Origin of the sequence: Streptomyces sp. NBC_01237 (assembly GCF_035917275.1) — a bacterium.
Taxonomy (GTDB): Bacteria; Actinomycetota; Actinomycetes; order Streptomycetales; family Streptomycetaceae; genus Streptomyces.
In genome coordinates this window covers 3,845,388-3,903,058 of record NZ_CP108508.1, presented here as the reverse complement: position 1 = coordinate 3,903,058, position 57,671 = coordinate 3,845,388, and the positions used below count along the sequence as shown (strand labels likewise).

49 protein-coding genes and 3 rRNA genes (2 of these 52 cut by a window edge) are annotated in these 57,671 nt (G+C 69.5%); 35 read left to right on the top strand and 17 right to left on the bottom strand.

Annotated elements, in window-relative coordinates; translation table 11 throughout:
• The 6 genes from OG251_RS17260 to OG251_RS17235 form a co-directional block, all read left to right on the top strand.
• On the top strand, positions 1–605 hold the 3' portion of the coding sequence (locus tag OG251_RS17260) for a type III pantothenate kinase (protein WP_073719613.1). 193 nt of this gene lie to the left of the window's left edge; 605 of the gene's 798 nt are visible here — the last part of the coding sequence; its start codon lies off the left edge, out of view; it ends in the stop codon at positions 603–605.
• A 216-nt stretch (positions 606–821) separates the two neighbouring features.
• Positions 822–1,403, top strand: coding sequence for a hypothetical protein (locus OG251_RS17255; protein WP_326681296.1), 582 nt, complete (start codon positions 822–824; stop codon positions 1,401–1,403).
• A gap of 107 nt (positions 1,404–1,510) precedes the next feature.
• Positions 1,511–1,690 (top strand): hypothetical protein, encoded by a 180-nt coding sequence (locus OG251_RS17250; protein ID WP_326678026.1) that lies wholly within the window; start codon positions 1,511–1,513, stop codon positions 1,688–1,690.
• Between the two features lie 145 nt (positions 1,691–1,835).
• Positions 1,836–2,291 (top strand): BlaI/MecI/CopY family transcriptional regulator, encoded by a 456-nt coding sequence (locus OG251_RS17245; RefSeq protein ID WP_326678025.1) that lies wholly within the window; start codon positions 1,836–1,838, stop codon positions 2,289–2,291.
• A 9-nt stretch (positions 2,292–2,300) separates the two neighbouring features.
• Positions 2,301–2,906 carry an amino-acid N-acetyltransferase gene (locus OG251_RS17240; RefSeq protein WP_326678024.1) on the top strand — a complete coding sequence of 202 codons (606 nt, stop codon included), beginning with the start codon at positions 2,301–2,303 and terminating at the stop codon, positions 2,904–2,906.
• Positions 2,907–3,050: 144 nt separating this feature from the next.
• Positions 3,051–3,386: a histone-like nucleoid-structuring protein Lsr2 gene (locus tag OG251_RS17235; protein ID WP_073719617.1), complete on the top strand. Its 336-nt coding sequence runs from the start codon at positions 3,051–3,053 to the stop codon at positions 3,384–3,386.
• Here the strand turns inward: OG251_RS17235 and OG251_RS17230 are convergent.
• Entirely contained in the window at positions 3,365–4,084 is a 720-nt protein-coding gene (locus OG251_RS17230; RefSeq protein ID WP_326678023.1) for an SCO3374 family protein, read from the bottom strand. The two genes, OG251_RS17235 and OG251_RS17230, sit on opposite strands and share 22 nt — an antisense overlap.
• Positions 4,085–4,534: 450 nt before the next feature.
• Between OG251_RS17230 and OG251_RS17225 the strand changes: the two genes are divergently transcribed.
• Complete coding sequence (locus OG251_RS17225) at positions 4,535–7,063, top strand: ATP-dependent Clp protease ATP-binding subunit (protein ID WP_326678022.1); 2,529 nt, start codon at positions 4,535–4,537, stop codon at positions 7,061–7,063.
• Between the two features lie 89 nt (positions 7,064–7,152).
• Here OG251_RS17225 and OG251_RS17220 read toward each other — a convergent pair whose 3' ends face one another.
• On the bottom strand, positions 7,153–10,392 hold the full coding sequence (locus OG251_RS17220; protein ID WP_442818423.1) for an NACHT domain-containing protein: 3,240 nt from the start codon (positions 10,390–10,392) through the stop codon (positions 7,153–7,155).
• Between the two features lie 5 nt (positions 10,393–10,397).
• On the bottom strand, positions 10,398–10,754 hold the full coding sequence (locus OG251_RS17215; protein WP_326678020.1) for a trypco2 family protein: 357 nt from the start codon (positions 10,752–10,754) through the stop codon (positions 10,398–10,400).
• 456 nt (positions 10,755–11,210) lie between these two features.
• Here OG251_RS17215 and OG251_RS17210 point away from each other — a divergent pair, with 456 nt between their 5' ends.
• Positions 11,211–11,966 carry a M23 family metallopeptidase gene (locus tag OG251_RS17210; RefSeq protein WP_326678019.1) on the top strand — a complete coding sequence of 252 codons (756 nt, stop codon included), beginning with the start codon at positions 11,211–11,213 and terminating at the stop codon, positions 11,964–11,966.
• Between the two features lie 125 nt (positions 11,967–12,091).
• On the opposite strand, the gene OG251_RS17205 is transcribed toward OG251_RS17210, so the two are convergent.
• On the bottom strand, positions 12,092–12,691 hold the full coding sequence (locus OG251_RS17205) for a TetR/AcrR family transcriptional regulator (RefSeq protein WP_326681295.1): 600 nt from the start codon (positions 12,689–12,691) through the stop codon (positions 12,092–12,094).
• A 126-nt stretch (positions 12,692–12,817) separates the two neighbouring features.
• On the opposite strand from OG251_RS17205, the gene OG251_RS17200 reads away from it, so the two are divergent.
• On the top strand, positions 12,818–14,479 hold the full coding sequence (locus OG251_RS17200; RefSeq protein WP_326678018.1) for an MDR family MFS transporter: 1,662 nt from the start codon (positions 12,818–12,820) through the stop codon (positions 14,477–14,479).
• Positions 14,480–14,611: 132 nt separating this feature from the next.
• On the opposite strand, the gene cseC is transcribed toward OG251_RS17200, so the two are convergent.
• The 5 genes from cseC to OG251_RS17175 all read right to left on the bottom strand — a co-directional run bounded on the left by cseC (position 14,612) and on the right by OG251_RS17175 (position 19,267).
• The gene (gene cseC, locus OG251_RS17195; protein ID WP_326678017.1) at positions 14,612–15,949 is read right to left on the bottom strand and encodes a two-component system sensor histidine kinase CseC; all 1,338 of its coding nucleotides are present in this window, start codon (positions 15,947–15,949) and stop codon (positions 14,612–14,614) included.
• Complete coding sequence (gene cseB, locus OG251_RS17190; RefSeq protein WP_073719623.1) at positions 15,946–16,659, bottom strand: two-component system response regulator CseB; 714 nt, start codon at positions 16,657–16,659, stop codon at positions 15,946–15,948. The genes cseC and cseB overlap by 4 nt, the downstream gene beginning before the upstream one ends.
• Before the next feature lie 102 nt (positions 16,660–16,761).
• Entirely contained in the window at positions 16,762–17,508 is a 747-nt protein-coding gene (locus OG251_RS17185; RefSeq protein ID WP_326678016.1) for a hypothetical protein, read from the bottom strand.
• Positions 17,496–18,143 carry a SigE family RNA polymerase sigma factor gene (locus OG251_RS17180; RefSeq protein ID WP_326678015.1) on the bottom strand — a complete coding sequence of 216 codons (648 nt, stop codon included), beginning with the start codon at positions 18,141–18,143 and terminating at the stop codon, positions 17,496–17,498. The genes OG251_RS17185 and OG251_RS17180 overlap by 13 nt, the downstream gene beginning before the upstream one ends.
• A gap of 221 nt (positions 18,144–18,364) precedes the next feature.
• Entirely contained in the window at positions 18,365–19,267 is a 903-nt protein-coding gene (locus OG251_RS17175; protein WP_073719626.1) for an A/G-specific adenine glycosylase, read from the bottom strand.
• Positions 19,268–19,496: 229 nt separating this feature from the next.
• Between OG251_RS17175 and OG251_RS17170 the strand changes: the two genes are divergently transcribed.
• The gene (locus OG251_RS17170) at positions 19,497–20,297 is read left to right on the top strand and encodes a hypothetical protein (RefSeq protein ID WP_326681294.1); all 801 of its coding nucleotides are present in this window, start codon (positions 19,497–19,499) and stop codon (positions 20,295–20,297) included.
• Between the two features lie 335 nt (positions 20,298–20,632).
• On the opposite strand, the gene disA is transcribed toward OG251_RS17170, so the two are convergent.
• The gene (gene disA / locus OG251_RS17165) at positions 20,633–21,757 is read right to left on the bottom strand and encodes a DNA integrity scanning diadenylate cyclase DisA (protein ID WP_326678014.1); all 1,125 of its coding nucleotides are present in this window, start codon (positions 21,755–21,757) and stop codon (positions 20,633–20,635) included.
• An 80-nt stretch (positions 21,758–21,837) separates the two neighbouring features.
• Positions 21,838–23,250: a DNA repair protein RadA gene (radA, locus tag OG251_RS17160; RefSeq protein WP_326678013.1), complete on the bottom strand. Its 1,413-nt coding sequence runs from the start codon at positions 23,248–23,250 to the stop codon at positions 21,838–21,840.
• Between the two features lie 171 nt (positions 23,251–23,421).
• Here radA and OG251_RS17155 point away from each other — a divergent pair, with 171 nt between their 5' ends.
• Positions 23,422–25,284 (top strand): BACON domain-containing protein, encoded by a 1,863-nt coding sequence (locus OG251_RS17155; protein WP_326678012.1) that lies wholly within the window; start codon positions 23,422–23,424, stop codon positions 25,282–25,284.
• Positions 25,285–25,346: 62 nt separating this feature from the next.
• Here OG251_RS17155 and OG251_RS17150 read toward each other — a convergent pair whose 3' ends face one another.
• A complete protein-coding gene (locus OG251_RS17150) occupies positions 25,347–26,201 on the bottom strand; it encodes a hypothetical protein (RefSeq protein ID WP_326678011.1) in 855 nt (284 codons plus the stop codon).
• Between the two features lie 51 nt (positions 26,202–26,252).
• Between OG251_RS17150 and OG251_RS17145 the strand changes: the two genes are divergently transcribed.
• From OG251_RS17145 to ilvD, 4 genes are all read left to right on the top strand, one after another.
• On the top strand, positions 26,253–27,200 hold the full coding sequence (locus OG251_RS17145; protein WP_326678010.1) for a Ppx/GppA phosphatase family protein: 948 nt from the start codon (positions 26,253–26,255) through the stop codon (positions 27,198–27,200).
• Positions 27,201–27,335: 135 nt separating this feature from the next.
• Positions 27,336–28,169: a sugar phosphate isomerase/epimerase family protein gene (locus OG251_RS17140; protein ID WP_326678009.1), complete on the top strand. Its 834-nt coding sequence runs from the start codon at positions 27,336–27,338 to the stop codon at positions 28,167–28,169.
• A 67-nt stretch (positions 28,170–28,236) separates the two neighbouring features.
• Positions 28,237–28,857, top strand: coding sequence for a TetR/AcrR family transcriptional regulator (locus tag OG251_RS17135; RefSeq protein ID WP_326678008.1), 621 nt, complete (start codon positions 28,237–28,239; stop codon positions 28,855–28,857).
• 183 nt (positions 28,858–29,040) lie between these two features.
• On the top strand, positions 29,041–30,891 hold the full coding sequence (gene ilvD, locus OG251_RS17130; protein ID WP_326678007.1) for a dihydroxy-acid dehydratase: 1,851 nt from the start codon (positions 29,041–29,043) through the stop codon (positions 30,889–30,891).
• 203 nt (positions 30,892–31,094) lie between these two features.
• Here ilvD and OG251_RS17125 read toward each other — a convergent pair whose 3' ends face one another.
• On the bottom strand, positions 31,095–33,236 hold the full coding sequence (locus OG251_RS17125; RefSeq protein ID WP_326681293.1) for a serine/threonine-protein kinase: 2,142 nt from the start codon (positions 33,234–33,236) through the stop codon (positions 31,095–31,097).
• Positions 33,237–33,360: 124 nt separating this feature from the next.
• On the opposite strand from OG251_RS17125, the gene OG251_RS17120 reads away from it, so the two are divergent.
• The 3 genes from OG251_RS17120 (at position 33,361) to proC (ending at position 35,199) form a co-directional block, all read left to right on the top strand.
• A complete protein-coding gene (locus OG251_RS17120) occupies positions 33,361–33,705 on the top strand; it encodes an SH3 domain-containing protein (protein ID WP_326678006.1) in 345 nt (114 codons plus the stop codon).
• Between the two features lie 63 nt (positions 33,706–33,768).
• Positions 33,769–34,326, top strand: coding sequence for a hypothetical protein (locus tag OG251_RS17115; RefSeq protein WP_326678005.1), 558 nt, complete (start codon positions 33,769–33,771; stop codon positions 34,324–34,326).
• A 63-nt stretch (positions 34,327–34,389) separates the two neighbouring features.
• On the top strand, positions 34,390–35,199 hold the full coding sequence (gene proC, locus OG251_RS17110) for a pyrroline-5-carboxylate reductase (RefSeq protein WP_326678004.1): 810 nt from the start codon (positions 34,390–34,392) through the stop codon (positions 35,197–35,199).
• Positions 35,200–35,202: 3 nt separating this feature from the next.
• Here proC and OG251_RS17105 read toward each other — a convergent pair whose 3' ends face one another.
• Positions 35,203–35,790: a cysteine hydrolase family protein gene (locus OG251_RS17105; RefSeq protein ID WP_326678003.1), complete on the bottom strand. Its 588-nt coding sequence runs from the start codon at positions 35,788–35,790 to the stop codon at positions 35,203–35,205.
• Positions 35,791–35,863: 73 nt separating this feature from the next.
• Here OG251_RS17105 and OG251_RS17100 point away from each other — a divergent pair, with 73 nt between their 5' ends.
• From OG251_RS17100 to OG251_RS17045, 12 genes are all read left to right on the top strand, one after another.
• A complete protein-coding gene (locus OG251_RS17100; protein ID WP_326678002.1) occupies positions 35,864–36,853 on the top strand; it encodes a GlxA family transcriptional regulator in 990 nt (329 codons plus the stop codon).
• 643 nt (positions 36,854–37,496) lie between these two features.
• Positions 37,497–39,022 (top strand): 16S ribosomal RNA (locus tag OG251_RS17095).
• 305 nt (positions 39,023–39,327) lie between these two features.
• Positions 39,328–42,453: ribosomal RNA gene (locus OG251_RS17090) — 23S ribosomal RNA — on the top strand.
• A gap of 79 nt (positions 42,454–42,532) precedes the next feature.
• Positions 42,533–42,649, top strand: a 5S ribosomal RNA gene (gene rrf, locus OG251_RS17085).
• Together the 16S, 23S and 5S rRNA genes form the textbook arrangement of a ribosomal RNA operon.
• A gap of 71 nt (positions 42,650–42,720) precedes the next feature.
• Entirely contained in the window at positions 42,721–43,365 is a 645-nt protein-coding gene (locus tag OG251_RS17080; protein ID WP_073725520.1) for an HAD family hydrolase, read from the top strand.
• A 41-nt stretch (positions 43,366–43,406) separates the two neighbouring features.
• Complete coding sequence (locus OG251_RS17075) at positions 43,407–44,612, top strand: MFS transporter (protein WP_326678001.1); 1,206 nt, start codon at positions 43,407–43,409, stop codon at positions 44,610–44,612.
• Positions 44,581–45,753, top strand: coding sequence for an acetoin utilization protein AcuC (locus tag OG251_RS17070; RefSeq protein ID WP_326677999.1), 1,173 nt, complete (start codon positions 44,581–44,583; stop codon positions 45,751–45,753). Before OG251_RS17075 ends, OG251_RS17070 begins: the two co-directional genes overlap by 32 nt.
• 140 nt (positions 45,754–45,893) lie before the next feature.
• Positions 45,894–46,709 (top strand): phosphatase, encoded by an 816-nt coding sequence (locus tag OG251_RS17065; RefSeq protein ID WP_326677998.1) that lies wholly within the window; start codon positions 45,894–45,896, stop codon positions 46,707–46,709.
• A gap of 128 nt (positions 46,710–46,837) precedes the next feature.
• Complete coding sequence (locus OG251_RS17060; protein WP_014046653.1) at positions 46,838–47,050, top strand: helix-turn-helix domain-containing protein; 213 nt, start codon at positions 46,838–46,840, stop codon at positions 47,048–47,050.
• Positions 47,051–47,160: 110 nt separating this feature from the next.
• Positions 47,161–47,259: a 30S ribosomal protein bS22 gene (locus tag OG251_RS17055; protein WP_003948845.1), complete on the top strand. Its 99-nt coding sequence runs from the start codon at positions 47,161–47,163 to the stop codon at positions 47,257–47,259.
• Positions 47,260–47,451: 192 nt separating this feature from the next.
• Positions 47,452–48,573: an NAD-dependent epimerase/dehydratase family protein gene (locus OG251_RS17050; protein ID WP_326677997.1), complete on the top strand. Its 1,122-nt coding sequence runs from the start codon at positions 47,452–47,454 to the stop codon at positions 48,571–48,573.
• 15 nt (positions 48,574–48,588) lie between these two features.
• A complete protein-coding gene (locus OG251_RS17045; RefSeq protein WP_326677996.1) occupies positions 48,589–49,647 on the top strand; it encodes a lysophospholipid acyltransferase family protein in 1,059 nt (352 codons plus the stop codon).
• A 121-nt stretch (positions 49,648–49,768) separates the two neighbouring features.
• Here the strand turns inward: OG251_RS17045 and OG251_RS17040 are convergent, their stop codons facing one another.
• The 3 genes from OG251_RS17040 to OG251_RS17030 all read right to left on the bottom strand — a co-directional run bounded on the left by OG251_RS17040 (position 49,769) and on the right by OG251_RS17030 (position 53,330).
• A complete protein-coding gene (locus OG251_RS17040) occupies positions 49,769–50,962 on the bottom strand; it encodes a DUF5667 domain-containing protein (protein ID WP_326677995.1) in 1,194 nt (397 codons plus the stop codon).
• A gap of 230 nt (positions 50,963–51,192) precedes the next feature.
• Positions 51,193–51,969 (bottom strand): ECF subfamily RNA polymerase sigma factor, BldN family, encoded by a 777-nt coding sequence (locus tag OG251_RS17035; RefSeq protein ID WP_073725534.1) that lies wholly within the window; start codon positions 51,967–51,969, stop codon positions 51,193–51,195.
• A gap of 392 nt (positions 51,970–52,361) precedes the next feature.
• Positions 52,362–53,330 (bottom strand): HAD family hydrolase, encoded by a 969-nt coding sequence (locus tag OG251_RS17030; RefSeq protein ID WP_326677994.1) that lies wholly within the window; start codon positions 53,328–53,330, stop codon positions 52,362–52,364.
• 180 nt (positions 53,331–53,510) lie between these two features.
• Here OG251_RS17030 and OG251_RS17025 point away from each other — a divergent pair, with 180 nt between their 5' ends.
• The 5 genes from OG251_RS17025 to OG251_RS17005 all read left to right on the top strand — a co-directional run.
• Entirely contained in the window at positions 53,511–53,786 is a 276-nt protein-coding gene (locus OG251_RS17025) for a glutaredoxin family protein (RefSeq protein ID WP_326677993.1), read from the top strand.
• Positions 53,787–54,058: 272 nt separating this feature from the next.
• Positions 54,059–54,829 carry a redox-sensing transcriptional repressor Rex gene (locus tag OG251_RS17020; protein WP_326677992.1) on the top strand — a complete coding sequence of 257 codons (771 nt, stop codon included), beginning with the start codon at positions 54,059–54,061 and terminating at the stop codon, positions 54,827–54,829.
• Positions 54,826–56,319 (top strand): glutamyl-tRNA reductase, encoded by a 1,494-nt coding sequence (locus OG251_RS17015; RefSeq protein WP_326677991.1) that lies wholly within the window; start codon positions 54,826–54,828, stop codon positions 56,317–56,319. The genes OG251_RS17020 and OG251_RS17015 overlap by 4 nt, the downstream gene beginning before the upstream one ends.
• Positions 56,316–57,302 carry a hydroxymethylbilane synthase gene (gene hemC, locus OG251_RS17010; RefSeq protein WP_326677990.1) on the top strand — a complete coding sequence of 329 codons (987 nt, stop codon included), beginning with the start codon at positions 56,316–56,318 and terminating at the stop codon, positions 57,300–57,302. The genes OG251_RS17015 and hemC overlap by 4 nt, the downstream gene beginning before the upstream one ends.
• Positions 57,299–57,671, top strand: the start of a protein-coding gene (locus OG251_RS17005) for a bifunctional uroporphyrinogen-III C-methyltransferase/uroporphyrinogen-III synthase (RefSeq protein WP_326677989.1). Its footprint extends 1,298 nt past the window's final position; only the first 373 of its 1,671 coding nucleotides appear in the window; the start codon lies at positions 57,299–57,301; its stop codon lies beyond the right edge, outside the window. Before hemC ends, OG251_RS17005 begins: the two co-directional genes overlap by 4 nt.

Here is a 57,671-nt window from a genome sequence, read left to right as displayed (position 1 = left end):
CGATCTGCGCCACCGTCCCGGCGGTGCTGCACGAGCTGCGGGAGGTGACCCGCCGCTACTACGGCGACGTCCCCGCGGTGCTCGTGGAGCCCGGCATCAAGACCGGGGTGCCGATCCTGGTGGACAACCCGAAGGAGGTCGGCGCGGACCGCATCATCAACTCGGTCGCCGCCGTCGATCTCTACGGCGGTCCGGCGATCGTGGTCGACTTCGGCACGGCCACCACGTTCGACGCGGTGTCCGCCCGCGGTGAGTACGTGGGCGGAGTCATCGCCCCCGGTATCGAGATCTCGGTCGAGGCACTCGGGGTGAAGGGCGCCCAGCTCCGCAAGATCGAGCTGGCCAAGCCGCGCAGTGTGATCGGAAAGAACACCGTCGAGGCCATGCAGTCCGGCATCGTGTTCGGCTTCGCGGGCCAGGTCGACGGCGTCGTGGCGCGGATGAAGAAGGAGCTGGCGGGCGACCCCGAGGACGTCACGGTCATCGCGACCGGTGGCCTTGCTCCGATGGTGTTGGGGGAGTCCTCCGTCATCGACGAGCACGAGCCGTGGCTGACGCTCATCGGGCTGCGTCTCGTGTACGAGCGCAACGTCGCACGCATGTAGGCACTGCCGGGACGGACGGCCGGCGGGGCGCCGGACGCGGGCGGCTCACCTGCGACAACGCCCGCCGACGGCGTACCGCCGCCCACCGCGGAACCGTCGGCCGAGCCCCGGTGAAGTCCCGGCGGGCGCCGCGCCGCCATCGGCCAGTTAAACGGATTTTGTCCATTTAGCACGTATTGTCGCGTCATGCCCACGCCCTACGGATCACGAGGCGGCATGGCGTTCGGTGCGGACGAGCTGCGGGTGCTCCGACGTGCCCTCGCCATCGCCCTCCACCCGACGCCCCTGCCCGACGAGGATGTCCAGGACTGCCTGCGGCTCGCGGGTGCCGTGGACGAGGCGGTCAGCGAGGCGGGGAGACTGCGCGCGTTCCTCCTCGCCGATCTCGCCCGCTACCGCGAAGCTCTCCCCGGCTCCGTCACCGGCTATCTGGAGCTCCTCCAGGACGCCGTGGCCGCCGGTTACGACCCCCGTCCGGACGATCTGGCCGCCCTGCGGGCCCTGCGCGGCAGGCCGGTCGCGGCAGCGCTCCTGGAACGCTGCCAGGTACTCGCGGAACGGTCCGTACGGGCCCGGCTCGCCGGCCGCTCCGTCGCGGTGACGGCCCCGGCGCCCCGAGGCCGGCTGCTCGCCCTGCCCGGCGGCCGCGCCGCGGAGCGGGAACCCGAGCGCCCCAAGGCCCCGGCCGCGCCAGGCCGTCCGCAGACCCCCGGGGAGCGGCCGATGCCCAAGCCCTCCGAGGTGTTCCCGCCCCGCCGCCGGCCCGTGCCGCCGCCCGGCGAGCGCGCGGCGGGCTGAGGCCCGTCCCCGCGATCGCCGATCCCGGGAACTTCCCCGGCAGGACGCGGCGTCCTCCTCGGGAGGGCGCCGCGTCCCGCTGATCGGGGCTCGCTACTCTGGACGGCATGGACTACGTATCCGCGCTCGTGCCCCCCGTGGTGATGGCCGTCTTCTTCATCGCCCTGATCGTGGTGATCGTCAAGAGTCAGGGCGGTCCTAACAAGACCAAGGAAGACGCCGCCGTGGACGCGACGCTCGCCCGCGTGGAGTCGGCGAAGCAGACCGCTCGTCCGGAGAGTGTCTGACCGCTGGGCAGCGGCCCCGCGCACCCGTCCGGCGGGCGCGCGGCGCACCCCGTGCACCGTCAAGGGCGTACGGCTCATGGGAGCCGTACGCCCTTTCGCTGTGTAATACCAGCTCATTCAAGACATCTGGCACTAAGGTGACGCTGTGCCTCGCCAATTGGGAGAGCTGGAAGACGCCGTGATGACTCGCGTCTGGCAATGGAACCGTCCGGTCACTGTGCGGGAAGTCCTTGAGGACCTCCAGCAGGAACGGTCCATCGCCTACACGACTGTCATGACGGTAATGGACAATCTCCATCAGAAGGGCTGGGTACGCCGGGAAGTCGATGGCCGGGCATATCGATATACGGCCGTCTCCACCAGGGCCGCGTACTCGGCCGCACTCATGAACGAAGCGTGGTCCCGCAGTGACAACCCGGCGGCCGCTCTGGTCGCGTTCTTCGGCATGATGTCCGCGGAGCAGCGCGAAGCCCTCCAGGACGCGGTCCGCATGGTTTCCCCGGGTCTCACCGACCCGCCACCCACAAGCCCCTCCGGCGACGCGTCGCCCGGTACCGACGTGCCTGTGGCCGATGACGCGGCGCCGGAGAGCGGGCGATAGCGTCGGGGCATGTCCTCAGAGCTGCCGCATACCGAAGAGCCACCGGATACCGAAGAGCTGTCGCATACCGGGCCGCATACCGATTTTGATACCGACCCGTCGGTAAAAAGGCCCGCGATCACCGTCCGGCGTGCCAGGACGAGCGATGTGGCGTCGGTCCGCCGACTCCTCGACGGGTACGTGACCGAAGGGATCCTGCTCGACAAAGCGACGGTCACGCTTTACGAGGACATCCAGGAGTTCTGGGTCGCGGAACGCGACGAGGACGCGCGGGTCATCGGCTGCGGCGCACTCCATGTGATGTGGGAAGACCTCGCTGAAGTGCGCACCCTTGCCGTCGATCACAGCATCAGAGGTGGCGGAGTAGGTCATCACGTACTGGACAAGCTCTTGCAGACCGCACGCTGGCTCGGTGTACGGCGGGTTTTCTGTCTCACCTTCGAAGTCGACTTCTTCGCGAAGCACGGCTTCGTCGAGATCGGAGAGACACCGGTCGACACAGATGTCTACAGTGAGCTGCTGCGTTCCTATGACGAAGGTGTCGCGGAGTTCCTCGGTCTCGAACGAGTGAAGCCGAACACCTTGGGCAACAGCCGGATGCTTCTGCACCTGTGATCGACAGAAGATGCCGGAACCCTATGTCCGAATCGCGCATGTTTCCCGCGTTCTTGAGCTCCTGAACCTCTCCCGGGGGTTTGTGTTTTCCGGGGAAAAGCGGTTTCCTTTCCGCGTACTCCATTTTCGATGAAAGGAAATCCGGTGGCACAGAAGGTTCAGGTCCTTCTTGTCGATGACCTCGACGGTGTCGAGGCGGACGAGACCGTGACGTTCGCACTTGATGGCAAGACGTACGAGATCGACCTCACCACGTCGAACGCGGACAAGCTCCGTGGTCTTCTTGAGCCGTACACCAAGGGTGGCCGTCGTACCGGTGGCCGTGCCGCTACCGGCCGTGGCAAGGGCCGCGCCGTTGCCGGTGGTAACAAGGACACCGCCGAGATCCGTAAGTGGGCGCGCGAGAACGGCCACAATGTGAATGACCGCGGCCGCGTTCCCGCCGAGATCCGTGAGGCTTACGAGAAGGCCAACGGCTGAGCTGCCGACCCATCGGTCAGCAGCCCCATCCGGGCGCGCGACAGCCGGACCCGGTGGCATTCCGTCGCCACCGCGTCCACCAGCCGTACGAGATCGGGGGCACCCCCACCGCTGCTCCCGAAGCCCGCGAGAGCCGGAAGTGTCGGCTCCACCTCGTGCCCCGGTGCGGGGGGCCGCAGCCAGAACGCGGCCCCCGGTGAGCTTTCCGGCGCTCCGGCCGGTGCCGGGGCCGTGATGCGGCCACCGGTGCCGAGAACGGTCAGATCGAGGGCGACGCCGCCCCACTCCAGCCAGTCGAGCAGTCCCGGCAGTTCATCGGCGCTTCCCGCGGCCACCAGCAGCCTCATCCGCGCTCCGGCCAGTGCCACCGGGCCGGTGCGTACGGCACGCCGCAGGACCGCGAGGCCGGCGTCGGCGGGCAGCTCCAGCACATCGAAGCGCAGCCCGGTGAGCAGCCGTACGGGAGCCCTTCCCGCGGTGACCCAGCCGAGTTCGCGCTCGTACCACCGCGCCAGGGCGTCAGCGGCACCGTCGGCGATACCGGTGGCATCACTGACACCAGCGGTACCGGTGGCACCAGCAGCAACGGTGGCTTCGGCGGCACCAACGGCACCGGAGGCAACAGCACCACCACCGGCATCCCCGGTGTGTGCGCGGGCTTCCGGGGACGAGCGGGGCGGCGGGACGGTGAAAGCCATGTCCGATGAACAGCCGAACCACCCCTGGGGTTACGCAGGGTTCCCGGCCGATCGCACTGGGTGCCCGTCCTGGGGGCGTGCGGGGGCATTCAGGAGCGCGGGGATGTTCGCCCGTAGCGGAGGGAACCGGGGCGCGCCGCATGGACTGTCAGTGATTGCGGGTAAGACTTTCCTAGTGGGAAGGGGCGACACGCAGGCCGAGGCGTCTCACGTTCGCCATCGGCGTACTGGCGAAAGGGGTATCTGCCTGGCCTGCGGGAACATCGTCTCGCACCATCGGGTTGGAGCAGTTGTCAGCTGTTCGGCAGTAAGTTTCCCCGCCGGTGCGGGGGTGATCCGGACGGATGTCGGCAGTTGGAATGAGCTGTCCCGTCCTGCGGGACTAGCATGCGGAAGGACTGGGAGGGGACCGACCCCTCACTGACCGACCGCTCTGAGGAGCGATTAACGATGTTCGAGAGGTTCACCGACCGCGCGCGGCGGGTTGTCGTCCTGGCTCAGGAAGAAGCCCGGATGCTCAACCACAACTACATCGGCACCGAGCACATTCTCCTGGGCCTTATCCACGAGGGTGAGGGTGTCGCCGCTAAGGCCCTGGAGAGCCTCGGGATTTCGCTCGAGGCGGTCCGCCAGCAGGTGGAGGAGATCATCGGTCAGGGGCAGCAGGCCCCGTCCGGCCACATCCCCTTCACTCCCCGTGCCAAGAAGGTCCTGGAGCTCTCGCTCCGCGAGGCCCTTCAGCTGGGTCACAACTACATCGGCACCGAGCACATCCTGCTCGGCCTGATCCGCGAGGGCGAGGGCGTCGCCGCCCAGGTCCTCGTGAAGCTGGGCGCCGACCTGAACCGGGTCCGGCAGCAGGTCATCCAGCTGCTTTCCGGGTACTCGGGCGGCAAGGAGGCGGCCACCGCAGGCGGCCCCGCGGAGGGCACGCCCTCCACCTCCCTGGTGCTCGACCAGTTCGGCCGGAATCTCACCCAGGCCGCTCGTGAATCCAAGCTCGACCCGGTCATCGGGCGCGAGAAGGAGATCGAGCGGGTCATGCAGGTGCTGTCCCGCCGTACCAAGAACAACCCGGTCCTCATCGGCGAGCCCGGCGTCGGCAAGACGGCGGTCGTCGAGGGCCTGGCGCAGGCCATCGTCAAGGGCGAGGTGCCCGAGACCCTCAAGGACAAGCACCTCTACACCCTGGACCTCGGTGCCCTGGTCGCGGGCTCCCGCTACCGCGGTGACTTCGAGGAGCGCCTGAAGAAGGTCCTCAAGGAGATCCGCACCCGCGGCGACATCATCCTGTTCATCGACGAGCTCCACACCCTCGTGGGTGCGGGCGCCGCCGAGGGCGCGATCGACGCGGCGAGCATCCTCAAGCCCATGCTGGCGCGAGGCGAGCTCCAGACCATCGGCGCCACCACGCTCGACGAGTACCGCAAGCACCTGGAGAAGGACGCCGCTCTTGAGCGCCGCTTCCAGCCCATCCAGGTCGCGGAGCCGTCGCTGCCGCACACCATCGAGATCCTCAAGGGTCTGCGCGACCGTTACGAGGCCCATCACCGGGTCTCCATCACGGACGAGGCGCTGGTGCAGGCCGCGACGCTGGCGGACAGGTACATCTCGGACCGCTTCCTGCCGGACAAGGCGATCGACCTGATCGACGAGGCCGGTTCCCGGATGCGCATCCGCCGGATGACCGCGCCGCCGGACCTCCGCGAGTTCGACGAGAAGATCGCGGGTGTCCGCCGCGACAAGGAGTCGGCCATCGACTCCCAGGACTTCGAGAAGGCAGCTTCCCTCCGCGACAAGGAGAAGCAGCTGCTGGCGGCGAAGGCCAAGCGGGAGAAGGAGTGGAAGGCCGGCGACATGGACGTCGTCGCCGAGGTCGACGGCGAGCTGATCGCCGAAGTCCTGGCCACCGCCACCGGTATCCCGGTCTTCAAGCTGACGGAGGAGGAATCCTCCCGTCTGCTGCGCATGGAGGACGAGCTCCACAAGCGCGTCATCGGCCAGAAGGACGCCATCAAGGCCCTCTCGCAGGCGATTCGCCGTACGCGAGCCGGTCTGAAGGACCCGAAGCGCCCCGGTGGCTCGTTCATCTTCGCCGGCCCGTCCGGTGTCGGTAAGACCGAGCTCTCCAAGACGCTCGCCGAATTCCTCTTCGGCGACGAGGACGCGCTGATCTCCCTCGACATGTCGGAGTTCAGCGAGAAGCACACGGTTTCCCGCCTCTTCGGTTCGCCCCCCGGTTACGTGGGTTACGAAGAGGGCGGCCAGCTCACCGAGAAGGTGCGCCGCAAGCCGTTCTCCGTCGTCCTCTTCGACGAGGTCGAGAAGGCCCACCCCGATATCTTCAATTCCCTGCTCCAGATTCTGGAAGACGGTCGCCTGACCGACTCCCAGGGCCGGGTCGTGGACTTCAAGAACACGGTCATCATCATGACGACCAACCTCGGGACCCGGGACATCTCGAAGGGCTTCAACCTGGGCTTCGCCGCCCAGGGCGACGTCAAGACGAACTACGAGCGCATGAAGACCAAGGTCAACGAAGAGCTCAAGCAGCACTTCCGGCCCGAGTTCCTCAACCGTGTCGACGACACGGTGGTCTTCCACCAGCTGACCGAGGAAGACATCATCCAGATCGTCGACCTCATGGTCGCCAAGGTGGACGAGCGCCTCAGGGACCGCGACATGGGCATCGAGCTCAGTGCCGAGGCCAAGTCACTGCTGGCGAAGAAGGGCTACGACCCCGTGATGGGCGCCCGGCCGCTGCGCCGGACGATCCAGCGCGAGATCGAGGACATCCTCTCCGAGAAGATCCTCTTCGGTGAGCTGCGTCCCGGTCACATCGTGGTCGTGGGCACCGAGGGCGAGGGTGACGAGAAGAAGTTCTCGTTCCGCGGCGAGGAGAAGTCGGCACTGCCCGACGTCCCGCCGATCGAGCAGGCGGCAGGCGGCGCCGGCCCGAACATGACGAAGGAAGCGTAGGGGCGCGTAGCGCCCGAGCGTGCGGGGGCTGCCCCGGACCGGTTTCGACCGGTCCGGGGCAGCCCCTTTTTCGGGGCAGGATTCCGGCTTCACTTCGGGAGAACCTGGAGCCGGGGGCCCAGCTCCTCCCGTCCGAGAAGAGCACTGAAATGGCTGCCGTGGATCGTCACGCGCAAATCGGGCCACCGGTGCAGGGGAGTGAGGTCCAGTTCCCCCGTCGACGTGGCTGGGGTCAGTATCAGGTGAGTGAGGCCGGGGAAGAGCCGACCGACCGCGGTCAGGTGCCCGCCGTCACGGGGAGCCGGAACGCTCAGGATCCTGAGCGATGTGACCGGGGCAACGCTGAAGGCCGGGTACTCCCAGGGCAGCGAATCGAGTTCGAGCCAGGTGATCCGAGGACTCGTCCGCAGCGCTGTCAGCAGGTGGTCGAGTGAGCCGACCTGTCCGATCTTCAGCCTGGAGAGCGATTCCCATGCGGCCAGGCCGTCCAACACCGCTGCCCGATTGGTCTCCACACTCAGGTGGTCCACTCCGGTGTGCACCGGTAGTGCGCTCAACTCACTCGATTCGAGGCCGCTGATCTCCAGATGGGTCAGCCGCTCGATGTGCGGGACCGGGGACAGGAAGTCGGCAGCACGACGACCCATGTGCACGTGCAGTGTGTCGAGCACGCTCAGTGCCGTGAGCGGCATGAGGCTTTCGACGGCGGTGCACCTCGTGAGCCCCAGATGCTCCAAGGTGTCGCTCTGCGTGCTGAGGGAGGAGAGATCGGCGATACGGCGGTTCACGTGCAGTTGCAGGCTTGCCAGCTTCACATCCACCAGCGCGGCACGCAGTTCCTCCTCCAGCAGATCACCCAGGAGAGCGAGGTGTCGCAGGGTCGGCAGATGGCGCAGAGCGTGCAGCTGTGCCCGCTGAGCCACGATGTAGCGCTGGGTCAGGTCCCAGTGGGCCAGCACGTCTTCGGCGAACTCCCGTGCCGGGAAGGCGGACCAGTCCACCGCCAAGGCCACGGCCCCCGCCGGGTGGACGGCCGACCAGTCCCGTGCGTAGGGGATGGCCGCGCGGCCACCGACCCTGCTGAGCAGCTGCACCACGTGCTGGGCGAGCGGGTCGTCGACCGCCACGCTCTCGGGCGGCGGCAGGAAGGACAGTGCCGCATCGCCGAGCTGGGCGAGCGCCTGCACCTGGCCGTCGTCGGTGGGCGGGAACAGCGCTCGCAGGGTGTGCCGGACCCGTTCCCGTACCGCACCGTCGAGCCAGGCCGCGTGCTGCCCGCACAGAGCGGCCAGGACGTAGAGGTCGGTGCGGGCCGTCGTCCGTTCCCCGTACTTCAGGCCCGTGTCCAGCAGACCACCCACCAGCAGAGCGAGCTGGTGGCGGCTGCAATGCCCCGCAGCCAGCAGGATCACGTCCTGCCAGGCTTCCTCGTCCGCGTGGCGCAGCAGCTCGTTCAGGTGGTCGTCCTCGATGAGCTCCTTCGCGGCGAGGAAGTCCTGGAAGGTGCGGTGGACGAACTGGTAGGTGTCGTCGCTGTGCTCCTGGAGGAGACCGCTGCGGTTGAGGAGATGGGTGAGGATCTTCTCGGGCGGCCCCTGAGCGCTCACCCGCTCCATTCCGGTCAGGCCACGGGCCAGCTGGCGCAGGGCCTGTTCGCGGGTGAACTCGGACTGGCCCTCGCGGACCAGCCAGACGGCGAGGCGCTGGAGGAGCTGGGTGTGCTCCTCGACGTCCATCTCGATGCCCTCGGGGTCCCCGATGCGGCGGCGCCGGTCCCGGTGGCCGAGCAGCATCTCCAGGGACGAGCGGTACAGCTTCCAGCGGGTCTCGGGGAGGAACCCCTCGCGGCGGCGGTGCAGGGCGCAGATCACCGCGCAGAGCAGCGGGGTGCGGGCCAGCTCGCGCAGACCGGGGTTCCGGTCGAACTGCCGGGACAGGTCGCCCTCCAGCTCGTCCAGCCGCTCCCGGTCGTCCGCCTCGGTCAGCCGGGCCGCCCGGTGCCAGGAGGCCACGAACGCCTGGATGTCCTCGTCCCGCATCGCCAGCAGCCGCAGCTCCTCGAATCCCTCCGAGCGCAGCCAGTCCGGCTCCACGGCGAGCGGCCGGACGGTCGCGACGCACCGCGTGTCCGGGTAGCGGCGCAGTAACTGGGACAGCCAGCTGTGCGCCTGTTCCCGGTCCTCCGGCGGCACCTCGTCCAGTCCGTCGACCAGCAGCAGCGCCCGGCCCGACTCCAGGACCCGGCCGGCCCATCCCTCGGGGGCCCGGTCGACCACCAGACCGGCCGCGTCGGCCAACTGCGCGGGCCCCGGGAACGTACCGCCACGGGCCCGCAGGGTGCGCAGCGGCACCACGAAGGGCACCAGGCCGTTCAGCGGGGCCAGCGCGCCGTCCAGGGTGCGGGCCGAGGCATGGGCGGCCAGCCACCACAGCAGGGTGGTCTTCCCGGCGCCCGCCTCGCCCCGCAGCAGGACCCGGGGGCGGTCGGTGAGCAGGGCGTCGATCCGCTGCGGCGGAGTGGGCGCGTGCTTCGCCGTCCGGCCCGCCGGTGCCTGCGCCTCCAGGCTGAGGTAGGCGGTGTCCAGGTCCCATTCCGCGTCGTGCCGGCCCAGTTCGTCCAGCCCGAAGATCTTCGTACGCCGGTACGCGGCGCCGATCGCGTCCGCGTACTCCTCCCCGTACCGCAGGTCCACCGGGAAGTGGCCGTGTACGCGTTCGTGGCGCGGGTCCATGCCGGACTGGCGGCAGACGAGCTGGAAGGGCTTCGCGCCGAGCAGGCCGCCGAGCGGCACGCACTCGACCCGCCGTCCGCCGCGCCCGTCGGGGATCTGGCGGGCGATGCCGAGCAGGACGTCCCCGGCGAATACCGGCCCGCCGGAGAGACCGGCCAGCACGGAGGGCTCGCCGTCCGGGCGGGGGGCCGGCGGCCGGTCGAGTTCGCAGACCAGCAGGTCACGCATCCGCCCCGCGAGAGGAAGCACCGTCGCGGTGTACTGGTCGGCCTCCATGTGCTTCTCGGTGCCGTACCGCTGGATGCGGGGGAATCCGGTGATCTCGCAGCCGGGGATCGCCTGCTGGGTGTCGAGGAGGCCGAGCCGTACGGGGTCCACGGGCAGCATCGGAGCGGTGGTCCGGAGCAGCGCGGCGTCCAGGGCGTGGTCGATCCAGGCGACGGTCGCGCGGACCCGGCCCCGGAGGGGGTGAGCCGCGTAGCAGTGGGTGCCGTTCTTGACGACATGGGCACAGGTCAGGATCAGCCGGTCGGACAGCAGGACACCGCTGCCCTGGAGGGCGCCGGAGACCACGACCGTACGGTCGGCGGGCCGCACCTTCGTCACGGTCGCGCCGGCCCTCCCCCGAAGTGCGCGGTACTGCCCTCGTCCTCATGGCCGATCTCCCACGCTTCTCCGGTCACGGTGTTGCGGGGGGTCAGCGTGAAGGCGACCTTGTGCGTACGTCCGGTGGCGCGGGACGCGTCGGCGCCCGCCTCCACCACCCACGCCTTCACCTTGCCGCCCGCTCTGGCCTCCTTGCGGAGTTCGAGGGTGAACTCCATCTGGATGTCGCCGACCGCGAAGGAGACGGGGTGGTCCGTGGCCCGGGTCGCCGCCTCGACGAGCTGGTTGCGGATGGATTCGACGGCGTCGGCGAGCTCGATGCCGTCCAGCGCGTGGGTGTTCTCGTCGGTCATAGGGGGTCCCCCGGGAGCGGTTCCGGACTCTTGTCGGCGTGCTGCCGTTGCAGGCCGAAGGTCCCGAAACGGACAGCCTTTGGTCCCACCGGCGGTGACAAGGCGCACAGCCTGATCGGAGCGTACTAGGCGGCTTAGGAGACCGGGCGGTGATCGCCGGAGGGACCTTGGTCCCGGGGTGGGGAGGGGCGTTGGATGTTTCGGATGAAAAGCCTGTATCGCGGCGTGATGTCCGATTGGGGGTGCGCGGAACAGGGGCTAAACCTGTTCCGCGGAAAGGATTCCGAAGGCTGTCGGGCTTCCCCGGCGGGGCCCTTCGCGTCGAATTCCCGAGGGTTCGTCTACGGCTTTTGATCGTAGATGGGGGGGTTGAGCACGGGTTGGGGTGCGGGTTACCAAGGTGGGGCAAGCCCGGACAACACGCCGGGTCCACTCACCTCCGGAGGACTCCCCCGTATGTCGAAGCGCGCAACGATCCAGCACTCCACCCGCCCGTCCGTGTCCCGTGTCCGTGGCGCCGTCGTGGCCGTCGGCCTCGGCACATCGATGGTGCTCGGTGCGGGCGCCGCGTTCGCGTCCGGCACCACGGGCGCCACCGGCACCACCGCACTCGTCGGCAGCGTGACGGCCGACTCGGTCGCCCAGCAGGCGGCGGCGCAGGGCAAGGCGGCCACCACCGCCAAGAAGGCCGCGGCCGACAAGGCCGCGAAGGCCAAGCAGACGGCGGCCCAGAAGGCTGCCGACGCGAAGAAGAAGGCAGCGGCCAAGAAGGCGGCGGCGAAGAAGAAGGCCGCAGCCTGGGAGGCCCCGGTCGACCACTACAAGCTGAGCGCCAGCTACGGCACCGGTGGCGCCCGCTGGGCCGCCAAGCACTCCGGTCAGGACTTCGCCGTGCCGATCGGCACCAAGGTCGAGGCCGCCCACTCCGGCACCGTCGTCAAGGCGGGCCCGAACGGCGGCGGCGACGGCCCCGCGTACGGCAACGCCGTCGTGATCAAGCACTCCAACGGCAAGTACTCGCAGTACGCGCACCTGTCGAAGATCAACGTGCACATCGGCCAGCACGTGAACACCGGCCAGAAGATCGCCCTGTCCGGCAACACGGGCAACTCCAGCGGTCCGCACCTGCACTTCGAGATCCGCACCACGCCGAACTACGGCTCCGCGCTGAACCCGGTCGCGTTCCTGCGGTCCGTGCACGTCTCCGTCTGACGGGGACCGGCCCGGCCCGATGGGCCGGTGGACCGGACGGAGACCGGACCGACCCGGTGGACCTGATGGTGGGCGTGCCCGACCCGGTGGGCCTGACGGGGACCGGCCCGGCCCGCTGGGCCGGACTACGCTCCCGGAGCCCCGGAACCGGCCCCCGGGTCATGGGCTCGTGTCACCAGCTCGACGGCGACTTCGAGGACAGCCTTGCGCTTGTCCTCGGGGTCGCCGTCGACGTCGTTCATGCCGAACATCCCGGCGTGCAGCGTGAACAGCGCGCTGAAGCAGCGCACCTGGTCGGTGAGCGGTGCGTCGTTCTCCCGGATGAGGCCCACCAGGGTCAGGATCCGGCCCTTGATCGTGTGGCCGATGCTCAGGTCGCGAACGGTCGCCTGGTTCTCCTGCATGAAGCGGAAGAGCGGGGCCGCGCCGGCCAGTGCCTCGCTGTAGCGGGTCAGGATCTCCTTCTTCGTCTCCAGGGTGCGCGGCTGCGTCTCGCCCCAGGCGATCAGCTCTTCGACGGGCCGGTTGAGGTCCTCGAAGATGCTCTTGAGGATGTCTTCCTTGGTCTTGAAGTGGTAGTACAACGCGGCCTTGGTGACGTCCAGGTGTTCGGCGATCTCGCGCAGCGAGGTCTTCTCGTACCCCTGCTCGGCGAAGAGCTCCAGGGCGATGTCCTGAATGCGCTGGCGCGTGTTGCCCCGGCGCGGTTGCGGCGCACTGTCCATGCCCATCGTGCTCTCCCAGTACTTACTTGACGCCCGGCTAGTTGCGGGTCTACGTTCCCAGTCTAGTCAACTAGCCGGGCGGCAAGTAAGTGCTCGGTGTACCGGGGAAACAGGGGAGTGGGGACCATGGCGGAGCTGAGCAAGGCGTCTGCGGGGCGGACGGACGGAAAACGGGAGCCTGAGCCACGCAGCGTCCGGGTGGTGATACTCGCCCTGATGATCGCGATGCTGCTCGCCATGCTCGACAACATGATCGTCGGCACCGCCATGCCCACGATCGTCGGTGACCTCGGAGGCATGGAGCACCTGTCCTGGGTGGTCACCGCCTACACCCTGACGACCGCCGTCTCCACCCCCATCTGGGGCAAGCTCGGCGACCTGTACGGCCGCAAGGGCGTCTTCCTCACGGCCATCGTGGTCTTCCTGATCGGTTCGGTCCTGAGCGGCATGGCCCAGGACATGAGCCAGCTGATCGGCTTCCGCGCGGTGCAGGGGCTCGGTGCGGGCGGCCTGATGGTCGGCGTCATGGCGATCATCGGCGATCTCGTGCCGCCCCGGGAGCGCGGCAAGTACCAGGGGATGATGGCCGGCGTGATGGCCATAGCCATGATCGGCGGACCGCTGGTCGGCGGCGCCATCACCGACCACCTCGGCTGGCGCTGGAGCTTCTACATCAACCTGCCGCTCGGTGCGGTCGCCCTCGCCATGGTCACCGTCGTCCTGCACCTGCCGAAGAAGGAACGGTCGAAGGCGAACATCGACTACCTCGGCGCGGCACTGCTCACCGTCGGCATCACCTCGATCGTCCTCGTCACGACCTGGGGCGGTACGGAGTACGCCTGGGGCTCGGCCGTGATCATGGAGCTGATCGCGCTCGGCGTGGCAGCCCTCGTCGGCTTCCTCTTCGTCGAGCGCAAGGCTCCGGAGCCGATCATTCCGCTGCATATATTCCGCAACGGCAACTTCACCCTGATGTCGTTCATCGGCTTCATGGCCGGCTTCGTGATGTTCGGCGGAGTGCTCTTCCTGCCGCTGTTCCAGCAGTCGGTGCAGGGCGCGTCCGCGACCAACTCCGGACTGCTGCTCCTGCCGATGCTGCTCGCGATGATGATCGTCTCGCTGATCGCCGGACGGGTCACCACCAGCACCGGCCGGTACAAGATCTTCCCCATCGCGGGCAGTGCCCTGATGGTGACGGGCCTCTTCCTGCTCGCCCAGATGGACACCGGGACCTCGCGTCTCACCTCCGGCATCTACATGGCGGTGCTCGGTGCGGGCATGGGCTTCCTGATGCAGATCACCATGCTCGTCGCACAGAACAGCGTCGAGATGAAGGACATGGGCGTCGCCTCGTCCGCGACCACCCTCTTCCGTACGCTCGGCAGCTCCTTCGGCGTCGCGATCATGGGCGCGCTGTTCACCGGCCGGGTGCAGGACGAGATGGCGGCGCACGGTGGCGGAGCCGCCACGGCGAAGTCCGCCCAGCTGGACGCGGCAAGCCTGGCGAAGCTGCCGCACGAGCTGAGCGAGGCGTACAAGTTCGCGGTGGCCTCGGGCACCCACATCGCCTTCCTGGTGGGCGGCTCGGTGGCGGTACTGGCCCTGGTGGCGTCCCTGTTCGTCAAGGAGGTCCCGCTGCGGGGCGCGGGCCCGGCGGTCACCGCCGACGGTCAGCCGCCGGCGGACGACGTGACGGCCGCGGCTTCCGGTACCCCCGCGGCTTCGGATGCTTCCGACACTGCCGCGGCTTCCGGGGCGTCCGGCGCCAAGAAGTCGCAGACCGTCTGAGCAGTACGGGCACGACGAACAGCGCCGGCATCGTGAACAGCGGCGCGAGCCCAGCGGTACGTGGACGGGCCCCGGAGACACGTGAGTCTCCGGGGCCCGTCCACGTACCCACGCATGTCCACGCCTACGCGCTCACTCCGCGGGCTGCCGCTGCTCCGCCAGCTGAAGGATCGGGAAGCTCCCGGTGTTCGTCGGCGCGTGCTCCGGCAGCCACAGCACCGCTATCGCCCCGCCCGTCCCCTCCACCGCACCCATCGGCGCCGCGTTGCGGAAGGTCAGCCGGGCCCCCAGCACCCGCGCCTGCCCGGCCGCGATCGTCAGCCCCAGCCCGTGGCCGTTGCCGGCCCGGTCCGAGCTTCCCGTACGGAACCGGCTCGGCCCCTCCCGCAGCAGCGCCTCCGGGAAACCGGGCCCGTGGTCGCGGACCCGTACCACCCGGCCCTCGACCGTGACCTCCACCGGGGTGGATCCGTGCTTGGCGGCGTTGCCCAGCAGATTGCCGAGGATGCGTTCCAGGCGCCGCGGATCGGTGGAGACCCATGACTCGTGCACCACCCGCACCGTGACGTCCGGGTCCAGCAGGGCGATCCGGCGGCTGACGAACTCACCCAGCTGGACCTGCTGCAATTCCGCCCGCTCCGAGGCACTGTCCAGCCGCGCCACTTCGAGTACGTCCTCCACCAGCGTCCGCATCGCCTGCGCCCGGTCCCGCACCAGCTCGGTGGGGCGGCCCGGCGGCAGCAGCTCGGCGGCGGTGAGCAGCCCGGTCACCGGGGTACGCAGCTCATGGGCGATGTCCGCGGTGACCCGGCGCTCCGCCTCGATCCGCTCGTTCAGCGCGTCGGTCAGCGCGTCGACGGCCCGCGCCAGCTCATCGGTCTCGTCGCGGACGACCCCGCCGACGGCCTCCCTGACCCGTACGTCCGTGTGTCCCTGCGCGACCTTGCCGGCCGCGGCCGCCGCCTTGCGCAGCCTGCGCGACAGCTGGCCGCCGATCAGGACGCCCAGGGCGCAGCCGCCGAAGACCACCGAGACCGAGCCGATGATCAGCGCCCGGTCCAGGTCGTTCATGATCGTGTCGCTGCGGTCGGCGAACCGGGTGTGCAGGGAGAGGACGTCACCGTTGGCCAGCGGCACGGCCGCCCAGACGTCGGGCACCCCGTCGTCGAACTCCTCGACGTGTGTGGCGCGCCGGTTGTTGCGGACCTCGTCGCGCAGGCTCGGCGGCAGCGTGGGGTCGTTGAGCTTGGCACCGAACTTGGGAGCCGAACTCTTCATGTTCGACGCCTCGTAGAACCGCTGGGCACCCAGCAGCCGCTCCAGCTGCACCTCGCGGGCGTTCTCGATCATCGAGACCCGGGCCGCGTTGTGCACGACAAGGCTCAGCGCCACCGCGATGAGCGCGCCGACCGCCGCGATCGCGATGCTGATCTTCCAGCGGACACCGGTCCGCAGGGCCAGTTTCTTCATGCCCGGAGCTTGTAGCCGAAGCCGCGGACGGTCTCGATGCGGTCCTGCCCGATCTTGGTGCGCAGCCGCTGCACATGCACGTCCACGACCCGGGTGTCGCCGCCCCAGCCGTAGTCCCAGACCCGTTCCAGGAGCTTGTCGCGGGAGAGCACGGTGCCGGGTGCGGACGAGAACTCCAGCAGCAGCCGCATCTCGGTCGGCGTCAGTGCCACCTGCTCGCCCCCTTTGCGTACCTCCATGCCCTCGGTGTCGATCTCCAGATCGCCGAAGGCCAGCACCCCGCCCTCGGGTCCCGTGTCCAGGTCCGTACCGGCCACCGCCCGGCCGTCCGCCCCGGCCGCGTGGCCGAAGCGGCGCAGCACGGCCCGGATGCGGGCGACGAGCACGGCGCCGTCGAAGGGCTTGGTGACGTAGTCGTCCGCCCCGGCCTCCAGACCGAGCACCACATCGATCGAGTCGGCCCGCGCCGACAGCATGATCACGGGCACCGTCGACTCGTCCCGGATGCGGCGGCACAGGCTCACCCCGTCGAGGCCCGGCACCATCACGTCGAGCAGGGCGATGTCGGGCCGGTGGGCCCGGAACGCCTCCAGGCCGGAGAGCCCGTCGGGCATCGCGGTGACCGCGAAGCCGACCCGCTCCAGCGCGAGCTGGGTGGCCTCACGGATGACGTCGTCGTCCTCGACGAAGAGGACATGGGTCTCGGCCATGCGACTGCTTTCAGCTGCTCTCGGTTGCTCTGATTTCTTCGCGTCGATTCGCGTCGATTCGCGTCGATTCGCGTCGACAACTTCGCGTCGTCCGTCGCGGGCTCAGCTCTTCGTGGGTTCCGGCACGGGCTCGGAGAACGTGCCCTCCGTGCTGCCGACGGCCCGGTTGAAGTCGTTGTGCACCCGGTCGTGCTCGTTGAAGCGATCGCTCGCCCAGCGGTAGGTGACCACCTCCGAGCCGGAGGGGTAGGCGAGCGGGTCCTTCGACCCGTACACCTGCGTCGTCACCACCAGATCACCCCGGTCGATGGTGCCGTAGACCGCGGGGGTCTCGGCGGTGAAGACGTTCTGGTACGAGCCGTCGTCGCGCTGGCGGTACACATACGTCCCGACGCCCACCGAATCGGAGCAGGCCATCACGTTGATCACGACATCGGTCACGGGACCGTCGGTCATCGAGCCGTAGGAGGTGTCCACCGGGTACGCGTCCCCGGCGCAGGGCTTGAGGCCGTCCTTGACCCGCTCGCTCACCTTCGCGTCGCCCCGCAGCAGTGCCACGGCATCGACCCGCCTGGCGGGCTTCGCCGTGCCGGAGGGCGTGGCCGCGGGAGGCGTCGTGACCTGGGCGACCGGCTGGGTTCCCGCCGGGCCCTCGTCGCGGGTGCCGGTGCCGCCCGTGGAGCAGCCGACGCAGAACACCACGATGGCGGCGAGTCCGGCCAAGGCCGTACCACTCGCCGCCATGCCCGCCCGGAGCCTGGTGCTCCGGGCGGTAGTACCTCCACGATCGCCGTCGTGCGCGGGGCTGTCGCCCGCGCCGCCGTCGCCGCTGTCCGTCAGGCCGCGCACCGCTCCCGCCCCCGCTCGTCGTGGCGCCCGTTCCGCTGCGCCGGTGTGTGTGCACGCGCCCCGACGACCGTCGGGCGGCCGGAAGGACGGGCCGCGGTCGCCCGGTGGCCCTCGGCCTCGCGGCCGACCGCCTCGCGGCTCATGATCTCGCGGCTCTCCAGCTCCTGGCGCAGTCGTGCCAGCGCCCGGTGGAGTGTGCTCTTCACCGTACCGGCCGACATACCGAGCGCGGCAGCCGTCTCCTCGGTGCTCATCTGTTCCCAGTGTCGCAGCACGACGACGCTGCGCTGCTTGGGAGCCAGCACGCCCAGGATGTCCATCAGCAGCGCCCGGTCGGCACGCTGCTCGGTGCCGTCCTCGACGCTCGCGTCGGGCAGCTGCTCGGTGGGGATCTCCTCAAGCTTGCGGGCCCGCCACCACTCGGTACGCGTATTGATCATGACGCGGCGGAGATAGGCGTCGGCGAGGGACTTGTCGGCGATGCCGTCCCAGCGGCCGTACGTACGCACCAGAGCGGTCTGCAACAGGTCCTGCGCATCCACGGGGTCGGGGACGAGACGGCGTGCGCTGCGCAGCAGAGCATCCTGCCGGGTGCGTACATAGTCCTCGAATTCGAGCACCTCGCCCTGCGCCATTCCAACCGCCTCCGACCCCGTAGTTCCCCGTGTGTACTGCTGTCGGAGACGCTACGGAGGCGTTGTCACGAGGGTGTGCGCAGCAGCCATACGCCGACGCACGGCTGCCCATCGGTTGTGTAACAGCCCTGGTCCGACCCGGCCCTGCGACCGGGTCGGACCGGGGTGGACCGGGGTGGACCGGGGCGGAGCGGGCGGGATCCGGTCCGGTCGGGCCCGGCTCAGGTCAGCGGCAGCCGGTACTGACCGTCGGCCAGCGGTTCGACCAGCCCGTCGGCCACCAGCCCGTCCAGGGCGCGGGCCCGCTGCACGGGCTCGTCCCACACGGCGTCCAGTGCGGCCTGCGGAACCGGAGCCACCGACTCACGCAGGACCGCGAGCAGCCGGCCGCGTACCTGCCGGTCCGTACCGGCGTACGTCTGCCCACGGCGGGCAGGCCCCTGGTGCGCGGGCTTCCCGGCCAGCAGCCAGGCGCACTGCGAGGCGATCGGGCACTGCGAGCAGTCCTCGTTCCTGGCGGTGCACACCAGCGCGCCGAGCTCCATCGTCGCGGCCGCCCAGCGGGCCGCGCGTTCGTCCTCCTCGGGGAGCAGTGCCCTGGCGAGCTTGCGTTCGGCGGCGGTCGTCGCGTTCGGCGGGTACTGGATACCGGAGGCGGCGCGGGCGAACACCCGGCGGACGTTCGTATCGAGCACCGCGTGCCGTTGCCCGTACGCGAACGAGGCCACGGCCGCAGCCGTGTACTCGCCGATCCCGGGCAGCGCCAGCAGCTGGTTGTGCTCGCTCGGTACGTCGCCGCCGTGCCGTTCCGTTATCGCCTGCGCGGCCCCGTGCAGGCGCAGCGCCCGGCGGGGGTAGCCGAGCCGGCCCCAGGCGCGGACCGCTTCACCGGGCGCCTCGGCGGCCAGGTCGGCGGGGCGCGGCCAGCGGGCCAGCCACTGTTCGTACACCGGGAGAACCCGGCTCACCGGGGTCTGCTGCAGCATGAACTCGCTCACCATCACACCCCAGGCGCCCGCTTCGGGGCGGCGCCAGGGCAGATCGCGGGCGTGCTGCTCGAACCACCCGATGACGGGGGTGTGGAGGGACGTGGGGGGCGTGTGTGTCGAAGTCATGGCAGTCATCGCACGTCCGATCCTGGCACGGAAGACGGGGCGAGGGTCACGGGTGCGGGGGTGTCGGCCGTCCCGGCGGCCCAGGGGGCGAGAACGCCACCCGTTCTGTCCCCTCTGCCCCTGTCCAGCGGGTGCCCTCAGGGGTTCCGTGATGATGATCCGCAAAACTTCACGATCGGAGCGGCGGGTGGGGCGGGAGTTGGCCCGGATCTCTCGTAGAGTTCGGGACGTGGGTTCTATGCGCAATCCGGTCGGGCCGCTTCCCTCCACCATCTACTGGCGACGGAGGGCAGTAGCGGCGACGCTGGTTGCGCTGCTCGCGTTGCTGATCGTGTGGGTCGTCACTTCCGGCGACGGCAAGGGGAACAGAGGCGACGCGAAGGCCGACGGATCGGATCCGGTGCGGTCGATCACCCCGGGCCCCTCGGGTTCCGGACCGGCGATCAGCCAACAGCCCGGCGGACGCGACGAGTCGGGCGACACCGGCGGGGACGGCACGGGAAGCGACGGCAGCAACGGGGACCCCGGCACGGGCGACAGCGCGGGCTCCGGGTCCACCGGCACGGCGGGATCCGACGGATCGTCGACGGGCGCCGGGACGGCGGGCCAGCAGGTCCCGGCCGGCTCCCCGCTCCCCGACTGCGTCCCCGCCGCGATCCAGTTGAGCCTGCGTACGAAGGTCAGTTACGGCCCCGAGGACAAGCCGAAGTTCGAGCTGATCGCCAAGAACACCTCGGCCACCACCTGCAAGGCCGACCTCGGCCCGAAGAACGCGGTCCTCACCATCACCGAGGCCGGCGGCGACGAGGACAGTCCGGTGTGGTCCTCGAAGGACTGCCCGGCCGCCCCCGGCAGCCTGCTCCTGAAGGTCCCGGCGGGCACGACCGTGGTCCACACCGTGGCATGGGACCGCACCCTGAGCGCCCCCCGATGCGCTACGCCTCCTGCGGCGAAGGCGGGCCCGGGGACGTACCTCCTGGAGGCGAAGGCCCCGGGAGAACCCCTGCAACGAGCCTCGTTCGTCCTCTCCAAGGACTGACGAGCAGCAAGGACACCAACCCCAGCCGGCCCGGCGCTTGACGAGCAGCAAGGACACCAACCCCAGCCGGCCCGGCGTTTGACGACGGAACCAGGGCGCCAGCTCCAGCCCGTCCGGCGTTTGAGGACGGAGCCGTCGCTGCGTTGGGCCTGGCACAAGGCGCACCCGGCAGGCCGGTCCCCCTTGGCAGGGGCCACCCCCAGCAGTCCGGCCAACCTCAGCCCGTCCGGCGCTTGAGGACGGAGCCCCCGCCCCGTGGGCCCGGCACGACACCGGCCCGGCAGGGCGTCACACCCCAGCCCGTCCGGCGCTTGAGGACAAAACCCCCGCCACCCCTAGACGTACCGCTCCAGGATCGACGACTCCGCCAGCCGCGACAGCCCCTCCCGCACGCTCCGCGCCCTGGCCTCCCCGACACCGTCCACGGTCTGGAGATCGTCCACGCTCGCGGCCAGCAGCTTCTGCAGACCGCCGAAGTGCTCCACCAGCCGCTCGATGATCGCTCCCGGCAGCCGCGGCACCTTCGCCAGCAGCCGGAATCCCCGCGGGGACACCGCCGAGTCCAGCGTCTCCGGCGAGCCGCTGTACCCCAACGCCCGTGCCACCACGGCCAGTTCCAGCAGCTCCGTGTGGCTCAGCGCGTCCAGCTCGGTCAGCGCCTCCGCGACCGTGCGGGACCGCTTGGCCGTCGGCTCCGGCACATAGTCACGCACGACCAGTTCCCGCTCAGGCTCGACACCCGCGATCAGCTCGTCCAGCTGGAGCGAGAGCAGCCGCCCGTCGGTGCCCAGCTCCACCACGTACTCGGCGATCTCGGTCGCGATCCTGCGCACCATCTCCAGGCGCTGGGCGACCGCCGTCACGTCCCGGACCGTCACCAGGTCCTCGATCTCCAGCGCGGAGAGCGTGCCCGCGACCTCGTCGAGCCGCAGTTTGTACCGTTCCAGCGTCGCGAGCGCCTGATTGGCCCGGGACAGGATCGCGGAGGACTCCTCAAGGACCCGCCGCTCCCCGTCCACGTACAGCGCGATCAGCCGCATCGACTGCGAGACCGAGACGACCGGGAAGACGCACGCCTTGGAGACCCGGTCCGCCGTGCGGTGGCGGGTGCCGGTCTCCTCGGTGGGGATGGACGCGTCCGGCACCAGCTGCACACCGGCCCGCAGGATCTTGGTCATGTCCTTGTCGAGGATCAGCGCGCCGTCGAGCTTGCACAGCTCGCGCAGCCGCGTCGCGGTGAACTCCACGTCCAGCACGAATCCGCCGGTGCACATCGACTCGACGGTCTTGTCCATACCGAGGACGATCAGTCCACCGGTATTGCCGCGGAGGATGCGCTCCAGGCCGTCCCGCAAGGCCATTCCGGGCGCGACCGCGCTCAACGAGGCGCGCATCAGCGCCTCGTTGCCGGTGCCTTGGCCGGACTTTCCGGGCGATGCCGCCCGGTCGTTGGCTGCCACTGCACTCCTCCGGTCACAGGTTTGCGATGCCCTTGCGTCCCTCATACCGTTCGTACGGGCGGGCGAGACCAGGGCAAAGTCTACCGGCGCGCGCCGTCCTCCTGTGGTGCCTCCGGACGAGACCGGCGCGGGAGCACCCTCAGAGCGTCGCCCATGTCGGCGACTTCCGTGACCTTCATACCGGACGGGACCTTCCCCGGGTCGGTCGGGACCAGCGCGTGGGTGAAGCCGAGGCGGTGCGCCTCGGCCAGCCTGCGCTGGACTCCGGTGACCCTTCTGACCTCGCCCGCGAGGCCCACCTCACCGATCGCGACCAGGTTCTTCGGCAGCGGGGTGTCGCTGGCCGCGCTGGCCAGGGCGAGCGCGATCGCCAGGTCCGCGGCGGGTTCGGTGAGCTTCACGCCGCCGACCGTCGCACTGTAGATGTCCCGCTTGCCGAGCGCGCTGATACGGCCGCGCTGCTCCAGCACCGCCAGCATCATCGAGACCCTGGAGGTCTCCAGACCGGAGGTGGTGCGCCGGGGTGAGGGGATCTGGGAGTCGACCGTCAGCGCCTGCACTTCGGCGACCAGCGGCCGCTTGCCCTCCAGGGTGACGGTCAGACAGGTGCCGGGCACCGGCTCGTCGCGACGGGTGAGGAAGAGGCCCGACGGGTCGGCGAGCCCGGTGATGCCCTCGTCGTGCAGCTCGAAGCAGCCGACCTCGTCCGTGGCCCCGTAGCGGTTCTTGACGCCGCGCACCAGACGCAGCCGGGCATGACGGTCGCCCTCGAAGGACAGCACCACGTCGACCAGGTGTTCCAGCAGCCGCGGCCCGGCGATCGCGCCGTCCTTCGTGACATGGCCGACCAGGAGCGTGGCCATCCCGCGTTCCTTGGAGGCCCGGATGAGCGCCCCGGCGACCTCGCGGACCTGGGCCATGCCCCCGGGTGCGCCGTCGATCTCGGGCGAGGCGACGGTCTGGACGGAGTCGAGCACGAGCAGCGAGGGCTTGACCGCGTCCAGATGGCCGAGCACCGCGGACAGATCGGTCTCCGCCGCGAGGTAGAGGTGGTCGTTGATCGCCCGGATCCGGTCGGCGCGCATCCGCACCTGGCTCGCGGACTCCTCGGCGGTGACATAGAGCGTGCGGTGGTCCTCGCTCGCCGCCTTGGCGGCCACGTCCAGCAGCAGCGTCGACTTGCCGACGCCCGGTTCGCCCGCGAACAGCACGACGGCGCCCGGTACGAGCCCCCCGCCCAGCACCCGGTCCAGCTCTCCGACGCCGGTCGAGCGCGCGGTGGCCTGGCGGCTGTCGACCTGGCCGATCGGGACGGCGGCGGTGGAGACGCGGCCGGCCGCGGTCGTCCGCACGGCGGGGGCGCCGCCGAACTCCTCGACCGTCCCCCACGCCTGGCACTCGGGGCAGCGGCCGAGCCACTTCGCGGTGGTCCAGCCGCACTCGGTGCAGCGGTAGGACGGCCGGTCCTTCGTGGATTTCGTACGGGCAGCCATGGCGTCACCGTATAGGGGCGGTACGACAGTGCCGCCCGGGGCGGGGGCGTGCGGGGGCGCTCGCGGCGGAATCGGTGACTCCTGTCCCCTTTTGGGGGATACGTTCACCCGTAAGGGTTAAAAGTACTGAAGGGGTACTAAGGGCATGTCCTCAATGCCTACGGTCGCCGGGTGACGAGCAGCAGGCTGGAGCCCCCCACGCACACCACCGGCGCACACCGTGCGCACCGACGTGCGCCCCACGCGTCGGCACTGCGGCTGCCCGCAGGCGACGAGCCCTACCTCGACGGACTCTTCACCTACTGCCTCTCCGTGCTCTGCGACCACGAAGCGGCCACCGAGGCGCTCGGCGCGGTCCTGGTGATCGCGGAGCGGCAGGACGGCCGGTGCCCCGCGGGCGCGGAGGAACGTAGAACCTGGCTGTACGCGCTGGCCAGGTGGACATGCCTGCGCAAGCTGGCCGAGCGCAACCGCGGCCGCCACGCCCACCGCCACCCGGCGAAGGAGACCCGGGCCACGCGCATGCCGTCCGCCCGTCTGAAGTCCGCGCAGCCCGACGCCGCCCAGACCTGGGCCGCGCAGGCACCGGCGCACGTGAACCACCGCGCGCCGGTGTCCCTCCCCGGCGCACCCCCGACGGGCCTCGCCACGCCCCCCACCCCGGAGGAAGCGGCCGTCCCGGCCCCCGCCGAGTCCCCGGCCGCCGAGGCACGGCGGCGCGAACTGGCCAAGCTCGCCTGGCCCGAGGCGGCGGGCACCACCCCGGAACAGCGGGAGGCGCTCGAACTCGCGGTACGCCACCGGCTCACCCCGCGCGCCATCGCCTCCGTACTCGGCCTGGAGCCCGCCGGCGCCCGGCAACTGCTGGCAGCCGCCGTCTGTGAGGTCGAGCGCACCCGCGCCGCCCTCGCCGTGGTCGAGACCGGGAACTGCCCCACCGTCGCCCGTCTCACCGGCGACCACCGGGTCCTGCTCTCCGCCGCGCTGCGCCGTGAACTCGTCCGGCACGTCGACGACTGCCCCCGCTGCCGTCGCGTCGCCGAACGGGCCGGTGCCGCCGGTCCCTGGCCCGGAGCCGCCGTCACACCCACCGCCGTGCTGCCGGTGGTCGAGGCGCCCCGCCCCTCCGTGCGGGTCGCCATGGTCCACGCCCGGCGCTCCAGGCCGCACACCCCGCGCTTCGACCGGGCGGGCTACCCGCTGGACCCGAAGGACCACGCCGCGCGCCGGGACCGGCTGCGCGCCCGGGTGGTGACGACGACCGTGGTCGCGACGGTCGTCGCCGCCCCCGTGATCGCCCTGTGGGCCGCCTACCGGGGTGCGCCGCACACCGGTGAGGGGCACGACGGCTCCTCGGTCACCGCGACCGAGATGGACGGCAGGGGCGGCATGGACGGAGCCCCGTACGACCGTTACGAGAACGCGGGCAACGCCCGTCCCGGAAAGAAGGGCCGCTTCCCGGACGGCGCCCGTGTGCCGGGCGTGACGGCCGAGGTCATCAGCACCGGCGACGGACAGCACGGCCCCGGCCGCCTCGCCGTCACCGCCCGGTCCTCCGGAGACGTCACGACCATCACCCTGACCGCCTCCGGCAGCGGCCACCTCGCCTGGTCGGCGTGGGTGGACGCGCCATGGCTGCGCCTCAGCCGCACGGCGGGCAGTCTCGCCGCCGGTGAGAGCGTCACGATCCGGGTCTCGGTGAACCACGCGGTGGAGCCGGACGGGCGCTGGAGCGCACGCATCGGCATCGCCCCTTCCGGGGCCGTGGTCGAGTTCGAGGGGTACGGAGCCACGTCCCCGGCGAACGGCGGCCCGTCGCGTCCGACGCGCCCCACCCCCCGCCCGCCGGACCCGGGTACGGACCCGACCCGGCCCACGCCGGATCCCACCGGCCCCACCGCTCCCACCCCGACCCCGACGGCTCCCACCCCCGGCCCGACGGGCACCGCGGACCCACCACCGTCCGACCCGCCGGCCTCCCCGGAGCCGTCCGACCCGCCCACCGGCCCGTCAGGACCGGTCCCCACGGACTGACGGCCCGCGGGGGCCGGTCAGGGCCTGCGGGCCGTCGGTCCGTGGGGAGCGCGGCTGGGAGGTCAGGCCGCCGGACCGGGCTGCGGATCGGCCGGGTGCGGAGCCATCGGCAGCAGCGACGACAGCCGCTCCTCGCACAGCTCGACCAGTCGGTCGTAGCCCTCCTTGCCCATCAGCTCGGTGAGCTCGGGGCGGTAGGAGACGTACACCGGGTCCCCGGCCCCGTGCGCCGAGGTGGCCGAGGTGCACCACCAGTGCAGATCGTGGCCGCCGGGACCCCAGCCCCGGCGGTCGTACTCACCGATCGAGACCTGGAGCACGCGCGTGTCGTCGGGCCGGTCGATCCAGTCGTACGTACGCCGGATCGGCAGCTGCCAGCACACGTCGGGCTTCGTTTCGAGGGGCTCCTTGCCCTCCCGGAGCGCCAGGATGTGCAGCGAGCAGCCCGCACCGGCCGCGAATCCGGGCCGGTTCTGGAAGATGCAGGAGCCCTCCCAGCGACGCGTCTGGCGTTCGCCGTCCTCGTCGACGCCGACCCAGCCCGTCTGCGTACCGACGTCATGGAACTGCCACAGCTCCGGTGTCAGCCGTGCGACATGGCCGGCCACCCGCTTCTCGTCGTCCTTGTCGGAGAAGTGGGCGCCCAGCGTGCAGCAGCCGTCGTCGGCGCGGCCCGCCTGGATTCCCTGGCAGCCGCTGCCGAAGATGCAGCTCCACCTGGAGGTCAGCCACGTCAGATCGCAGCGGAAGATCTGTTCGTCGTCCGAGGGGTCGGGGAACTCCACCCAGGCCCGCGCGAAGTCGATGCCCGTCTCGTCGGACCCGTTCGGTCCGTTCTTTTCCGGTTGCGATGTCTCCCGGTTCGTCTTCTGCTTCTTCGTGGCTTTGCCCGGCTTCGCCTTTTTCGTCTTTGGCACGCGCCAAGAGTAAGACCGACCGGCGCCGACCGGCCGCAGTAGCGTTCCGGTATGAGACTCGGAGTCCTCGACGTGGGGTCGAACACGGTTCATCTGCTGGTGGTGGACGCGCACCCCGGTGCCCGCCCGCTGCCCGCGCATTCGCACAAGGCCGAGCTCCGGCTGGCCGAACTCCTCGACGCGGACGGGGCCATCGGCCCCGTGGGCGTGGACCGGCTGGTGTCGACCATCGCCGGAGCGGTCCAGGCCGCCGAGGACAAGGGGTGCGAGGACGTCCTGGCGTTCGCCACATCGGCGGTGCGGGAAGCGACCAACGCGGACAGGGTGCTGGCCCGGGTACGCGACGAGACGGGCGTCGACCTCGCGGTCCTCAGCGGTGAGGAGGAGGCCCGGCTCACCTTCCTCGCCGCCCGCCGCTGGTTCGGCTGGTCGGCCGGGAAGCTGCTGGTCCTGGACATCGGCGGCGGCTCCCTGGAGATAGCGTTCGGCATCGACGAGGAGCCCGATGCCGCGGTGTCGCTGCCGCTCGGGGCCGGACGCCTCACCGCGGCCTGGCTGCCGGCCGGCCCGGCGACACCGGAGGAGGTGAGGGCGCTGCGCCGCCACGTACGGGCCAGGATCGCCCGGAGCGTCGGCGAGTTCAGCCGCTTCGGCCGCCCCGACCACGTCGTCGCCACCTCCAAGACCTTCAAACAGCTCGCCAGGATCGCGGGCGCCGCACGCTCCACCGACGGGCTGTACGTACAGCGCTCCCTCACCCGCAGGGCGCTGGAGGAGTGGGTGCCGAAACTCGCGGCGATGACCGTCGAGGAGCGGGGCCGGCTCCCCGGAGTCTCCGAGGGACGCGCCGCCCAGCTGCCGGCCGGGGCGCTGGTGGCGGAGGGCGCGATGGACCTGTTCGGGGTCGAGGAGCTGGAGATCTGCCCCTGGGCGCTGCGCGAGGGTGTCATCCTGCGCCGCCTGGACCACCTCCCGGCGGAACAGGCCGTCCTGTACTGACGCAGCCCGCGTGGATGCCGTTCGCGGACGCCGGTACGGGCACGGGACTCGCGGGTACGGGAGGCCCGTCATGGCCCTGGTCACTTTCGGCCGGTGCCCCTCGGCGGGGCGCATCGCTGCCCGTACGCTGTCCAGGTGGCAGAACCAGTGGTGCGCATCCCCGATGCGAAGGTCGCCCTGTCGACGGCTTCGGTCTACCCGGAGTCGACCGCGACGGCCTTCGAGATCGCCGCGCGCCTGGGCTACGACGGGGTCGAGGTCATGGTCTGGACCGACCCGGTCAGCCAGGACATCGAGGCCCTGCGACGGCTCTCGGACTACCACGGGGTGCCGATCCTCGCCGTGCACGCGCCCTGCCTCCTCATCACCCAGCGGGTCTGGTCCACCGATCCGTGGGTGAAGCTCCAGCGGGCCAGGGCGGCCGCGGAGAGGCTCGGCGCGTCGACCGTCGTCGTCCACCCGCCGTTCCGTTGGCAGCGCAACTACGCGCGTGACTTCGTGACCGGCATCTGGCGCATGGCGGACGAGACCGATGTGCGGTTCGCCGTCGAGAACATGTACCCGTGGCGCTACCGGGACCGGGAGATGCTCGCGTACGCCCCCGACTGGGACGTCACCAACGACGACTACCGGCACTTCACGGTCGACCTGTCGCACACCGCGACCGCGCGCACGGACGGGCTGGCCATGGTGGACCGGATGGGCGACCGGCTGGCCCACGTCCACCTCGCCGACGGCAAGGGCTCCAGCAAGGACGAGCACCTGGTGCCCGGCCGGGGCGACCAGCCCTGCGCGGAGCTGCTGGAACGGCTGGCCCGGACCGCGTTCGACGGCCATGTCGTCATCGAGGTCAACACCCGGCGCGCCATGTCCTCCGCCGAACGCGAGGCCGACCTCGCGGAGGCGCTCGCCTTCACCCGGCTCCACCTGGCGTCCTCGGCCCAGGCCCCCACACGTGAAACCCGGTAGGCCCGAGAAGCGGGTGACACCCGAGAAGCACGTGACGCACGAGAGGCGAGAGGAAGCCGAGGAGCGCGTGACGCCCGGAGCGGTCCCCGCCCCCCGGCGCCGCGGCCGCCCCTCCCGTACCGCCGGGGAAACCGGCCCCGACGCCCGTACCCGCATCCTCGAAGCGGCCCGTACCGAATTCGCGGAGCGCGGCTACGACAGGACGTCGATCCGGTGCATCGCCGGGGCGGCGGGCGTGGACGCCGCCCTGGTCCACCACTACTTCGGTACGAAGGACGAGGTCTTCGCCGCCGCCATAGAGGTCTCCTTCGAACCCGCCCTGGTCATCCCCGGGCTCATCGGCGGCTCGACGGACGGCCTGGGCGAACGGCTGATCCGCTACTTCCTCTCCGTGTGGGAGAACCCGGCCACCCGGGCCCCGCTGCTGGCGATCCTGCGCTCGGCGCTCACCCATGAAGCGGCGGCGTCGGTCCTGCGCGGCTTCGTCCTGCGGCGGCTGCTGGAGCGGATCGCGGCGGAACTGGACGTACCGGACCCGACCTTCCGGGCGGAACTGGCGGCCTCGCACATGGTCGGCATCGCGATCCTGCGGTACGTGATCAAGGCGGAGCCGCTGGCCTCGGCGGACCCGGAGGAGATCATCGCGATGGTGGGCCCGACCCTGCAGAGATACTTCACGGAAGCCTGACTCCCGGGCCGGACCGGGCCGGACCCTCCTGACCTGGGCCGGAGCCGTACACGGACCCGGACCCGGAGCCCGTGCACCGCCCGTTCCCTGAGCACCGCGTCCCGAAATCCGGACGCCGTGTCCAGATCTTGGATTCGAGGCGTACGCTCGAAGACAGTCTTTTCTGTCGAAGGAGCGAGCGCGATGCCGCAGCTGAGGTCCCGCACTGTCACCCACGGCCGCAACATGGCGGGCGCCCGCGCCCTTATGCGGGCGTCGGGCGTAGCGAGCGAGGACATCGGCAAGCCGATCATCGCGGTGGCCAACTCGTTCACCGAGTTCGTCCCGGGCCACACCCACCTCGCCCCGGTCGGCCGGATCGTCTCCGAGGCGATCAAGGCCGCGGGCGCCGTGCCCCGCGAGTTCAACACCATCGCCGTGGACGACGGCATCGCGATGGGCCACGGCGGGATGCTCTACAGCCTCCCGTCGCGCGACCTGATCGCCGACTCCGTCGAGTACATGGTCGAGGCGCACTGCGCCGACGCGCTGATCTGCATCTCCAACTGCGACAAGATCACCCCCGGCATGCTGATGGCCGCCATGCGCCTCAACATCCCGACGGTCTTCGTCTCCGGCGGCCCGATGGAGGCCGGCAAGGCCACCCTGGTCGACGGCACCGTCCGCAAGCTCGACCTGGTCAACGCGATCAGCGACGCCGTGGACGAGAGCATCTCCGACGAGGACATCCTCCGTATCGAGGAGAACGCCTGCCCCACCTGCGGCAGCTGTTCCGGCATGTTCACCGCCAACTCGATGAACTGTCTGACCGAGGTCCTCGGCCTCTCCCTCCCGGGCAACGGTTCCGTCCTCGCCACGCACACCGCCCGCAAGGCGCTGTACGAGGACGCCGGCCGCACGGTCGTGGAGATCACCAAGCGCTATTACGAGCAGGACGACGAGACGGTCCTGCCCCGCGCGATCGGCAGCCGCGCCGCGTTCGACAACGCGATGGCGCTGGACATCGCGATGGGCGGTTCGACCAACACGATCCTGCACCTGCTCGCCGCCGCCGAGGAGGCGGAGCTGGCCTACGACCTCGACGACATCAACGAGGTCTCGCGCCGCGTCCCGTGCCTGTCGAAGGTCGCCCCGAACGTGGCCCCCGGCGGTACGTACTACATGGAGGACGTCCACCGGGCGGGCGGCATCCCCGCCCTCCTCGGCGAGCTCCACCGCGCGGGGCTGCTCAACGAGGAGGTGCACTCGGTGCACTCCGACTCCCTCGCCGAGTGGCTGAAGAACTGGGACGTGCGCGGCGGCTCCCCGTCGCCCGAGGCCGTCGAGCTGTGGCACGCCGCCCCCGGCTGCGTCCGCTCCGCGACCGCCTTCTCCCAGTCCGAGCGCTGGGACACCCTCGACCTGGACGCCGCGGGCGGCTGCATCCGCGACCTGGAGCACGCGTACTCCAAGGACGGCGGTCTCGCGGTCCTCAAGGGCAACCTCGCGGTGGACGGCTGTGTCGTGAAGACGGCCGGTGTCGACGAGTCGATCTGGACCTTCGAGGGCCCGGCGGTCGTCTGCGAGTCGCAGGAGGCGGCCGTCGACAAGATCCTCCGCAAGGAGATCAAGGAGGGCGACGTCGTCGTCATCCGTTACGAGGGCCCGCGCGGCGGTCCGGGTATGCAGGAGATGCTCTACCCGACGTCCTTCCTCAAGGGCCGCGGCCTCGGCAAGAGCTGCGCGCTGGTCACCGACGGCCGCTTCTCCGGCGGTACGTCGGGCCTGTCGATCGGCCACGCGTCGCCGGAGGCGGCATCGGGCGGCACGATCGCGCTCGTCGAGGACGGCGACCGCATCCGCATCGACATCCCGAACCGGTCCATCGAGCTCCTCGTCCCCGACGCCGAACTGGCCGCCCGCCGCGAGGCGCTGAACGGCGTCTACGCCCCGAAGAACCGCGAGCGCAAGGTCTCGGCGGCACTGCGGGCGTACGCGGCGATGGCGACGAGCGCGGACCGGGGCGCCGTGCGCGACGTCTCCAAGCTGGGCTGACCCGAGCGGTACGTCACCGGGCCCGCCGCCACCCACGGGTGCGGACGGGCCCGGTTTCCGTGACCGCCCGGCCGGGGGCCGACGGCCGGCGGGCGAGGCGCGGTCCCAGGGCCGGGGGCCGACGACCGCAGGACGCTTCCAGAGGCGTGGCGCCTACGGCTCCGGTGGCCGTTCGCCGTGGGGCCGCTTCACCGGCCCCCGCTTCACCAGCTCCCCGGGTCCCGTCCGTCGACGGCGAAGACCGAGCCGTCCGGGGCCGTACCCACCACGATCCGCCCCACCGCGACGGGCGCGGGCAGCACCGACGCATAGGTGAGCCTGCCCTCCCGCAGCCGGGCGCGGGTCTGACCGACCAGCGCGCCCCGCCCGGTGTCGACGGCCAGCAGCCGCCCGTCCGCCGCGGAGAAGTACAGCTGCTCGCCCGGCCCGAGGACGGGGGCCGAGGTGCGCCCGACACCCGTCTCCAGGCGCCACAGTTCGGCCTTCCCGTGCGAGCGGGTGTCGAGGGCGAGCAGCGTTCCGCCCCGTGCCAGCAGATACGCGGTGTCGCCGCCCAGCACCACCTGCGGATCGTTCATCCGGAAGGGCAGTCCGATCCGGGTCAGGGTGCGCGGCCCGGGGTCGTAGCGGATGAGCGCGACGGTCTCCGAGTCCTCGTTCATCGCCGTCAGGACGAGCGCACCGTCGGCGGTCCCGGCGGGAGTGAGTATCCCGTCCAGCCGCCGTTGCCACGCGGTCCGGCCGTTGTCCGCGTCGACCGCGGTGACGAGCGTGGTCGAGCCGGAGGCCGAGTGCTCGAAGGCGTAGGCCAGCCCGGACGCGCCGTCGTGGACGGCGAAGTCGGGGCGCAGGTGCCCGGGGACCGTGTGCCCCCAGCGGGCCTTCCCGGTCGCGCCGTCCAGCGCCTTCACCCTGCCGTCGTCCGTGACCAGCAGCAGCGTGCCGCCCGCCGGGAACGGGGCGTCGGGGTACGCGGACACATCGGTCTCCCGTATCCGCGTGCCCCCGGCCGGGTCGTACGCGCGCAGCGTCCCGCCCGGGTCCGCGCTGTGGACGAGGCCGCCCGCGACCACCGGCGGCGACGCACCCTCGCGCGCGCCCTTCCGGTCCGACCAGAGCACGCGGCCGTCCGCGGGGTCCAGGCGCGCGATGCCCGCCCCGGCCACCGCGCAGTAGACCCCGGCCGCGGCCCCGGCGGCGGAGCTCCCGCCCGAGGAGCAGACGGGGGTGTCACTGCCGGTGGTCCGCAGCGGGGTCCGCCACGGCGCGAAGGCCGCCGCCGCCTTCCTGCCGCCCGCCGGGGTGTGCGGATGCGGATCGTCCTGATCGCCCCACACCCCCAGCGCCGCCGCGCCCGCGCCGGTCACCAGCACGAGCAGCGCGACGCCCGCCGCCACGAGCCGGCCGCGCGGCCGGCGCCGTACGACCGGGGGCGCGGCCCGCACATGGGTGGTGGGCCCGTCGGCCGCCTCCACGGCCGCCGGCCGCCGCTGTGCCGGTATGAACGCGGCGGCCTCGTACGACGGTGGACGCAGCGCCGCCATGATCTCGTCCGGCGTGGGCCGCTGTGCCGGGTCCTTCGCCAGACACCGGCCGACCAGCGGCGCGAGATCCCCGGGCACCCCGGCGAGATCCGCCTCGTCGTGCACCACCTGGTACGCCACGATGTACGGGCTGTCCGAGTCGAAGGGCCCGCTGCCGGTCGCCGCGTGGACGAGCACGGCCCCCAGGGCGAAGACATCGGCGGCGGGACCGACCTCGCGGGGCCGCTGGAACTGCTCGGGCGCCATATAAGGGGGCGAGCCGATCAGCTTGCCCGTCTCGGTGCGCAGATCGCTGTCGTACGGCCGGGAGATCCCGAAGTCGATGACCTTGGGCCCGGAATCGGAGAGCAGCACGTTGCTCGGCTTGAGATCGCGGTGGATGACCCCGGCCCGGTGGATGTCGCGCAGCGCCTCGGCCAGCCCCGCGGTGAGCCTGCGCAGCTCGGCGGGGGCCAGGGGGCCGTTCCGCTTCACCTGCTCGGCGAGGGTGGGGCCGGGCACGTAGAGCGTGGCCATCCAGGGGCGCGGGGCGGCCGGATCGGCGTCCACGACCGGTGCGGTGAACGCCCCGCTCACGCGTCGTGCCGCCGCCACTTCCTGCCGGAAACGCGCCCGGAACTCGGGGTCCGCCGCGTACGGCCCGTGCACCACCTTCACCGCGAGCTGGAGCCCCGATGCGGAGCGGGCCAGGTGCACGACACCCATGCCGCCCGATCCGAGGCATGCCTCAAGCCGATACGTACCGGCGTACTCCGGATGCTCCGCTTCCGGATTGGCTCCGGTCCCTCGCAGCGGCGGCATCGCCCACCCCCGTGTGTTCGTGCGCAAGCGCGACGCACGGAGCCTAGTCGATGGTGCGTGCGAGCGGCGTGGGGCTTGTTAGCCTGCGCGTCGTAGTCATGGTTACTCAACGGGGGAGGCACCCATGGGTGTTGAAGACAGCGTCACCACGGTGGACACGGCAGCGGACACGGCAACGGTCACGGGGGTGGCAGCCACCGTCGAAGCCGCCTCCGACGACCTTCAGAAGTACCCGATCGCACCGGGCTACCGCGTCAACGTCCGGGTCGGCCCCGGCACCAACTACCGGATCGTGCGGACCCTTCCGTACGGGATGAAGGTCCCGGTCTACTGCCAGAAGCCGGGGGAGCGGGTCACCGGCCCGTACGGCACCACGAACCTGTGGGACAACATCGCCAACGGCCAGTTCATCTCGGACGCGTACGTCCACACCGGCAGTGACGGGTACGTCGCCCCGCGCTGCGACTGACACCGGCCCGCACGTGCGGGCCGGTCCGACGCGACCACCACCCGTCCGGGGATAATCGACTCCGTGAGCGAGAACAGCGAAGCACCAGGTACCCCGCCCACCGACGCGGTCGCGTCCGGCGGCACCACCACCGCCCCCGGCCCGCAGCCCGAGCCCCTCCGCTTCTTCGGTACGACCTGGGTCGACCGCGACGGGGGCTACGGGCTGCGGCGCGCCGGAGCCGCGATCGGCTCGCTCGCCGCGGCGGCCGCCGCGTGCTTCGTGCTCCGGTTCGCCTATCAGGGCCTGGAGATCGCGGAGGTCGGCAGCCTGATCGGGATGCTGGTCATCCTGATGTTCGGCATCTGCAGCGCCATCGCCTTCCGCAAGACGTGGGAAGGCTTCGGCGCCCGCCCGGCGGACCCGGACCGTGAGGACAATCTGCGCGGCCTCAAGTCGATCGGTTTCATCGGCTCCCTGCTCGCATACTTCTGCCGCTCGCTCCTGGAGGCACCCGGCGAGAAGCTGCGGCGTACGGAGTACGAGACGGCCCTCGCCCAGTACACGAAGCGCCGCTCCGCCCGCACCGGCAACCCGGCGGCCCGCCGTACGGCCAAGGGCAAGCGCCCCAGGAACCGGTAGGCCCCGGTGCGAGGATGACGAGGACGACCCAACAGCACAGAGCACCGCCCGGAGGGTGAACGCATGACCCAGACAGTCGCAGTCCTCGGCACCGGCAAGATCGGCGAAGCCCTGCTCAGCGGCATGATCCGGGCGGGCTGGCGCCCCGCCGACCTGCTGGTGACCAGCCGCCGCGCCGAGCGCGCGGAAGAGCTCCGTACCCGCTACGGCGTCGAGTCCGTCACCAACGCCGAGGCGGCCAAGAGCGCCGACATCCTCATCCTGGCGGTCAAGCCCCAGGACATGGGCAGGCTGCTCGACGAACTCGCCCCCCATGCCACCGCCGACCGCCTGGTCATCAGCGCCGCCGCGGGCATCACCACCGCGTTCATCGAGGACCGGCTGACCGCGGACACCCCCGTGGTCCGCGTCATGCCGAACACCCCCGTCCTCGTCGACGAGGGCATGTCCGTCATCTCGGCCGGCAGCCACGCCACCACCGAGCACCTCGCCACCGCCGAGGAGATCTTCGGCGGTGTCGGCAAGACCCTCCGGGTCCCGGAGTCCCAGCAGGACGCGGCCACCGCCCTCTCCGGCTCCGGCCCCGCGTACTTCTACTTCCTGGTCGAGGCGATGACCGACGCGGGCATCCTGCTCGGTCTGCCCCGCGCCCAGGCCCACGACCTCATCGTGCAGGCGGCCATCGGCGCCGCCGTCATGCTCCGGGACAGCGGCGAACACCCGGTCAAGCTCCGCGAGGCCGTCACCAGCCCGGCCGGCACCACCATCAGCGCCATCCGCGAACTGGAGAACCACGGCGTACGCGCCGCCCTCATCGCGGCCCTGGAAGCCGCCCGGGACCGCAGCCGCGAGCTGGCCTCCGGCAACGGCTGACCGTCAGACCGCCACCGCGGCCACCAGCTCCCCGCTCCTCACGACCTGCGCGAAACCGCCGCCGTGCAACGTCACGGCGGTGGCCCGCGCCAGCTCCTGGGCGCCGAGCGTCCACCCCCAGGGCCCGACACCGTCGAACGTGTACGTCGCGTCCAGCGCGAAGAACACCTCGTACCCCAGGTTCCCGCCCATCCGCGCCGTCGTCTCCGCGCACATATTGGTCTGGATCCCGGCCACCACGATCTGCCGCACCCCGGCCTCCCGCAGCCAGGCATCCAGATCGGGCGTCCCGTAGAAGGCGGAGTTCACCGACTTCGTCAGGAACAGCTCACCGCCGCTCCCCTTCCCCCGCCGCTCCTCCACGTACGGCTTGAAGTCGTTGCCCGGGTACCCCGCCCGCAGCGGCGAATCGGGCTTGTCCGAGTCATGCCGTACGAACACGACGGGCCGCCCGCTCGTCTGCCACGCGTCGATCAGCCCGGCGATGTTCCGATCCGCGTCCGGGTTGTTCCGGGGTCCCCAGTAGGTCTCCTCCTCGAACCCCTTCTGGACGTCCACCACCACCAGCGCCGCGTTCTCCGTGATCTCCATGCTTCGATCCTGCGCCTCCCCGCGTCCTTCGCCCAGACCGGCAGAAGTCATCGACCGATGGTTTACTGCCACGATGCGCATCGCACTCGTGGCCTTCCCCGGTATCCGGGCGTTCGACGTCTCCGTCATCACGGAGGTGTGGGGCGTGGACCGCACCGACCGCGGGGTCCCCGCCTTCGACCTGCGCCGTACCGCAGCCGACCCGGCCCCGATCCCTCTGCGCGGCGGCCTCGGCCTCACTCCCGACCGCACCCTGGCCTGGCTGTCCCGGGCCGACCTGATCGTGGTCCCCGGCCTCGACGACCACCTCACCCCGGCCCCCGCCCCGGTCCTGGACGCACTGCGCCTGGCCCACGGCCGGGGCACCCCGATCGCCGCGCTCTGCGGAGGGGCGTTCACCCTCGCCCAGGCCGGCCTCCTCGACGGCCGCCGGGCCGTCACCCACTGGAACCTCACCGAGCTCCTGCGCACCCACCACCCCCGGGTCACCGTCGTCCCGGACGCGCTCTTCCTCCATGACGACAACATCTGGACGTCGGCGGGCACCGCGGCCGGAATCGATCTGTGCCTCCACCTCGTCCGTACGACGCAGGGGGCCGAAGCCGCGGCGGCGATCGCCCGTTCGATGGTCACCGCTCCGTTCCGTACGGGGACCCAGGCCCAGTTCATCGAGCAGCCCACCCCGCACGCCGACCGCGACGCCGACGCCCTCGCGTCGGTACGCGCCCACGCCCTGACCCATCTGGCCCAACCCCACACGGTCGCCACCCTCGCCGCCCGTGCGGGCATGTCCCCGCGCTCCTTCGCCCGCCGTTTCCAGGCGACCACGGGCACGACCCCACTGCGCTGGCTGATCACCCAGCGCATCGCCGCAGCCCAGAAGCTCCTGGAGCGCACCGACCACCCCCTCCCCGAGGTGGCCCGCCGCACGGGCTTCGGCAGCGAGATCACCATGCGCCAGCACTTCGCGGCGCACCTCTCCACCAGCCCCCACGCCTACCGCCAGGCCTTCCACGAAGCACCCACCAGGACCGGGGTTGACACGCCCCGAGCAGATCCGTAGTGTGCTCCGAGTTGTCCGACGTGAGCGCCGACCCCGGTCGGTCCCCGGACAGCCATTCCGCAGTAACCACGACAAACGAGCGACCACGTGTCGCGCTGCTTTTCGTGCGCATTCGCGAAATGAGGAATCCGCGTTCGAAGGAACGCAGCCCCGATTAGCGTCGGAGCCAAGGAATCCGCTAAAGTCTCACTCGTCGGAACGGCCCAACAGCCGGGAAGACAAGCCCCGCTGACTGGGAATCAGGCCCGAAAGGATCTGATAGAGTCGGACTCGCCGGAAAGGGAAACGCGAAAGCGAAGAACTGGAAAGCGAAAAATGCTCGGCCCGCTTCGACCGGGAATCGGACACGAAAGAGTCTGATAGAGTCGGAAACGCAAGAACACGAAGGGAAGCGCCCGGAGGGCCCCGGTGAAACGGGACCGAAGGAAGCGTCCGTTCCTTGAGAACTCAACAGCGTGCCAAAAGTCAACGCCAGATATGTTGATACCCCGGCCTGCTTCAGCAGGTTGGTGGTTCCTTTGAAAGTCCTGCCGGGCCTTACGGTTCCGGTGGGCAATTACACAGCGAGGACGCTGTGAACGACTGGTCTTATTCCGACCGGTCGTTCCGCTCTCGTGATGTGTGTCCCGATTACGGGAAAACATTCACGGAGAGTTTGATCCTGGCTCAGGACGAACGCTGGCGGCGTGCTTAACACATGCAAGTCGAACGATGAAGCCTTTCGGGGTGGATTAGTGGCGAACGGGTGAGTAACACGTGGGCAATCTGCCCTTCACTCTGGGACAAGCCCTGGAAACGGGGTCTAATACCGGATAACACTCCTGCCTGCATGGGCGGGGGTTAAAAGCTCCGGCGGTGAAGGATGAGCCCGCGGCCTATCAGCTTGTTGGTGGGGTAATGGCCTACCAAGGCGACGACGGGTAGCCGGCCTGAGAGGGCGACCGGCCACACTGGGACTGAGACACGGCCCAGACTCCTACGGGAGGCAGCAGTGGGGAATATTGCACAATGGGCGAAAGCCTGATGCAGCGACGCCGCGTGAGGGATGACGGCCTTCGGGTTGTAAACCTCTTTCAGCAGGGAAGAAGCGAGAGTGACGGTACCTGCAGAAGAAGCGCCGGCTAACTACGTGCCAGCAGCCGCGGTAATACGTAGGGCGCAAGCGTTGTCCGGAATTATTGGGCGTAAAGAGCTCGTAGGCGGCTTGTCACGTCGGATGTGAAAGCCCGGGGCTTAACCCCGGGTCTGCATTCGATACGGGCTAGCTAGAGTGTGGTAGGGGAGATCGGAATTCCTGGTGTAGCGGTGAAATGCGCAGATATCAGGAGGAACACCGGTGGCGAAGGCGGATCTCTGGGCCATTACTGACGCTGAGGAGCGAAAGCGTGGGGAGCGAACAGGATTAGATACCCTGGTAGTCCACGCCGTAAACGTTGGGAACTAGGTGTTGGCGACATTCCACGTCGTCGGTGCCGCAGCTAACGCATTAAGTTCCCCGCCTGGGGAGTACGGCCGCAAGGCTAAAACTCAAAGGAATTGACGGGGGCCCGCACAAGCAGCGGAGCATGTGGCTTAATTCGACGCAACGCGAAGAACCTTACCAAGGCTTGACATATACCGGAAAGCATCAGAGATGGTGCCCCCCTTGTGGTCGGTATACAGGTGGTGCATGGCTGTCGTCAGCTCGTGTCGTGAGATGTTGGGTTAAGTCCCGCAACGAGCGCAACCCTTGTTCTGTGTTGCCAGCATGCCCTTCGGGGTGATGGGGACTCACAGGAGACTGCCGGGGTCAACTCGGAGGAAGGTGGGGACGACGTCAAGTCATCATGCCCCTTATGTCTTGGGCTGCACACGTGCTACAATGGCCGGTACAATGAGCTGCGATGCCGCGAGGCGGAGCGAATCTCAAAAAGCCGGTCTCAGTTCGGATTGGGGTCTGCAACTCGACCCCATGAAGTCGGAGTTGCTAGTAATCGCAGATCAGCATTGCTGCGGTGAATACGTTCCCGGGCCTTGTACACACCGCCCGTCACGTCACGAAAGTCGGTAACACCCGAAGCCGGTGGCCCAACCCCTTGTGGGAGGGAGCTGTCGAAGGTGGGACTGGCGATTGGGACGAAGTCGTAACAAGGTAGCCGTACCGGAAGGTGCGGCTGGATCACCTCCTTTCTAAGGAGCACTTCTTACCAGGCTTCGGTTTGGTCAGAGGCCAGTACACCGGCGAATGTTCGGTGCTGGTTGCTCATGGGTGGAACGTTGACTACTCGGCACGACAGGTTGTTTTTCACTAGTACTGCTTCGGCGTGGAACGTGGGGAGGGATCGGTCGGGTCGGGCACGCTGTTGGGTATCTGAGGGTACGGACTCGTTTGAGTCTGTCCTTCGGTTGCCGGCCCCAGTGAACTCGTCGAATGCGACGGGGTGATGGGTGGCTGGTCGTTGTTTGAGAACTGCACAGTGGACGCGAGCATCTGTGGCCAAGTTTTTAAGGGCGCACGGTGGATGCCTTGGCACCAGGAACCGATGAAGGACGTGGGAGGCCACGATAGTCCCCGGGGAGCTGTCAACCAAGCTTTGATCCGGGGGTTTCCGAATGGGGAAACCCGGCAGCCGTCATGGGCTGTCACCCGCTGCTGAACACATAGGCAGTGTGGAGGGAACGAGGGGAAGTGAAACATCTCAGTACCCTCAGGAAGAGAAAACAACCGTGATTCCGGGAGTAGTGGCGAGCGAAACTGGATGAGGCCAAACCGTATGCGTGTGATACCCGGCAGGGGTTGCGCATGCGGGGTTGTGGGATCTCTCTTTCATAGTCTGCCGGCTGTGAGACGAGTCAGAAACCGTTGATGTAGGCGAAGGACATGCGAAAGGTCCGGCGTAGAGGGTAAGACCCCCGTAGCTGAAACATTAACGGCTCGTTTGAGAGACACCCAAGTAGCACGGGGCCCGAGAAATCCCGTGTGAATCTGGCGGGACCACCCGCTAAGCCTAAATATTCCCTGGTGACCGATAGCGGATAGTACCGTGAGGGAATGGTGAAAAGTACCGCGGGAGCGGAGTGAAATAGTACCTGAAACCGTGTGCCTACAAGCCGTGGGAGCGTCGCTGGCAGCACTTGTGCTGTCAGTCGTGACTGCGTGCCTTTTGAAGAATGAGCCTGCGAGTTTGCGGTGTGTTGCGAGGTTAACCCGTGTGGGGAAGCCGTAGCGAAAGCGAGTCCGAACAGGGCGATTTAGTAGCGCGCTCAAGACCCGAAGCGGAGTGATCTAGCCATGGGCAGGTTGAAGCGGAGGTAAGACTTCGTGGAGGACCGAACCCACCAGGGTTGAAAACCTGGGGGATGACCTGTGGTTAGGGGTGAAAGGCCAATCAAACTCCGTGATAGCTGGTTCTCCCCGAAATGCATTTAGGTGCAGCGTCGTGTGTTTCTTGCCGGAGGTAGAGCACTGGATAGGCGATGGGCCCTACCGGGTTACTGACCTTAGCCAAACTCCGAATGCCGGTAAGTGAGAGCGCGGCAGTGAGACTGTGGGGGATAAGCTCCATGGTCGAGAGGGAAACAGCCCAGAGCATCGACTAAGGCCCCTAAGCGTACGCTAAGTGGGAAAGGATGTGGAGTCGCAGAGACAACCAGGAGGTTGGCTTAGAAGCAGCCACCCTTGAAAGAGTGCGTAATAGCTCACTGGTCAAGTGATTCCGCGCCGACAATGTAGCGGGGCTCAAGCGTACCGCCGAAGTCGTGTCATTCCAGCACATACCCCCAACGGGGGCTGGGATGGGTAGGGGAGCGTCGTGTGCCGGGTGAAGCAGCCGCGGAAGCGAGTTGTGGACGGTTCACGAGTGAGAATGCAGGCATGAGTAGCGATACACACGTGAGAAACGTGTGCGCCGATTGACTAAGGGTTCCTGGGTCAAGCTGATCTGCCCAGGGTAAGTCGGGACCTAAGGCGAGGCCGACAGGCGTAGTCGATGGACAACCGGTTGATATTCCGGTACCCGCTTTGAAACGCCCAGTACTGAATCAGGCGATGCTAAGTCCGTGAAGCCGGCCCGATCTCTTCGGAGTTGAGGGTAGTGGTGGAGCCGATGAACCAGACTTGTAGTAGGTAAGCGATGGGGTGACGCAGGAAGGTAGTCCAGCCCGGGCGGTGGTAGTCCCGGGGTAAGGGTGTAGCCCGTGTGGTAGGTAAATCCGTCACACATATAAGGGTGAGACCTGATGCCGAGCCGATTGTGGTGAAGTGGATGATCCTATGCTGTCGAGAAAAGCCTCTAGCGAGTTTCATGGCGGCCCGTACCCTAAACCGACTCAGGTGGTCAGGTAGAGAATACCGAGGCGTTCGGGTGAACTATGGTTAAGGAACTCGGCAAAATGCCCCCGTAACTTCGGGAGAAGGGGGGCCATCACTGGTGATCCGATTTACTCGGTGAGCTGGGGGTGGCCGCAGAGACCAGCGAGAAGCGACTGTTTACTAAAAACACAGGTCCGTGCGAAGCCGTAAGGCGATGTATACGGACTGACGCCTGCCCGGTGCTGGAACGTTAAGGGGACCGGTTAGTGCACTTTCGGGTGTGCGAAGCTGAGAACTTAAGCGCCAGTAAACGGCGGTGGTAACTATAACCATCCTAAGGTAGCGAAATTCCTTGTCGGGTAAGTTCCGACCTGCACGAATGGCGTAACGACTTCTCGACTGTCTCAACCATAGGCCCGGTGAAATTGCACTACGAGTAAAGATGCTCGTTTCGCGCAGCAGGACGGAAAGACCCCGGGACCTTTACTATAGTTTGATATTGGTGTTCGGTTCGGCTTGTGTAGGATAGGTGGGAGACTTTGAAGCGGCCACGCCAGTGGTTGTGGAGTCGTCGTTGAAATACCACTCTGGTCGTGCTGGATGTCTAACCTGGGTCCGTGATCCGGATCAGGGACAGTGTCTGATGGGTAGTTTAACTGGGGCGGTTGCCTCCTAAAGAGTAACGGAGGCGCCCAAAGGTTCCCTCAGCCTGGTTGGCAATCAGGTGTTGAGTGTAAGTGCACAAGGGAGCTTGACTGTGAGACCGACGGGTCGAGCAGGGACGAAAGTCGGGACTAGTGATCCGGCAGTGGCTTGTGGAAGCGCTGTCGCTCAACGGATAAAAGGTACCCCGGGGATAACAGGCTGATCTTCCCCAAGAGTCCATATCGACGGGATGGTTTGGCACCTCGATGTCGGCTCGTCGCATCCTGGGGCTGGAGTCGGTCCCAAGGGTTGGGCTGTTCGCCCATTAAAGCGGTACGCGAGCTGGGTTTAGAACGTCGTGAGACAGTTCGGTCCCTATCCGCTGTGCGCGTAGGAATATTGAGAAGGGCTGTCCCTAGTACGAGAGGACCGGGACGGACGAACCTCTGGTGTGCCAGTTGTCCTGCCAAGGGCATGGCTGGTTGGCTACGTTCGGAAAGGATAACCGCTGAAAGCATCTAAGCGGGAAGCCTGCTTCGAGATGAGTATTCCCACCCTCTTGAAGGGTTAAGGCTCCCAGTAGACGACTGGGTTGATAGGCCAGATGTGGAAGCCCGGTAACGGGTGGAGCTGACTGGTACTAATAGGCCGAGGGCTTGTCCTCAGTTGCTCGCGTCCACTGTGTTAGTTCTGAAATAACGAACGGCCGTGTTGTGTTCCGGTGTTGGTTAATTTCATAGTGTTTCGGTGGTCATTGCGTTAGGGAAACGCCCGGTTACATTCCGAACCCGGAAGCTAAGCCTTTCAGCGCCGATGGTACTGCAGGGGGGACCCTGTGGGAGAGTAGGACGCCGCCGAACAATTTTTCCGGGAAAGCCCCGTGCCTTGTGGCACGGGGCTTTTCTGCGTTCTGAACGTCTAGGGTCGAACCATGCGCTACGAACTGGTCATCTTCGACAACGATGGTGTGCTCGTCGACAGTGAGCCGATCTCCAACACCATCCTCGCCGGCTACCTCACCGAACTCGGTCACCCCACCTCCTACGAGGAGTCGCTCCGCGACTACATGGGGGCCGCCGTGCACCGGGTGCACGACCTCGTCGCCGAGAGGACCGGGGAGAAGCTGCCCGCAGACTTCGACGAGACACTGCACGCGCGGGTCTTCGCCGCGTTCCGGCGGGAGCTGGTGGCGGTGGACGGGGTGCAGGAACTGCTGGGGACGCTGGTCGCCGACGGGGTGGACTACTGCGTCGCCTCGTCCAGCAGCCACGAACGGATCAGGGTCGGCCACCGGGCGGCCGGGCTCGACCAGTGGTTCGAGGAGGAGTGGATCTTCAGCTCGGAGGATGTCGGGCGGGGGAAGCCGGCGCCGGATCTGTTCCTGTACGCGGCGGAACGGATGGGGGTCGCCCCGGAGCGGTGTGTCGTGATCGAGGACAGCCCGCTCGGTGTCGAGGCCGCTCGGGCCGCCGGGATGGATGTGTACGGGTTTACGTCGATGATGCCGGCGGACCGGCTGACCGGCGTGACCGGTTACTTCTCCGAGATGGCTCAGCTGCCGGAATTGCTTGCCTGATCCATCTACCCACGGGTAGATCCTGGCCCTACGCTCCCGCCATGACAGATGCGCGGTTGCGGCACGGTCGGGCCTCCTTGGCGTTGAGCTTCCTTGTGCAAGGGGTGACCTTTGCTCTGCTCGTGACGCGTATCCCCGCCATCCAGGACCAGTACGGAATATCCGACGGGCTGCTGCCCGTCTTCCTGGCCGCCGTGCCGATCCTGGCGGGGGTCGGCAGCGTGGTCACCGAGAAGGTGGTCGCGCGGGTGCGGCCCGGGACCGTACTGAGGTGGGCGCAGCCCGTCGTGCTGCTGGCCCTGCTCGGGGTGGGCGGTGGCGGGGAGGTGTGGCACGTCGCCCTCGCGCTGGGGGTCTTCGGGCTGGCGGTGGGAGCGCTGGACGCCTCGATGAACATGATGGGCGTCAGCCTTCAGCGGGCGTACGGGCGCAGCATCATGCTCGGGTTCCACGCCGTGTACAGCCTCGGTGGGATCGCCGGGGCGTCGATGGCCTGGGCCGGGGCGCACTGGGATCTGTCGTTGCTCGTGTCCTACCTGCCCGCCGTGGTGGTGCTGCTGCCCGCCGCGTTCCTCGGCAGCCGCTGGTACACGGAGGGGAAGGGGCCGCGGGAGCGGGATGCCGCGGTGGACGGGGCCGCTGGGGTGTCCGTCCCGTTCAGGCTGCTGCTGCCGCTGTGTCTCGTGATGAGCTTCGCGTACATCGGGGACTCGACCGTCTCCAACTGGAGTGCCAAGTACCTCCAGGACGTGCTGGGCAGTTCGGAGCAGATGTCGACGGTTCCGTACAACGTCTACATGGTGACGACGCTGCTGGGGCGGGCCGTCGGGGACATCGGGGTGCGGCGGCTCGGGGCGGTGGCCGTGGTGCGGGGCGGGAGCGTGCTGGCGGCGGCCGGGTTCGGGGTGGTGGCCGTGGCGCCGGGGGCGTGGGCGGGGATGCTCGGGTTCACGATGCTGGGGCTCGGGCTCTGTGTGATCGTGCCGCAGACCTTCGCCGCGGCCGGGCGGATGTTCCCCGGGGCCAGCGATGTGGCCATCGCCCGGCTGAACATCTTCAACTACGTGGGGTTCCTCGTCGGTTCACCGCTCGTGGGGGCGCTCGGGGACGCGTGGAGCTACCGGGGCGCGATGCTCGTACCGATGGTCCTGGTGCTCGCGACCCTCGTGCACGCCCGGTCGTTCGGGGCGGAACCCGCCCGATACGGTGGCGGGCATGAGCGGCCGCGCACAGCTGATGTGGGATGACGCAGTAACGGGATACGACTTCGGGGACAGCCATCCGATGGACCCGGTCCGGCTCGCCCTGACGATGGGGCTGGTGCGGGCGTTCGGGCTCGACGGGGCGGTGGACGTACGGGCGGCGAAGGCCGCCGGGGACTCCACGCTGCGGCTGGTGCACCGGGCGGACTACGTGGCGGCGGTACGGGCCGCGTCGGCGGACCCCCGGTCCGCGGATCAGGCGTACGGGCTCGGCACCGTGGACGACCCGGCCTTCTCCGGGATGCACGAGGCGTCCGCGCTGATCGCCGGGCTGTCGGTGGGAGCGGCGGAGGCCGTGTGGCGGGGGGAGACCCGGCACGCGGTGAACTTCACCGGGGGGCTGCATCACGCCATGCCGGGTGCGGCCGCGGGGTTCTGCGTCTACAACGACCCGGCGCTCGCCATCGCCCGGCTGCTGGAGCTGGGCGTGGAGCGGGTCGCGTACATCGATGTGGACGTCCACCACGGCGACGGTGTGCAGGCCGCCTTCTGGGAGGACCCGCGGGTGCTGACCGTCTCGATGCACGAGCACCCGCGCACGCTGTTTCCGCAGACCGGATGGCCCGAGGAGACCGGCTCCGGGGCGGGTGAGGGCAGCGCGGTGAATGTGGCGCTGCCGGCGGGTACGGGGGACGCCGGGTGGCTGCGGGCGTTCCACGCGGTGGTGCCCGAGCTGGTGGCGGATTTCCGGCCGCAGGTGCTGGTGACCCAGCACGGGGCCGATACGCACTTCGAGGACCCGCTGGCCCATCTCGCGGTGTCGCTGGACGCGCAGCGGGCCGTGATGGCGTCCTGCCACGATCTCGCGCACGCGTATGTGGACGGCGGGCGCTGGCTGGCGCTGGGCGGCGGCGGGTACGCGGTCGTCGATGTGGTGCCGCGGTCCTGGACCCATCTGGTGGGGATCGCCGCGCATGCGCCGGTGGACCCGGAGTCGGTGATTCCGGCGTCGTGGCGGGATGAGGTCTACGCCCGGACGCGGCAGCTGGGTCCGGCCCGGATGACGGACGGGCGTACGCCGTCCTGGCAGCCGTGGGAGGCCGGGTACGATCCGGCGGACCGGCTGGACCAGGCGGTACTGGCGACCCGGCGGGCGGCGTTTCCGCTGCGGGGGCTGCTGACCTGAGGCGCCCCGGGCGTGGTGGGGGCTCGGGTGGTCCTGGCGTACGGGGCGAGGAGTGCGGTGGGGCCGTGCCATTACGCCAACGGTGGGGCGTCGTCCGGGTTCCGGCCCCCGGCCGGCCGCCGTGCGGGAGCATCGCAAGGGTGTTGAGCACTGGAGCGCTGCGCGCTCATCTGCTGGCGGCCCGGCTGGCCGGGCCCGTGGCCACCTCGCGGGAGAACAGCCTGCGGAGTTATCGGCTCTTCGCCGTGCGGGATCCGCGGGCGACGCTCGGCCTCGATCCGGAGTGGGCCTGGGGCGAGCGTGATCTGTTGCGGCTGATGGCCGACAAGTGCGGGGTCTCGGACGATCCCGCGCATGTTTCCGGTCAGGATGTGATCGATCCGGAACGGACGCTGGCCGGTCTGGCCGCGTTCGCCGAGCGGCTCGCCGGAGTGGCGGCCCGGCGGGCGCCGGTGCTGTTCGGGACCGGCCATCCGCACCGACTGATCGGGTTCTACGCCGAGCTGGCAGACGCCTTGTCGGCGGCAGGGTGCCACGTACTCACCCCCGCGCAGGGGCGATCTGTCGACATAACGACCCGGTTCGGCGTACGCACGTACCACCTCGACTACGTACGACGTGTCGCTCTGATGCGCGAACCCGGCGTGCGGGCCCCTGGTGGTGGGACCGGCGTGCACAGCCACTCCCCGCTGCCGGTTCGGGTCGCGCTGGCGGCGGCGGCGCAGCAGTTCGGAGTACTGCCCGCGCTGGTGATCGGGGACCACGGCTGGGTCTGCGGTGCAGGTCAGCTGGGCATCGAGGCCATCGGGCTGGCGGATACGGATGATCCCGCGCTGTTCGTCGGGGAGGCCGAGGGGAGGGTGTCCGTCGCGGTTCCGCTTGATGACGGCGTGCAGTCGGACTACTACCGCCCGCTTACTCGCTATGTACTCAATCGGGCGTGTCTGTCACAGTAGGCGGCCGATCGCCTCTCCTCTTCCCCACTCGCATCACCCGCCCCTAATCTGGGCAGTGAGCGCACAACGACGAAGAGTCACCGGAGGGGAAGCCGGTGCGCGTCGCATGCGGAAGGTACAGGTGGGTCATGGCTGCTGGCAGCGAGAGGCCTCTGAACGAGGTCAAGTTTCTGACCGTGGCGGAAGTCGCGTCGGTCATGCGAGTGTCGAAGATGACCGTGTACCGCTTGGTGCACAGCGGTCATCTGCCGGCGATCCGGGTGGGAAGGTCCTTCCGGGTGCCGGAGCAAGCGGTTCACGAGTATCTCCGCGAGTCCTTTGTGGGGGTGGAGTCGGCCTGACATCGCCCTCGGATTACGTCCCTCACTCTGTGGCGGGTAGGCTAGGCCGACGTAGGTCGTGTGGGCCCAGACGCCCCGCACCAGTGAAGATGAAGTGAGCGAGGGTAGTCGTGGGCTCTGTTATTAAGAAGCGGCGCAAGCGGATGGCCAAGAAGAAGCACCGCAAGCTGCTCAAGCGCACGCGCGTTCAGCGTCGCAACAAGAAGTAAGCGAACGCAGTTCGTGAATCCGCAGCCCTTCCGCCGTCCTGGCGGGAGGGCTGCGGTGCTTTTTTCGGGCAAGCCCGCGCCAAGCCCGTCATGGGGTCGTCACAGGGCAACATCGACCGGCTACGGTGACGGCCAGGGGATTCCCGCGCTCCGCGCGGGACCCGCTCTCACGACCGACGGAAGGCGCTGATCTTGGGCAAGGTCGTGCTCGTCACCGGAGTGGCCCGGCAGCTGGGGGGCCGCTTCGTGCGGCGCGTCCAGCGCGAACCCGGTGTGGACCGGGTGATCGCCGTCGACGCGGTCACGCCCGAGCATCGGCTGGGCGACGCCGAATTCGTCCGCGCGGACATCCGGCAGCCCGCGATCGCCAGGGTCCTCGCCCAGCACTCCGTCGACACGGTCGTCCATCTGGACGTCTCCGGCAAGGCGCTCGGTGCGGGCGGCCGGACGGCGGTCAAGGAGAACAACGTCATCGGCACCATGCAGCTGCTCGGTGCCTGCCAGAAGTCGCCGACCGTCCAACGGCTCGTGATCAAGTCCAGTACGAGTGTGTACGGCTCCGCCCCCCGCGATCCGGCGGTGTTCACCGAGACCACGCCGCCCAAGTCCCTGCCCAGCGGCGGCTTCGCCAAGGACGCGGTGGAGGTCGAGGGGTACGTACGGGGCTTCGCGCGCCGCCGGCCCGATGTCGCGGTGTGCGTCCTGCGGTTCGCGAACATCCTGGGACCGCATCCGGATTCGCCGCTCGCCGACTATCTGTCGCTGCCCGTCCTGCCGACGGTCCTCGGGTACGACCCGCGGCTCCAGTTCGTGCACGAGGACGATGTCATCGACGTCCTGGGGATCGCCTCGCGCGAGCCCCGGCGCGGGACGCTGAACAGCGGGACGTTCAACATCGCGGGCGACGGGGTGCTGCTGCTCTCGCAGTGCGCGCGGCGGCTGGGGCGGCCGACCGTGCCGGTGCTGCTGCCCGCCGTCACCTGGGTCGGCTCGGCCCTCCGTACGATCGGCATGACCGACTTCTCGGCGGAACAGATCCGGCTGCTCACCCATGGCAGGGTGGTCTCCACCGTGCAGATGCGCGAGACGCTGGGTTTCCGTCCGAAGTTCAGCACGGCGGAGACCTTCGCGGAATTCGCGCGGAGCCGGGGACCGGGACTGCTGCCGCCCGAAGTGGTGGGCAGGGCGGTGGACCGGCTGGCGGCGCTGCCGTTGCCGGGCGGTCCCGGTGGCGGGCCGACGGGTGGCGGGAGCGGTGCCGGGCCTTCGGGTGACGGGGCCGGTGCGGTACAGACGACTCACGGCGCCAGGTAGAGGAGCGCACCGACGATGGCGGATGCCAAGGTCATTCCGTTCGACGACGACCGTTCGCGGTCCGGTGGTGGCGCGCCGCGTTCGGCACGTCGCCGGACCGGGGCGGGCAGCGGCGCGACCGGGCAGGGCGAGGGCTCCACGGCGCCCGTGAGCGCGCTGCCGGGCGGGCAGGTCCCCGAATCCGCTGCCGCGCCGCCCCAGGAGTCACAGGGGGCTCAGGAGGGTCCGGAGCGTGGCGGCTGGGACCGGCGGATCGCGGGCGGCCTGGCGTTCCTGCGGCGCCGGGTCACCGGGGACTACGAGGTCGACGAGTTCGGTTACGACAAGGAGCTCACCGACCAGGTCCTGATGTCGATGCTCCGGCCGATCGCGGACAAGTACTTCCGGGTCGAGGTGAAGGGGATCGAGAACATCCCGTCCGACGGCGGGGCGCTCATCGTGTCCAACCACTCCGGGACGCTGCCGCTGGACGGGCTGATGCTCCAGGTCGCGGTGCACGACAACCATCCGGCCGGACGGCATCTGCGGCTGCTGGCCGCCGATCTGGTCTTCCATCTGCCGGTCGTCAACGAGCTCGCGCGGAAGGCCGGTCACACGCTGGCCTGCGCGGAGGACGCGCAGCGGCTGCTGGAGGGCGGCGAGATCGTCGGGGTGATGCCGGAGGGCTTCAAGGGCATCGGCAAGCCGTTCGGCGAGCGGTACAAGCTCCAGCGCTTCGGGCGGGGCGGTTTCGTGTCGACGGCGCTGCGGGCCGGTGTGCCGATCGTGCCGTGCTCGATCGTGGGCGCGGAGGAGATCTACCCGATGATCGGCAACGCCAAGACCCTGGCGCGGCTGCTGGGGTTCCCGTACTTCCCGATCACACCGACGTTCCCGTGGCTGGGGCCGTTGGGGGCGGTGCCGCTGCCGACGAAGTGGACGATCCAGTTCGGGGAGCCGATTCCCACGGACGGGTATCCGCCGGAGGCGGCGGAGGACCCGATGCTGATGTTCAACCTGACGGACCAGGTGCGGGAGCAGATCCAGCACACGCTGTACAAGCTGCTGGTGCAGCGGCGGTCGGTCTTCTTCTGACGTCTTTCCGGTCAGGTCCTGTTCGGTCCGGGGCCGGGTTCACGATGCGGGATTCGGGTGCGGGCGCGCCGGGAGGGGGCCGGTCACTCGATCCGAGTGACCGGCCCCCTCCGGTGCGGCCTTACGGCTTCAGGCTCTCGCCGTCGATTCCCAGCCCCGGGAGCAGGCCCGGGAGCAGGGGTGGCAGGGTCACGTCCGGTGCGGGCGGCTTGCCGGTCTCGTCGTCGGGGGACGGAAGGGTGCCGTCCGTGGGGAGGTTGTCCAGCAGACCGCCCGTACCGCCGCCGAGCAGGCCCTCGGCGGAGGCGTCGCCGGAGCCCGAGGGTTTCGGCGAGGTGGTGTCGCCGCTGTGGCCTTCGGAGGCCGCGGGGGGCGAGGGTGCCGGTCGCTGGGGCCGGGTGGTGTCGTGGGACTGTCCGGGGGAGTCGGAACGCGCGGTGCCGCCGCTCCTGCCCGGCGTACGGGGGAGGAGGGACTGGAGCGGTGCTACTTCCTCGTCCATGGCTTCGAAGACCGAGCTGACCTTTTCGCCGATGTCGGTCAGCTGCACGGGCAGTCGGTCGCGGAGGCTGCTCCAGCTCTCGCGGTGCGAGCGGGAGAAGGAGTCCAGGGTCTGGATCGGGCCGATGGTGCCGTCCCGCTGGTAGGCGGAGTGGAGCAGCCGGTGGCCCTCGGAGGCGTCGTGCGACATACCGTTGAGCGCGCGCCTGATCTCACCGAGCGATTCGTGGTCCATCTCGCCCGAGCGTCCCCGCTCCATGAGGCGGCGGGCCTCACTGAGCCGGGTCGATGCCTGGTCGAGGTAGACCTCGCCGCGGTCCGCGTCGCCGTCGGCCATGCCGCGGTTGATGTCCTCCATGCCTCGCTTGAGGCCGTAGAGGGAGTCACCGGGCAGGGCGTCGGAGCTGGCGGCGGCCACTCCGCCGAAAGCGCCCGCGGCCACACCGACGGTGAGCCCACCGGCGGTGAGACCCTTCGCCCAGCGTGAGCGGGGGCGCAACTTCCGGAGTGGGGAGGCCCGGTGGGCCCCCCTGTTCCGTTGTTCGGGTACCGGAGGGCCCGTGGATGCGCCACCCTCGGCGAACATGGTCTCCATGGCAGCGACGAGCTGGGCTCGTTGCACCACTTTGACCTCGGGATCCAACTGTGGCTTCGGTAGCTCACCGAGGCCGTTCGCCAGGGCCAACAGCTTTCCGTGGTCGGCCTGTTCGGCCGGTTCCTCGGGCTGTACGGCCGCCGCACCCTGGGGCGTCTGCTCCTCCAGGGCCTGGGCGAAGGCGTTCGCCCGCCGGTGTGCCGAAACGTTTGCGATCACTGGCGGCACCTCCTCTCGTCATGGACGGTCGACTCCCCTGGGGATCCGGAAGGTTGCACACCTTGAGCGTTTCCACACGATCGAGTGAGTGGTAACGGACAGGGGGTGACGACAGGGGGCCTTCGACCGGCACAACGAGCCGTTCGGCACTTGGGTTACGCACGAAGGATGATCGGACCAGTGTGTGACGGATTGGTTGCCGAAGGTGATTTCTTTGCCCGGCTGTGGGGTCAGCGGGCGTCGTCGGGGAGGAGCCGGGCCAGTGTGCGGACGGCTCGGTACTGGAGGGTTTTGATCGCGCCCTCGTTCTTGCCCATCACGCGGGCGGTCTCGGCGACCGAGAGGCCCTGGAGGAACCGCAGCGTGACGCACTCCTGCTGCTGCGGGTTGAGTCGGCGCACGGCTTGGAGCAGTGCGGCGTTGGAGAGGGACTCCAGGACGGAGTCCTCGGGGCTGCGCTCGACCTCGTTGGCGTCGAGCATTTCGCCGGTGGTCACTTCCAGTCGGAAACGACTGGATTTGAAGTGGTCGGCGACCAGGTTTCGAGCGATGGTGACCAGCCAGGCGCCGAAGTCGCGGCCCTGCCAGGTGAACGTGGAGATACGGCGCAACGCGCGGAGGAAGGTCTCACTGGTGAGGTCCTCCGCTGTCGCCTTGCCGCCCACGCGGTAGTAGATGTACCGGTACACGGTGTCGCTGTACTGGTCGTATAGGCGGCCGAAGGCATCCGCCTCACCGGCCTGTGCGCGCTCGACGAGATCCATCATGCGCGCGCTGTCGCTGTCGGCGGTGGGCCGGCGAACGGTTGACGTGGTCGTGGCGCCGCGGTTGCTGCGTCTTCCGACCGCCGCACCGCGTTCGGCCAGGGCGTAGCAGGGGCCGGCAGGTGCAGGGGTGGCAAAGGCGGGGACGGCGTACGCGGTGGGGACGAAGCCGCGCAAGCGGTCAATGACCGTTGCACGCAGCGTAGCCAGGCCCGAGGCGTCAACCCCGACGTGTGGGTACACGGGACTCCCAGAGGCAGAGCTTCCATCACGAGCAGTTCGAATACCGTCACACGTCGTAGCGAGTAACGGCTCCGGTATGCGTCTGAGGAGAATAACGCTTCGTACAGGCGGCGCTACACCGAGTTGCTCAAATCATCGATTACGTCGCTTCTCTTACTGTTTAGCGACGTATCAAGTAGCACATCGTGACCGGTTATTGATCGGATTACTTCGTGATCTGTCTATGGGCGCGACAGGTTGTGGTCGGGCGTCGGTAATCCGACTGGCCGGAGGGGTGGTCGCGGTGCGTGTTCATCCGGTCCCGATCGGCCTGCGGCCCCGGGCGTGGCACGGGGCCGCAGGACCGGGCGGCGGGACCGCGGGCGAGCTCGCGGGTGTGCTCACGCGTGCGATCAGCGGCGGCGGCGGTGCAGTGCGACCGCCGCGACGGTGCCGCCGGCCAGGGCGCCCACGCCCGCGGCGGCGGGGATGCCGACCTTGGCGGCCTTGCGTCCCGTGCGGTAGTCGCGCAGCCGCCAGTCCAGGGCGCGCGCGTGCTTGCGGAGCTTGGTGTCCGGGTTGATCGCGTAGGGGTGGCCGACCAGGGAGAGCATCGGGATGTCGTTGTGGGAGTCGCTGTACGCCGCGCAGCGGTCCAGGTCCAGGCCCTCGGCCGCGGCCAGGGCGCGTACCGCTTCGGCCTTGGCCGGGCCGTGCAGCGGTTCGCCGACGAGGCGGCCGGTGTAGACGCCGTCGACGGATTCGGCGACGGTGCCCAGGGCGCCGGTCAGGCCGAGGCGGCGGGCGATGATCGTGGCGGTCTCCACCGGGGCGGCCGTGACGAGCCAGACCTTCTGTCCGGCGTCGAGGTGGGCCTGGGCGAGGGCGCGGGTGCCGGGCCAGATGCGGTCGGCCATGTACTCGTCGTAGATCTCCTCGCCGATGGACATCAGCTCGGATACGCGGTGGCCCTTGACGATGGACAGGGCGCTGTCGCGGGCGTCCTGCATGTGTTCCGGGTCCTCGACGCCCGCCAGCCGGAACCATGCCTGCTGCCAGGCGAACCGGGTGAGCTCGCGGCGCTGGAAGAACTTCCGCTTGTACAGGCCGCGGCCGAAGTGGAAGAGCGCGGCGCCCTGCATCACGGTGTTGTCGAGGTCGAAGAAGGCGGCGGCGCGGTCGTCCCCGGCCACCGGGAACGCGGGTTCCCCGGCGGCCTCGGACGCCGCGGCTTCCGGCGCTTCGGGCGTTTCCGGGAGAAGAGAGGGGTCATCGGTGGCGAGCGAGGTCCTGCGTGCTGCTTCGGCTGCTGCCTCGCCGGCCAGCACGCTCCGTGCAGTCGCGGAACGCCTACGGGGTGTGAGCCATCCAAGAGCGGCCATGCCGTGAGCATAACCAGTCCGTCCGTACGTGCCCGACCTGCCGGGATGCCGAGACGTGAACTCTCCGAGGCCGAATCGTTAAACGGGTGATTCCGGGCGTACGGCGTCGGCCCGCCGCGGGAACGGCGCCCGTGCGGCGCGGGGGGCCGGGCCGGGCTCCGGCGGGCGCAGAATGAGTGCATGAGTGCCTTGCTGCGTCGTAAGAGGAAGAAGCCCGCCGAGCGGGTGATCACCCTGGTGGGGAAGCCCGGTTGTCACTTGTGTGACGACGCCAGGGCGGTCGTGGGGGCGGTCTGTGAGGAGACCGGCGCGTCGTGGGTGGAGAAGGACATCACCGAGGACGAGGCGCTGTACAAGGAGTACTGGGAGCAGATTCCGGTGGTGCTGATCGATGGCGAACAGCACACGTTCTGGCGCGTCGACCCGGTCAGGCTGCGCGACGCACTGGGGGCCTGACCGAAACCCGGCTACCATCATGGGCGTTTTGAGTGGTCTCGGGGGCGTAGACATGAGGAGCGTGCACCGCTTTGTCCCCTTCGAGCCTGCAACGGGTTGATGCGGTCCGTGGTTCCGGGATCGCGCAGGCAATGTGCGTGACCCCGGTCACTTTGACCGGACAAAACGGACACCATCTTTGTGCACGCGTTCACAAAGACATAGCCTGCATTCGACGGGGCGGTCTTGGGACATACGGCCGCCTGCAGCCCCGCTCATCCCGCAGGAGCACCGTGGCAACTGGCCGAACTCACCGACCGGCGACCCGTAGCCGAGGAATTCCCGAGGCCACCGTCGCCCGACTTCCGCTGTATCTGCGCGCACTGACCGCGCTCTCCGAGCGATCGGTTCCCACGGTCTCCTCCGAGGAGCTCGCCACGGCCGCGGGGGTCAACTCCGCGAAGCTGCGCAAGGACTTCAGCTACCTGGGGTCCTACGGCACCCGTGGTGTCGGGTACGACGTCGAGTATCTCGTGTACCAGATCTCCCGCGAACTCGGGCTCACCCAGGACTGGCCGGTCGCCATCGTCGGTATCGGTAACCTCGGCGCCGCGCTCGCCAACTACGGCGGCTTCGCCTCCCGCGGTTTCCGGGTCGCGGCCCTGATCGACGCCGACCCGGCCATGGCCGGTACGCCCGTCGCCGGGATCGCCGTCCAGCACACCGACGACCTGGACCGGATCATCAGCGACAACGGTGTGTCCATCGGCGTGATCACCACCCCGCCCGGCGCGGCCCAGCAGGTCTGCGACCGGCTCGTCGCCGCGGGCGTGACCTCCATCCTGAACTTCGCCCCCACCGTGCTCTCGGTGCCCGACGGTGTCGACGTGCGCAAGGTCGACCTCTCCATCGAGCTCCAGATCCTCGCCTTCCACGAGCAGCGCAAGGCCGGCGAGGACGCGGCGGCCGTCGAGGGCGACGACGAGGCGGCGCCGCCGATGCGCGCCACCCCGGTGAGCCGGAAGGGACCCGACGGGGACATGCCCGCCGTGATGCCGGCATGAGTCTCCTCGTCGTGGGTCTGAGTCACCGCAGCGCCCCCGTCTCCGTCCTGGAGCGGGCCTCGCTGGCCGCCGACACCCAGACCAAGCTGTTGCAGGACACCCTCGCCGCGGAGCCCGCGACCGAGGCCGCCGTGCTGGCCACCTGCAACCGCATCGAGCTGTACGCCGACGTGGACAAGTTCCACGCGGGCGTCGCCGAGCTGTCCACCCTGCTCGCCCAGCACAGCGGGGTCGGGCTCGACGAGCTCACTCCGTATCTCTATGTGCACTACGAGGACCGGGCCGTCCATCACCTCTTCTCGGTGGCCTGCGGCCTCGACTCGATGGTGGTCGGCGAGGGTCAGATCCTCGGCCAGATCAAGGACGCGCTCGCGCTGGGCCAGGAGATCCACACCGCCGGCCGGCTGCTGAACGACCTCTTCCAGCAGGCCCTGCGGGTCGGCAAGCGCGCCCACAGCGAGACCGGGATCGACCGGGCCGGGCAGTCGCTCGTCACCTTCGGGCTCCAGCAGCTCGCCGGTGACGCCGACCCCGCCGCCTGGGCCGGCGGCAAGCGCGCCCTGGTGATCGGCGCGGGCTCGATGTCCTCGCTGGCCGCCGCGACGCTCGCCCGTACCGGCGTCTCCGAGATCGTCGTCGCCAACCGGACCCGGGCCCGCGCCGACCGGCTCGTCGAGATCCTGCACCAGGCCGACGGCACCGGTGTGCGCGCCCGCGCCGTCGAGATGGCCGTGGTCGCGGACGAACTGACACGTGCCGACGTCGTGGTCTCCTGCACCGGCGCCACCGGGCTCGTCCTGACCGCCGAGGCCGTCGCCGGAGCGCTCGGCATCCCCTACGACGCCGCCGTCGAGGCGCCCGCGGCCACCGCCGCCGCCACCCCCGACGACCTCGACCAGCACGCGGCGTGGGTGGAGAACGGTTCCGCCACGGCCGCTGCCCCCAGGACCGCGCGGGCCCTCGTGCCCGCGCAGAGCACCGGCCCCGTCCGGCTCGCCCTGCTCGACCTCGCCATGCCGCGCGACATCGACGGAGCGGCCCACCGCATCGACGGTGTGCGCCTCGTCGACATCGAGTCGCTCGCCGAGGCGTCCGCAGACGCCCCGATGGCCGCCGATGTGGACCAGGTGCGCACCATCGTCGCCGACGAGGTCGCCGCGTTCGGCGCCGCTCAGCGCGCCGCCCATGTCGCCCCGACCGTGGTCGCCCTGCGCACCATGGCCGCCGATGTGGTGGCCGGTGAGATCGCCCGGCTCGACGGGCGCCTCCCCGACCTGAACGAGAAGCAGCGCGCCGAGATCACCCAGACCGTGCGCCGCGTCGTCGACAAACTCCTGCACGCGCCCACGGTGCGGGTCAAGCAGCTCGCCAGTGAGCCCGGCGGCGCCGGGTATGCCGACGCGCTGCGGGAACTCTTCGACCTCGACCCGCAGACGGTGGCCGCCGTCTCCCGGGCAGACCTGAACGACCCGAATAGAGGGCGGTCATGACCGACAACTCATCCCCGGGCGCGCAGAGCACCGCGCCCCTGCGGCTGGGCACCCGACGCAGCAAGCTCGCCATGGCGCAGTCCGGCCTGGTGGCCGACGCGGTCAGCGAGGTGACCGGGCGCGCCGTCGAGCTCGTCGAGATCACCACGTACGGGGACACCTCCCGCGAGCACCTCGCACAGATCGGCGGGACCGGTGTGTTCGTCGCCGCCCTGCGCGAGGCACTGCTGCGGGGCGAGGTGGACTTCGCCGTCCACTCGCTCAAGGACCTGCCGACCGCACAGCCCGAGAACCTCGTACTGGCCGCCGTGCCGCTGCGCGAGGACCCGCGCGACGTACTGGTGGCGCGCGACGGGCTGACCTTCGCGCAGCTGCCGTCCGGCGCCCGCATCGGCACCGGTTCGCCGCGCCGCATGGCGCAGCTCAACGCGTACGCCCGGAGCCACGGCATCGACATCGAGACCGTGCCGATCCGGGGCAACGTCGACACCCGGATCGGTTTCGTACGAGGCGGAGAGCTGGACGCGGTGGTTCTCGCCGCCGCCGGGCTCAGCCGCCTCGGCCGCACCGGTGAGGTGACCGACTTCCTGTCGGTCGACATCATGCTGCCCGCTCCCGGCCAGGGAGCACTGGCGATCGAATGCGCTGCAACCAGCGCGGACCTCGCCGCCGCGCTCGCCGAGCTCGACGACCCGTACACCCGGGCCGCCGTGACCGCCGAGCGTGCCCTGCTCGCCGCCCTGGAGGCCGGCTGCTCCGCACCTGTGGGTGCGCTGGCCGACCTCCTGGTCGACGGTCAGACTGTCAACGAACTGCGCCTGCGCGGTGTCGTCGGTTCCACCGACGGTTCCTCGCTGGTGCAGCTGTCCACCACCGGTCCCGTTCCCACGTCGCACGACGACGCGGCGGCCCTCGGTCGCGAACTCGCGTCCGAGATGCTTGCCAAGGGTGCGGCCGGTCTTATGGGGGAGCGAGCACTTTGAGCCCCACCGGCCCCGCCGCATCCGACTTTCCGGTCCTGTCCGCACAGGGACACGTCACCTTCCTCGGCGCCGGTCCCGGCGACCCCGGACTGCTGACCCTGCGCGCCGTCGAGGCGCTCGCGAGCGCGGACGTCCTTGTCGCCGAACCGGAGGTGCTCGACGTCGTTCGCTGCCATGCGCGGGCAGGCGTAAGCACCCCTGAGCTGACGGTTGTTGACGTGGCGTCAACAGCCGCCGGAGTACCCGTTCTCAGGGACGCGGCCAATCTTGTCATGGAGGCCGCGAAGGGTGGCAGGCGGGTCGTCCGTGCGGTGACCGGCGACCCCGGTCTCGACGGCAACGCGGGCGCCGAGATGCTCGCCTGCGCCG

What these genes read in the sequence shown, in the direction of transcription:
- OG251_RS17255 (WP_326681296.1), top strand. Translation starts at nt 822, where the DNA reads ATGGCGTTCGGTGCGGACGAGCTGCGGGTGCTCCGACGTGCCCTCGCC.
- OG251_RS17250 (WP_326678026.1), top strand. Translation starts at nt 1,511, where the DNA reads ATGGACTACGTATCCGCGCTCGTGCCCCCCGTGGTGATGGCCGTCTTC.
- OG251_RS17240 (WP_326678024.1), top strand. Translation starts at nt 2,301, where the DNA reads ATGTCCTCAGAGCTGCCGCATACCGAAGAGCCACCGGATACCGAAGAG.
- OG251_RS17230 (WP_326678023.1), bottom strand. Translation starts at nt 4,084, where the DNA reads ATGGCTTTCACCGTCCCGCCGCCCCGCTCGTCCCCGGAAGCCCGCGCA.
- OG251_RS17225 (WP_326678022.1), top strand. Translation starts at nt 4,535, where the DNA reads ATGTTCGAGAGGTTCACCGACCGCGCGCGGCGGGTTGTCGTCCTGGCT.
- OG251_RS17215 (WP_326678020.1), bottom strand. Translation starts at nt 10,754, where the DNA reads ATGACCGACGAGAACACCCACGCGCTGGACGGCATCGAGCTCGCCGAC.
- OG251_RS17210 (WP_326678019.1), top strand. Translation starts at nt 11,211, where the DNA reads ATGTCGAAGCGCGCAACGATCCAGCACTCCACCCGCCCGTCCGTGTCC.
- OG251_RS17205 (WP_326681295.1), bottom strand. Translation starts at nt 12,691, where the DNA reads ATGGACAGTGCGCCGCAACCGCGCCGGGGCAACACGCGCCAGCGCATT.
- OG251_RS17200 (WP_326678018.1), top strand. Translation starts at nt 12,818, where the DNA reads ATGGCGGAGCTGAGCAAGGCGTCTGCGGGGCGGACGGACGGAAAACGG.
- cseC (WP_326678017.1), bottom strand. Translation starts at nt 15,949, where the DNA reads ATGAAGAAACTGGCCCTGCGGACCGGTGTCCGCTGGAAGATCAGCATC.
- cseB (WP_073719623.1), bottom strand. Translation starts at nt 16,659, where the DNA reads ATGGCCGAGACCCATGTCCTCTTCGTCGAGGACGACGACGTCATCCGT.
- OG251_RS17180 (WP_326678015.1), bottom strand. Translation starts at nt 18,143, where the DNA reads ATGGCGCAGGGCGAGGTGCTCGAATTCGAGGACTATGTACGCACCCGG.
- OG251_RS17175 (WP_073719626.1), bottom strand. Translation starts at nt 19,267, where the DNA reads ATGACTGCCATGACTTCGACACACACGCCCCCCACGTCCCTCCACACC.
- OG251_RS17170 (WP_326681294.1), top strand. Translation starts at nt 19,497, where the DNA reads ATGCGCAATCCGGTCGGGCCGCTTCCCTCCACCATCTACTGGCGACGG.
- radA (WP_326678013.1), bottom strand. Translation starts at nt 23,250, where the DNA reads ATGGCTGCCCGTACGAAATCCACGAAGGACCGGCCGTCCTACCGCTGC.
- OG251_RS17145 (WP_326678010.1), top strand. Translation starts at nt 26,253, where the DNA reads ATGAGACTCGGAGTCCTCGACGTGGGGTCGAACACGGTTCATCTGCTG.
- ilvD (WP_326678007.1), top strand. Translation starts at nt 29,041, where the DNA reads ATGCCGCAGCTGAGGTCCCGCACTGTCACCCACGGCCGCAACATGGCG.
- OG251_RS17125 (WP_326681293.1), bottom strand. Translation starts at nt 33,236, where the DNA reads ATGCCGCCGCTGCGAGGGACCGGAGCCAATCCGGAAGCGGAGCATCCG.
- OG251_RS17120 (WP_326678006.1), top strand. Translation starts at nt 33,361, where the DNA reads ATGGGTGTTGAAGACAGCGTCACCACGGTGGACACGGCAGCGGACACG.
- proC (WP_326678004.1), top strand. Translation starts at nt 34,390, where the DNA reads ATGACCCAGACAGTCGCAGTCCTCGGCACCGGCAAGATCGGCGAAGCC.
- OG251_RS17105 (WP_326678003.1), bottom strand. Translation starts at nt 35,790, where the DNA reads ATGGAGATCACGGAGAACGCGGCGCTGGTGGTGGTGGACGTCCAGAAG.
- OG251_RS17100 (WP_326678002.1), top strand. Translation starts at nt 35,864, where the DNA reads ATGCGCATCGCACTCGTGGCCTTCCCCGGTATCCGGGCGTTCGACGTC.
- OG251_RS17080 (WP_073725520.1), top strand. Translation starts at nt 42,721, where the DNA reads ATGCGCTACGAACTGGTCATCTTCGACAACGATGGTGTGCTCGTCGAC.
- OG251_RS17075 (WP_326678001.1), top strand. Translation starts at nt 43,407, where the DNA reads ATGACAGATGCGCGGTTGCGGCACGGTCGGGCCTCCTTGGCGTTGAGC.
- OG251_RS17070 (WP_326677999.1), top strand. Translation starts at nt 44,581, where the DNA reads ATGAGCGGCCGCGCACAGCTGATGTGGGATGACGCAGTAACGGGATAC.
- OG251_RS17060 (WP_014046653.1), top strand. Translation starts at nt 46,838, where the DNA reads ATGGCTGCTGGCAGCGAGAGGCCTCTGAACGAGGTCAAGTTTCTGACC.
- OG251_RS17045 (WP_326677996.1), top strand. Translation starts at nt 48,589, where the DNA reads ATGGCGGATGCCAAGGTCATTCCGTTCGACGACGACCGTTCGCGGTCC.
- OG251_RS17030 (WP_326677994.1), bottom strand. Translation starts at nt 53,330, where the DNA reads ATGGCCGCTCTTGGATGGCTCACACCCCGTAGGCGTTCCGCGACTGCA.
- OG251_RS17025 (WP_326677993.1), top strand. Translation starts at nt 53,511, where the DNA reads ATGAGTGCCTTGCTGCGTCGTAAGAGGAAGAAGCCCGCCGAGCGGGTG.
- OG251_RS17015 (WP_326677991.1), top strand. Translation starts at nt 54,826, where the DNA reads ATGAGTCTCCTCGTCGTGGGTCTGAGTCACCGCAGCGCCCCCGTCTCC.
- hemC (WP_326677990.1), top strand. Translation starts at nt 56,316, where the DNA reads ATGACCGACAACTCATCCCCGGGCGCGCAGAGCACCGCGCCCCTGCGG.